This window comes from Candidatus Thiodiazotropha sp. AKAK2 (assembly GCF_058244685.1).
The window spans coordinates 171,848-229,518 of record NZ_JBSYOP010000022.1 but is presented as its reverse complement, the minus strand read 5'-3'; the positions used below and the strand labels follow the sequence as shown (position 1 = coordinate 229,518).

Below are 57,671 nucleotides of genomic sequence, written 5' to 3'. Positions count from 1 at the left end.
GCGTGGCGCCAAACAGGTCTATTTCCATGCTTTCCTGGATGGACGGGATACTCCGCCGAAAAGTGCCGAAGCATCCCTGGTCGCCCTGAATGAGGTGTTTGAGTCACAGGGTGTGGGCCGGATCGCCAGTCTGATCGGACGCTACTACGCGATGGACAGGGATAACCGCTGGGAGCGGGTGGAGCAGGCCTACAATCTGCTGGTGGATGGTAAAGCGGCTTATCAGGTGGAAGATGCGGTTTCCGGACTGCAGGACGCCTACCAGCGGGGTGAGACCGATGAGTTTGTCCTTTCAACCTCGGTAACCCCGGCCGGTGCATCCCCAGCCAGAGTGGAAGATGGGGATGTGATGCTGTTCCTCAACTACCGGGCGGACCGAGCGCGACAGCTGACCAAATCCTTCGTTGAGGCTGACTTTGAAGCGTTCAAACGAGAGCGGGTACCGGCGTTGGCGGAGTTTGTCAGCCTGACCCGTTATCATAAGCAGTTTGATATCCCGGTCGCCTTTCCTCCCGAGAAATTGCGTAATGTATTCGGTGAATACATTGCCAAACAGGGTCTGCTGCAGCTGCGTCTGGCAGAGACGGAGAAGTATGCCCATGTGACCTTCTTCTTCAATGGCGGACGTGAGAAACCATTTGAAGGTGAAGACCGGATTCTGGTGCCCTCGCCCCAGGTGGCGACCTACGACCTGAAGCCGGAGATGAGCGCGGAAGAGGTGACAGACCATCTTGTCGAGGCCATCGAGAGTGGTAAATACGACGCCATCATCTGCAACTTCGCCAACAGTGACATGGTGGGCCATACCGGCAAATTCGAAGCGGCCAAGCTGGCCATCGAAACCCTGGATCACTGCCTGGGCCGGGTGCTCAAGGCACTGCATCGGGTCGATGGCGAGATGCTGGTCACCGCCGACCACGGCAATGCGGAACAGATGGAGGATCATATCAACCATCAGCCTCATACGGCCCATACCACCAACCCGGTGCCGCTGGTCTATATCGGCCGGCACAACGCCCAGCTGCTTGAGGGCGGTGCACTCTGCGATATCTCCCCGACCCTGCTGAAGATCATGGGGTTGTCACAACCGGATGAGATGAAGGGGCGGTCTCTGATTGAGTTTGATGAGGCCTAATCTGTGTTGTGTCTGAGTCGCCTTGCGGCGCTCTGTGTTGGATGCTGTCTCGCCTTGATGGCGCTGCAGGTCGCAGCGGAGGCCTCTGAAGAGGAGGCAAAGACAAAGCTCGAACAGGTCAAGCGCAAGATTCAGACACTGCAGCAGCAGTTACGCAGCACCGAAGGCAAACGGGAAGAGCAGAGTCAGGCGCTGCAGGAGATGGAGACGCAGATCGGTACCCTTGCGCGCCGGATTCGGGTTACCAGACTGAGTTTGAAACGTCAGCAGCGTCGCCTGTCGGAGCTGGAAGGTGAGCGTGCCGATGCCCGTCTACGGCTGGACCAACATCGTTCATCGCTTGAACGACAGCTTCGCGCCGCCTACGCCATGGGGCGGCAGGAAAAAATGAAAATCCTGCTCAATCAACAAGATCCAGCAGTAGTCAGTCGGGTGATGGTGTATTACGATTACTTTAGTACGGCCCGCCTGAAACAGATGGAACAGATTCGGGTGAATCTGCAGAAATTGAATACGATTGAACAGAAAATTGCTCGGGAGGAGCAGCGCCTGCAACAGCTCCAATCGAAAAACCTGACACAGAAAAAACAGCTCGAAGCAGCCCAGTCCGGGCGTAAAAAGATCATTGCCAGCCTCAACAGCCGATTGAAGAACAAAGGTCAGGAGTTACAGAGTCTGAAAACAGACGAGAAACAACTGCAGTCTCTGCTGGAGGAGATTCAACAGGCGCTGGTGGATATTCCGATCAATCCAACCGCCCATGTCTCCTTCCAAAAGCGCAAAGGCAAGCTGCCCTGGCCATCCAGCGGTAAGCTGGCGGCCCGCTTCGGTTCCACTCGGGAGGTGGGTAAACTGAAATGGGACGGGGTGCTGATCTCCGCACCGGAAGGACAGGAGGTGCGGGCGATTCACCACGGCAGAGTGGCGTTTGCCGACTGGTTACGCGGCTTTGGTCTGTTGTTGATCATTGATCATGGTGAAGGCTTTATGAGTCTTTACGGGCATAATCAGAGCCTCTTCAAAGAGACCGGTGAGTGGGTGGAGCCAGGTGAGGTGGTTGCTCAGGTGGGTAATAGCGGGGGTCGCTCCTCATCGGGTGTCTATTTTGGTATTCGGCACAATGGTAAGCCAAAAAATCCAACCCAGTGGTGTCGTCGGATCCGGGGGCGGGTGATTGCGGGTAAGGCTGTGAAGGAACTATCTTTTTATCCAGTTACTCACAACACACAGAGCAATAGATTGGCGTTACGCTGAGGATCTCGGATGGAGATCGGTCAGCAGTGAGTTTCAAGCGGCGGGTTGCGCATAGGCTGGCCCTCTGGAGATGATCCGGCCGCATCGAATCATGAGCCTGCTACAGTGTAGCGGCACAAATGTAGGAAAAGCAGATGATGAAAGCCGTTTTGCGGAATAACCGACTGGGTTTCAGCCTGATACTGATGGCTGCCATGCTGATACCTTTGGCACTGCCTGCAGAAGAGGATGGGGAGTCGAAGAACAACCTGCCACTGCAGCAGTTGAGAACCTTTGCGGATATTTTCGGGCGTATCAAGGCAAACTATGTGGAGCCTGTGGATGACGAGGTGCTGCTGGAAAACGCTATCCGGGGTATGGTTTCCGGGTTAGATCCCCACTCCAACTATCTGGATGCGGAAGACTACAAGGATCTGCAGGTCGGCACCAAAGGGGAATTCGGTGGCCTGGGCATCGAGGTGGGCATGGAAGACGGCTTTGTCAAAGTGATCGCGCCGATCGATGACACGCCGGCGGCCAGGGCCGGTGTACGCAGTGGTGATTTGATCGTACGTCTCGATGAGACACCGGTGAAGGGCATGAGCCTGAATGAGGCGGTTGCCCTGATGCGCGGTAAGCCGGGCACCCCCCTGGAGCTGACCATCATCCGTGAAGGGGAAGAGAAGCCAATCAAAATCACCGTGGTGCGGGACGTGATCCGGGTTGCCAGTGTCAAGAGCCGGCTGTTGGATGATCGCTTTGCCTACTTACGGATCTCTCAGTTTCAAACCCATACCGCCAGAGACATGCTGAAAGTGCTGCGCAAGTTGAAAGGTGAATCCGAGGGGGATCTGCAGGGCATGGTGCTGGATCTGCGCAACAATCCGGGCGGGGTGTTGAATGCGGCCGTCTCGGTCAGTGACGCCTTTCTCGAAGATGGCCTGATTGTCTATACCAAGGGACGTGAGAGCGACTCCCAGCTGCGTTTCGAAGCGGCACCGGATGATGTGCTCGAAAGTGCGCCGATTGTGGTGCTGGTGAATGAAGGCTCTGCCTCCGCTTCGGAGATCGTGGCGGGAGCGCTGCAGGATCATGGGCGCGCCGTCATCATGGGCAGCCAGACCTTCGGCAAGGGTTCTGTCCAGACCATCATTCCGATCACCGATACCGCCGCGGTGAAGCTGACCACCGCACGCTACTTCACCCCATCCGGTCGTTCGATTCAGGCGGAAGGGATCAAACCGGATATCGAGTTGGAGGACTTTACCCTCTCCAAGGTGGAGAAAGATCAGGTTGGCCCGATCAAGGAGTCGAATCTGACCGGACACCTGGAGAACGGTAACGAGGAGAGTGAGGACAACCAGGCATCCGATTCGGATCAAGGGGTTGAGTCGGTGGCCGCTAAAGATTATCAACTGGGTGAGGCGTTGAATCTGCTGAAGGGTCTTGCCATTTTGAATGCCAGAAAAGGGGCGGGATAAAAATACCGACAACTTGTGCACTATCCCATTCGATTGCGTGACATCAGAGGCTCGCACTGCCAGCAGGGCAGTGTGTGCTGTAACAGTCGGCCTTTGCCAAACACCCGATGAACAGACTGCTTCTGATCGGGCTATGGATGGTTATCGCCTTCTCCCCTGCCCTCAAGGCTGAGGTTCAGCAGAATCCTCAATTGGAGCGCCCGGTCAGGATCGGTCTGATCATCGATGATCTGGGCAATCAGAAAGCCGCCGGTGAAAGAGCGATCAATCTGCCCGGTCCGGTGACCTACGCTTTTTTGCCGCAAACCCCCTTTACCTGGCAGTTGGCAATCCGCGCCCACGAGCTCAACAAAGAGGTGATGCTGCATCTGCCCATGGAGTCCGATCTGGGTAATCCATTGGGGAATGGGGCGCTGACCCTGGCGATGCCCAAATCCCACTTTGTCGCGACCCTGAAGCGCAATCTCGCCTCGGTGCCTTATGTTGCCGGTGTCAACAACCATATGGGAAGCCTGCTCACCCGGGATCCCACGGCGATGCGCTGGATCATGTCGGAGTTACGCCGCCAGGGGCTCTATTTTATCGACAGCCGCACTACCGAACTGACCGTGGCCGAACGGGTGGCGCAGCGCCATCTGATCAGTAATGGACGTCGGGATGTGTTTCTCGACAATGTGCCGGAAAAGTCACTCATCAGATTGCAGCTCCAGAAGTTGGTGGCGATCGCCCGGGAGCGGGGTGAAGCGATCGGCATCGGCCACCCATACGGTGCGACACTGGATGTGTTGCAGGAAGAATTGCCTAAACTTAAACAGCAGGGGATCGAACTGATCCCGGTTTCTGAAATCATCAAACACAGGAGTCTACAATGGCACGCGTCCTCGTCCCCCTAGCGCAAGGGTGTGAAGAGCTGGAAGCTGTCACCATCACCGACCTGCTGACCCGGGCCGGTGTGACGGTGGTCACCGCCGGGCTCGATGAGAATCCGGTTAAGGCGTCACGTGGTGTGACACTGCTACCCGATACCACCCTTGATGATGTCAATGCGGATGAATTCGATATGGTGGTGCTGCCTGGCGGCTTGCCTGGCGCAGACTACCTTGATGCGGATCCCAGGATTCATGCAATCCTCAAGCAGCTGCATCAGCAGGGTAAGTACACGGCTGCGATCTGTGCGGCACCGAAGGTGTTGGCTGGCGCTGGTCTGCTGGATGGGCGTCAGGCGACCAGCTATCCGGGTGTGCTCGACGGCATGAACCTGCCGCAGGTTGATGTGAAGTCCGATGCGGTGATCAGTGACGAGAAGGTGATCACCTCCCGAGGTCCGGGAACTGCCATGGATTTTGCCCTGGAATTGATTGAAAAACTGCAGGGCAGAGAGATGCGTAACGAAGTGGAACAGGGGCTTTGCCGATAAGCCAGCATCGTTTCTGTCGATGACTGTCAACAACACCAGGCGTAATAGCAGCTGGTGCAGGCCCACGCTGCGCACCAACCTCGGTTTGGGCGGAACTCTCAAGCCTGATTTTAACTCTCAAGTGACCGGCGGGCCCATTCAGGCTAAAATGCCCGATTGCCCGGTAGCTAGCCTATCCGGGCAAACTTTTTTCCAAGAGTAATCTTTTGCAGACAAACACCATCTGATGTCAATTAACACCGTCCTCCCTCTCCTCCTGCTGGTCTTCGTCACCGGTTGTGCCAACCTCAACAGTCGTTCCGACACTGAAGGCCCGAGCCATGGAAAAAGCCAAGTTCCTCCCGGCCATTTAATACCGGGCCGGCCGAAGGAGGACAAGGATGCCGGTGTTGAGACGTTTGGCCGGGAGCGGCCGTCACAGGCCAGCTCGAAAGCCGAGAAACCGGAGATCTATTACGGCACCGGCAGGTTTGTCAAACAGGGCCGGGCCAGCGACCGCAAGGGTATTGCAGAGTCAGCGGCCGGTGACATCACCCTGAATTTCGAACAGGCGGATCTGCGGGAAGTGGTGCAGACCGTACTCGGTGAGTTACTCGACGAGAGCTATATTCTCGATCCGGCAGTAAAGGGTAAGGTGACCATCCAGACCGGGAAGTCCCTGCGTCGAACGGATCTGCTGCCCACCTTGGAGACCCTGCTGCGAATGAATGGTGCAGCCATGGTGCTGGTTGACGGGATCTACCGGATTCTGCCCCTGAGCAAAGCGATCCAGGGTCAGCAGGTTCCCAGGCTGGCAGATGACAGCGCACCGATACCGGCGGGTTATGCCCTGCAGGTGGTGCCGTTGAAATACATCGGTGTACGGGAGATGGCGCAGATTCTCCAACCCCTGGCACCGGTCAACAGCGTGATCCGGGTCGATGCCACCCGCAATCTGCTGGTGTTGGGCGGCACCGGCGGTGAGCTGGCCGGACTGCTGGAGACCATTCAGCTGTTCGACGTGGATTGGATGGAAGGGTTGTCAGTCGGTTTTTTCCCCCTCAAATATGCCAAAGTCTCCAGTGTGACCAAGGAGCTGCAGGCGATTGTCGGCAGCATCGATACCAACCCCCTGGAGGGTATGTTCCGGGTGGTGCCTGTGGATGAGGCTGGCGGGATTCTGGTGGTCACTCCGCAGAAGCGCTACCTGGACAGGGTTGCTGAGTGGATACCCAGGCTCGACCGGGTCGACAGCCAGGAGTCGGGCAGTGGACAGAAGCTCTATGTCTATCGAGTACAGAATGGGGAGGCCGTGGAGCTTGCGGATATGCTGCAGCAGCTCTTCTCCGCTTCAGGGGCAACCCAGAAAAAGAGTAAATCCGCCGAGGTGGCCCCCGGCAAGACGAAAAAGACCCTCAGCAGTTCAACCGACAGTGAGTCGAAGAGCCTGTCCTCAACTTCTGTGGCTCGTATGACCTTTTTTGGTGCCGGGGGCAGTGAGGCCAAGAGCGAGATCCGGGTTGTCGCAGATGATAAGCATAACTCCCTGGTGATCACTGCAACCCCCTCCCAGTACGCCAACATGCTGGATGCTCTGGAGAAACTGGATGTGCGCCAGCTTCAGGTGATGGTGGAGGCGACCATCATCGAAGTGGCCCTGCAGGATGAGTTCAAATATGGATTACAGTGGGCTTTCAATTCGGATGTGGGTTCAAATTATCTTGGTGAAGGGGTGCTAAGCAGTGGCACATCCACTCTATTGGGCAATACATTGCCCGGCTTCAACTTTTCTGTTCTGCGTTCAGCGTCGGATGTCAGGGCGGTATTCAATGCCCTAGCCGAAGATTCTCTGATCCGGGTGCTCTCTTCGCCATCTGTGATGGTGCTGGATAATGAAACCGCCTCGATCCAGGTAGGTGATGAAGTCCCTATCATTGATCAGCAGCGTCAGTCCACCACGGATTCCGATTCACCCATTATCAACAGCATCAGCTATCGTGAAACCGGTGTCATGCTGGAAGTGACACCACGGGTCAACCCAGGTGGCCTGGTGACGCTGGATGTAACCCAGGAGGTCAGTGATGTCTCTGACGTGGAGGCCTCCAGTACTTCGGGCTCGCCGACCATCTCGACCCGAAAGATCAACAGTACCGTAGCGGTGAAAAATGGAGAAGTTCTGGTGCTCGGAGGACTGATCACCGACCGGGATAACGAAGGCACCTCTGGTCTGCCGTTTTTAAGCAAGCTGCCATTGATTGGCTGGCTGTTTGGTCAGGAGTCGAGTTTCAGTAAACGAACAGAACTGGTGGTGGTGCTTGTCCCGACCGTTGTGTTCGATTCAACTGACAACCGGCGGGTGGTTGAATCCTTCCGAGCCAAGCTACAGGGTTTGAAAGGCTCTTTCTAAGCGGCTGCTCAGTATTCCTGTCTTCGGTCCAGCCGCCGGTATCCGATCGCCTCACTCAGATGCTGGGTGAGGATCTCCGGGCTGGCTTCGATATCGGCAATGGTGCGGGCTACCTTGATAATACGGTGATAGGCTCGCATCGAGAGCCCCAGTTGATCGACCGCCTTCTGCAGCAGTTTCTGCCCTGCCCCGTCGATGCGGATATGGGTCTCGATATCACTCCCGGCAAGGGCCTGATTGGTCTTTCCCTGTCTTTCATACTGGCGTCTCCTGGCGGCCAGGATACGGGCTTGAATCTGCTCACTCCCCTCCTCCCGATGGTTGCTCTGTGTGCCACCGATCGGGATCGGTTGTCTGGGGACTTCCACATGCATATCGATGCGGTCCAGCAACGGGCCTGATATGCGGTTTCGATAGCGGCTGATCTGTTCGATGGTGCAGTGGCAACGGTTGCTGCCGTCTCCCAGATGGCCGCAGGGGCAGGGGTTCATGGCGGCGAGCAGTTGGAAGCGGGCCGGGTAGTCGGCCTGACGATTGGCCCGGGAGATGGTGATCGAGCCATTCTCCATCGGTTCACGCAGCACCTCCAGTACACGCCGGTCATACTCGGGCAGCTCATCGAGAAACAGCACCCCATGGTGGGCCAGGGAGATCTCGCCCGGTTTTGGATGGCTGCCACCACCGACCAGCGCCACCGCAGAGGCGGTGTGGTGCGGAGCCCGGAAAGGTCGCTGGCTCCAGCAGCTCGAATCAAACGGCTGTTGCTGGGCGAGTGAGCGTATCGCCGCACTCTCCAGGGCCTCCTGTTCGGTCATCGGTGGCAGGATCCCGGGCAGTCTGGCGGCCAGCATCGACTTCCCGGTTCCGGGCGGACCGATATAGAGTAGAGAGTGAGCACCGGCCGCTGAGATCTCCAGCGCTCGTTTCGCTTGCTGTTGACCGATAACGTCAGCCATATCGGGCAGCTCGGGTGTCGACTCGACGAGGGCCTTTTGCTGGGTCGGTAGAGTCTCCAGGCCTTTTAGGTGAGCGCAGACCTGTAACAGATGGTCGGCGGGCTGGCAGGTCAGACCCTCGACCAGAGCGGCTTCCTCCGCGTTATCTTCGGCCAGAATCAGTGCACGCTTCGCATCCCGGGCTGCCAGGGCAGCGGGTAGGATGCCGTGTACCCGACGCAACTGACCCGAGAGGGCCAGCTCGCCGGCAAACTCATACTGATCCAGAGCCTGTTTCGGGATCTGCCCGGAGGCGGCGAGAATGCCCAGGGCGATCGGCAGATCGAAGCGTCCCCCCTCTTTCGGCAGGTCGGCCGGAGCCAGATTGATGGTGATGCGGCGGGCGGGAAATTCGAACTGACTGTTGATCAGTGCACCCCTGACACGATCCTTGCTCTCCCGCACTGCCATCTCCGGCAGGCCGACGATGGAGAGTGCAGGCAGACCATTGGCGAGATGGACCTCAACAGTTACCAGGGGTGAGTTGATGCCCTCCTGGGCGCGGGAATAAAGTATGGCGAGTGACATGGCTTCCTTGCATGGCGTAGCAGGTCGATGGTTCCGGTATCGACGTGACAAAAATGGTGCGTAAATCTTTTCCGAGTTTTCCTGTCGGTTTGACAGGGCGACAGAATCGGGCAATTCAGCGCTGTTGTTCTTCCAACGCTTTGACCTGTTCCTCCAGCCTTTTCAGCTTCTCCCGTGTGCGGGATAAGACAGCGGCCTGCACCTCGAACTCCTCTCGGCTGACCAGGTCGAGCCTGGCCAGTCCGGACTCGAGGCCGGCACGCAGGTTTTTCATCACATCCCCCTGCATGCTTTGAATGCCTGCAGGCAGGGTGTTTGAGAGCCGTTGGGCCAGATCGTCAATCAGTTTTGAATCTATCATGCAGCAGACAATAGCCAGTGTTGGTCCGCTTGTCCAGAGGCCCTCTGAGTCGGATTTAGTGTCGCTTTATTGCAACGGTTTCGCTCTGTGTGGCTCTGACGAGACGCTGTTGTGAACCCGCTCTCAGATTGAATTCTCTGCACTGCATTGGTGCACCAGAGCAGTGCATGCCCGCTTTTTGTGAATCCAAATAAGGCACGACTTTTTTACCTGGCTGTAACAAAAAAGCGATTAATTGAAAAATACTCTTGAATAACAGTGTGTTGCAATGGTTGGCACGAAGTCTGATTGGTAAATGTCACATTCGGCTTAATACACGAGTTAGCTGAACCCAAAATTTTAACTTTGTCATGATCGTTTAGTAGAGGAATTTAGAACCATGAAAATGAACAAAATCGCTCTGGCCTGTGGTGTTGCTATGCTGGGGCTGTCATCTGTCGCTGCCGCTGAAATCAGTGCCAATATCGGTGTCACCAGTAACTATATATGGCGTGGTCTGACCCAATCTGCCAACAGTACCGCTTTCTCCGGTGGTGTTGATTATGCTCACGATAGCGGCCTCTATGCCGGTACCTGGATCTCAGAGGCTTGGGATGATTACGAGTTGGATTTCTATGGTGGTTATGGCGGTGAAATCTCTGGCGTCAGCTATGACGCTGGTCTGATTTACTACTCCTACTCAAGTGATTCAGAGTCTGATTTCGCTGAAGTCAATGCCAATGTGGGATGGAATTTCCTCTCAGCCGGTGTCGCCTATGTGATTTCTGCTGAAGATGCCGTCGAGGCCGTTGAAGAGGATCTCTATTTCTACATCGGCGGTAGCTTCGATCTTCCCGAAGACTTTTCTATTGGCCTGACCGTTGGTTTTGTCGAACCTGATGGCGACGGTGATGACGATGCCGATGACTACACCCACTATCAAATCGACGTGAGCAAGTCAGCCGGTGACTTCGGTGATGTGACCTTCAGTCTCTCTGACACCGACCTGGATGATACCGACGCCCCGGGTGAAGACTCCGATATGCGTTTCTTCGTCTCTTACTCGAAAGAGTTCTAGTGATCCTTTTTTCGTGACTAATCATATGTCCGCCTACGGGCGGACCAGATAACTGAGGAGTAACAGCATGAAAATGATTTCCGCAATCATCAAGCCATTCAAGCTTGATGATGTCAGAGAAGCACTCTCTGACGTCGGTGTAGCCGGCATAACCGTCACCGAAGTGAAAGGATTCGGACGGCAAAAGGGTCATACCGAACTCTACCGTGGCGCCGAGTACGTGGTCGATTTTCTGCCCAAGATCAAAGTTGAGATCGCGGTGGATGACAGCATTGTCGACCAGGTTGTCGAGGCCATTACCAATGCCTCCAAGACCGGCAAGATTGGTGACGGCAAGATCTTCGTCACCGCGCTGGAACAGGTGGTCCGTGTGCGTACTGGTGAAACCGGTTCTGAAGCACTGTAACCGATTTGTAACTACTTTCTGGAGAGTATCGTGGAAGCGATTACACATTTAAGCTACGCACTGGACACCTTCTATTTTCTGGTGTCAGGTGCACTCGTAATGTGGATGGCAGCAGGTTTCGCCATGCTCGAGGCCGGTCTGGTCCGAGCTAAGAACACTGCTGAAATCCTAACCAAAAACGTCGCCCTGTTTGCCATCGCCTGTATCATGTACATGCTGATGGGCTACAACATCATGTACCCGGCTGACGGCAACGGCATCATCCCTGCGCTGGATCTGAGCTTCATGTTCGGTGGCGACAACAGTGTTGAAGACGTGCTGGCCAGCAATGGCGATACCTACTATTCCGGTATGTCAGACTTCTTCTTTCAGGTGGTCTTCGTGGCTACCGCCATGTCGATCGTTTCCGGTGCCGTGGCTGAGCGTATGAAGCTGTGGGCATTCCTGGTCTTCGCTGTGGCGATGACTGGTGTGATCTATCCTCTGCAGGGCTACTGGAAGTGGGGCGGCGGTTTCCTGGATGCGGCCGGCTTCAATGACTTCGCCGGTTCCGGTGTGGTGCATCTGTGTGGTGCGGCTGCCGCTCTGGCCGGTGTCATCCTGCTCGGCGCTCGTAAGGGTAAATACTCCGCTGACGGTCGGGTTAATGCCATACCCGGCGCCAACATGCCGCTGGCGACCCTGGGTACCTTCATTCTCTGGTTGGGCTGGTTCGGCTTCAACGGCGGATCCGAACTGAAAATCTCTGACATCGGTGAGGCCAATGCGGTAGCTGCCGTATTCGTCAACACCAATGCGGCGGCGGCCGGTGGTGTGATCGCAGCCCTGTTGACTGCCCGCGCCCTGTTCGGCAAGGCTGATCTGACCATGGCATTGAATGGTGCTCTGGCCGGCCTGGTGGCGATCACGGCTGAGCCTCTTGCGCCGACCCCACTCTGGGCAACCATTGTTGGCGCCATCGGCGGTATCCTGGTTGTCTTCTCCATCATCACCATGGATAAAATCAAGATCGACGATCCTGTTGGTGCGATCTCGGTGCATGGTGTGGTTGGCATGTGGGGCCTGATCGCCGTGCCTTTCTCCAATACCGACGCCACCTTCGGTGCACAGTTCCTGGGTCTCGGCGTGATCTTCGCCTGGACTTTCATCGCCAGCTTCATCGTATGGCTGGTCCTCAAAGCGGTCATGGGTATCCGTGTCAGCGAAGAGGAGGAGTACGAAGGCGTCGACCTCGGGGAATGCGGCATGGAAGCCTATCCGGAATTCACGGGTAGTCGTGGGTCCGGACTCTAATCTCATATTGATGGGATTGACTACAAGGTAAAAAGGGCGCTTCGGCGCCCTTTTTTTGCTCCTCAAGTGCGCCAATGAAGGCCACTCATGCCGGTTAATATGTTCCCGGCGGTTTTTTTGATAGTCTATTTCAGCAACAACGGTTTAACCCATTCTTCGTCATCCCGGCTTTTAACGGACTTATGCGCAAAGCGAATAATTCAGAGGATCGGGCGGCTGGATTGCAACATCGGCCTGAAATAGAGTTCAGTCAGAGGTTTGTTGGATGGCCACCCATCAGCCGCAATAGCGAATGGATTTCTGCAAAGGTTTGGTACAGGATACTTAAGAAACTATTTCAAGGATTTGACAATGAATGTATTGCTTCGGGCCGTCGTGATCAGCGCCATTTTCTCGCACAGTCTCTATGCGGGTGTCTATAAGTGGACCGATGAACATGGACGGGTCCATTTCAGTGATCGCCCCGTTTCCGAATCTTCCACCGAGGTGAAGATTAAACAGACCCCCTCCTCCGGTTCCACTGGCGACTCCCCACAGCAACGACAGCAGAAGATGCGCAAAATGCTCGATGCGTTTGAAGAGGAGCGTAGCGAAAAGAAAGAGGCCAAGCAGAAAGCAAAACAAGAGCGGGAAAAAAGAAAGAAAAAATGTATCTATGCCAAAGACAGATATAACTCACACAACAGGGCTCGTGGAATTTACAACTATAAGAAGGATGGGGATAGGAGTTATCTCAGTGAGGCTGAACGTAAAAGTCATATGCAGCGGTTAAAGGCGGATGTTGATCGCTGGTGCAAGTAGTGGACGGCCGATAATTTTCCCGCCCCAACAGGCCTTAGAACAGAAGCAATACCCCTTTGCCTTGGATCGAACAGGTAGTCAGCCTGAAAACGATCAACCTATGATCGTCTGCACCACAAAAGGCTGAGCGTCTTGAAATTCATGGTCTGATCAGTACGCGCTTCTAGATTCCTATTCTAAAAAGTAAATATTACACATTTTCCTTGATGTCTTATTCACCTTTTTTATTGAACACTATCATATATTCTTATGATCAATAGGCTGACAAAGTGATCTGTATTGCTGAAAAGATATTCAGCTTGAATCACACAAGAAGAGAATTATTGCCGCTATAACACTTCTGCTTGTTTTGGCTCAAAGCTTTGCTGGCTGGCTAATAAAATCGATACCCGCAAGGAGAGAAACGATGGAAAAGGCAGATCTACCTGACCTGGGGAATAAAGGTAACCAGCACTACGGTAGAAAAAAATATCCGCAAAAAGGTACGTCAGGCCTGGCCGTCGCCTATGTGCAGAATCTGCTGAATGCACGAATGCCCCCTCCCCCGCTTTGGGTCGACGGTATCTTCGGGCCGAAGACGGATAGTCGGGTCAGACAATATCAGGCAAGTCGTCGATTGGCGGTCGATGGCATCGTCGGTCCGATGACACTGGCGAGTCTGGAGGCGGGGCCGCCTGCAATCCGTAAACGACCAAGTGCAGGGAGTATGGTAATCCCGGCAACCGGTGGCGTTTAAAAACACAATTGTTGAAAATTCAATCGAGGCTCAAGCCGGACTGAACTCGGCGGATCAAGCCGCCGGGCATCTGTTGTCATGAACATTTTTCTGCCATGAAATCCGATAGTCGAAATCGGCAAGCAAGCGATTCAGAAAAACGAAAAGGTACGACCCAGGTATAGGTAATTTTCAGTACGGCCATTTTCTGCAAAACCCCGTGCCAGGTATATCGGGCCAAGTGGCGAATCCATCGATAGGGTGATGCTGCCTGCCGTTCTTAATGTATCCATGGCGATATCATCCCGCTCATCCCAGACATTGCCAGCTTCTAACGAGACTCCCGCATAGACCGGTATTTTCAAAACCGATCGACTGTCGCCCAGTTCTCTTAAATAGATCAATCGTATGAGTCCGGCGTAACGCCCGGCGAGTTCTGATTCATGATAGCCGGAGAGATTGAACAGACCACCGATGGAAAATCCAGTGTTTACCGGTCCTTCTGTATTGGTCACTCCGGCAGCGCCAGCCCACAGCATAAGGGTATTCTTGTTCCAGGTATTTGCCCACAGGCCATTGATATTGAATGTGTCATACTCTTCCTCAGCCCCAAGCTCATCTCTGCTGGCCGACCAGGATAGGTTCGCCATCAGCCCGTGACGGGGAAAATTGATGCTATCCAATTGGTCGTAAGTAAAGGTTACTACCCAAGTGCCGAATTTGATGTCTTCCGAGGCAGTCGACAGGTCGCCAATGTATGGACTTACATCACCTGAGCCTGCATACGCGCCAATCTCGAGCTGGCCCCAATTGCCAAATTGACGTCCACCGGCGAGTAAAAAATTGGAGTAGTTCACATTCAGATCAGCCACCTGCTGACCGGAGTCAAATACCCCGGCATGGGTTTCGTAGTAACCAAGCAAGGATCGAAAATAGTATCTGAGGTTATTGTCGATGGGTTGATACAGCTCTGTGGTGATCCGCTGATCATGGCCGATCTGCACTTCTGTACGCCACTCGCCTCCCATAGTGTTGATGGGTGTCATCGTGTGGCTTGAGGCTAGATTGAAAATCCCGGATCCATCAAAATTGGTCTCCATGGTCAGGCCGAATCTTAAGTAGTTAGGTCCCCACTCCTTTTCTGTTGCACGAATCTTCAATTCGTTTTGTTGATCCTTCTGCAGAAGATTGTAATCGACCCGTTCAAAGATGTTCATGCCATACAGCTGATTGATCTCCTCCTCCAGTTTCGCGATATTGAGTTTTTCACCCTCGCTTGCCGAAATGTTTGCCTGCAGTACATTCGTGCTCAGCGGCGAATGGTTTTCGAAGCTGATCTGGTCGATAACCGGCGCTGCGCTCTCCCTTTGTCGGAGTGAGGCCATGTGTGCGGCATACAACTCTTCCGGTAGAGAGAGTTGTGCCAGCTGCTGCGCCATTTGGTTTGCGGCGGTAATGCCGTTGTCGATCATTTCAGCGGCACGCCAGAAGTCAGTGGACGAGTGGTTGCCTAGGTCCGGCTTTATCAAAATATCCTTGTCGGTGAGTTTATCCAGTTGCTGTTGCGTATTGCTCAGTATGGAAAAGCCCAGAATCTGGTTGAGTATGCTCAGTGGTGATGAAAGCCCTTCCCGACTTTGCGGCTTGGTACTGAGATCAACCACGATCAATCTGTCGGCGCCCAGATCAAGGGCTTGCTGAACTGGCAGGTTATTGGCGAACCCGCCGTCGACCAGTAACCGGCCGTGCCAATCGACTGGTGCAAAAACACCGGGGATTGCCATGCTCGCCAGCATCGCGGTTGAGAGAGTGCCGTTCGCCAGAGTGACCGCTTCACCGCTCTCTATATCGGCGCCGACAGCACGAAATCTGATTGGCAGCAGATCGAAATCTTCTGGCGCCAGCAGAGTCAGTGATTTAAGTCTGAGGCTAAGTTGCTGACCCTGGAGCAGTCCTTTCGGGATGACGAGGTTCCAGTCTTCAATGCCGGCTTCCTGTTTGATGAGGAAGTCGTAATCATCCTGTTTGCGGCGAAAGCTCCGGTTCTGCCTGGGGGGTTGATCCTGAAATGAGGCCTCCCAATCGGTTTCAGCCAGAAGTTGCTCAATCTCTTCCACCGTATAGCCATAGGCATACATGCCACCGACGATGGCGCCCATGCTGGTGCCGGTTATTACATCGATGGGGATGCGGAGCGCTTCGAGTACTTTCAGTACACCGATATGCGACGCCCCCCTTGCACCACCACCGCTTAGCACAAGCCCGATCAGCGGGCGGTCGAGAGGCTGGGGTGTTGGAGTTGCTGCGTTCGCCTGCAATCCGACACCAGTCAGCAAGATGAGGCAGGCAATGACTTGTGCCGCCGTAATGGATACACGGATAGTGGAGGTAATTAGGCGCACTGCATTGATATCGATCAGTGTCAGGTTTCCCTATGTGAAAGTCCACGCATCGCGAAATCAATGCGCTCCAGTGCAAAGTAACAGCATACGACCTCTGATCTCACCCGCAAACTGGTGAGTTACTTCCGTATGGTTGAATGCTTTCTGTTTTGCTGCGGAGATCAGCTCTGGTTTATTGTAGCGGCAATGTTCAGCCTGGCACCAGAACGGATGAGTTTGAGCCCAGCCATTGCTGTTGGGCCGTTGTAGGTTGGGAATTGGGAGGTGGGGAGGGGCTGTACCAGCCCCTCACGAGAGATTGGCGGATCAGTGCACGCTGCCAAATGAGAGATCGAGTGAATAGGGCGGCAGGGGAATGCCGGCAATCTTGCAGGCCTGAACAACCGGCCCTCTAGGGAAGAGGCTGTACAGATATTTCTTGCCACCCCGGTCTTTGACCTGTCCGGTCATCGCTTTGAGTACCAGTCTGGCGCTACAGGTGGCGCCATTCTGTTCGCAGTGACTGCGTAGGAAGTGGATCACTTCCCAATGGGCATCGGTCAGTTCGATATTCTCTTCGGCAGCAAGCTTAATAGCTTGTTCCTCAGTCCAATCCTCGAAGCCCTCGGGCGTATTGCTGTTCTCCACAGCCATAGGATTCATCTCAGGCATTGGTATTCTCCAGTGGTGGTGGTTGTATTTTTCGTGGTCGTTTTATTGGGTTTTTGTGCCCCACGCATTTAAAGATAGATCAGATCCGGATAAAGACCAAGAAAAATAGTAAGGATTTGTTGCCGAGGCTTGGTTAAAGCTTATGGAAAGGCGACAAAGCCGCCTGTTTTCCGCTAACATGAGCAGCCTGGATCGCCTTTCATGATAAAGTATTCATAGGATAAACAATAAGTTATGTCAGAAAAGCCGCCATTTGTTCTGGTTGATGGATCCTCCTACCTGTTTCGGGCCTACCACGCCCTACCTGACCTCAGTAACTCACAGGGGGAGCCGACAGGGGCGATCGTCGGGGTGCTCAACATGCTGCGTCGTCTGATCGGTGATTATCAGCCGCACTATATGGCGGTGGTCTTCGACGCACCGGGAGGCAGTTTCCGCAATGAGCTCTATCCCGACTACAAAGCCAACCGGCCACCGATGCCGGAAGATCTGCGTTGTCAGATCGAACCCCTACATGAAATTGTTCAGGCCATGGGGCTGCCGCTGGTGATGGTGGACGGTGTGGAGGCGGATGATGTGATCGGCACCCTGGCTGTGCAAGCGACGGAAGCCGGCTTGGAGACGGTGATCTCCACGGGAGACAAGGATATGGCTCAGTTGGTCAATCCTTCAGTAAGCCTGGTCAACACCATGTCCGAGACCACCACGGATGAGCGGGGAGTAGTGGATAAATTCGGTGTCAGGCCGGACCAGATTATCGACTATCTGGCCCTGGTAGGGGACAGTGCGGACAATATCCCGGGGGTGCCGAAATGTGGTCCGAAAACCGCAGCAAAATGGCTTAAAAGCTATGAAACCCTGGATGAGCTGATCAGGCATGCAGAGGAAATTGGCGGCAAAATCGGCGAAAATCTTCGTTCCAGTCTAGAACAGCTGCCATTATCGAGAAAGCTGGCGACAATTAAACTGGATGTGGCGCTGGATCAGGCACCCACGGATCACAGCATTGGTGAGCAGAATACAGCTCTGCTCAGAAGCCATTTTCAGCGCATGGAGTCCAGCCGGCTGCTGGCAAGCCTTGAGGGTACCGACCAGGAGGCGCCGCAAGCGGAGTCAGAGCCCGCTGTCGAGGTCGATTATCAGACCATTCTCAGCCAAGGGGAGCTGCTCAAATGGCTGAAGCGTCTCAGTTCGAGTGAACTGTTCGCCTTTGACACGGAGACCACCAGCCTCGACTACATGCAGGCCGAGCTGGTGGGTATCTCCTTTGCCATCACGCCTGGTGAGGCGGCTTATGTGCCCCTCGCCCATGACTATCCGGGTGCTCCTGAGCAGCTTCCTCTGGACTGGGTGTTGGAACAGTTCAAGCCACTGCTGGAGGACCCTGAGCAGAAAAAGGTGGGTCAGAATCTGAAATACGACATGAGCGTGCTGGCCCGCTATGGCATCCAGATGCAGGGTATCGCCTTTGACACCATGCTGGAGTCCTATGTGCTCAATTCCACGGCAACCCGCCACGATATGGATTCGTTGGCGAAAAACTACCTGAACCATGCCACGATCCACTTTGAGGATATCGCCGGGAAGGGCAAAAAACAGCTCACCTTCAATCAGATCGAGCTGGATCAGGCCTCGCCATACGCGGCCGAAGATGCGGATATAACCTTAAGGTTGCACCAGGAAATCTGGCCGAAACTCGAAAGTGAGTCTTCACTAACTAAGCTGTTCAATGAACTGGAGGTGGCTCTGGTTCCGGTGCTCTCACGCATTGAGCGTAACGGGGTCAGTGTCGATAGCACGATGCTGCGCGGGCAGAGTGACGCTTTTGCCCGGCAGCTTCATGAGCTGGAGCAGCAGGCCTACAGTCTGGCCGGGCACAACTTCAATCTGGGCTCGCCGAAACAGATCGGTGAGGTTTTTTTCAATGAACTGCAGCTGCCGGTGATCAGCAAAACCCCGAAAGGGGCCCCCTCCACCGCCGAGTCGGTGTTGGTCGAGTTGGCCCATCAGGGGCATGAACTGCCGTCGGTGATCCTGCAACACCGGGGATTGGCAAAACTGAAATCCACCTACACCGACAAGCTGCCCGAGATGGTCAATCCGACCACAGGAAGGGTGCATACCTCCTATCATCAGGCTGTCGCCGCCACCGGCAGACTCTCCTCAACCGACCCGAATCTGCAGAATATCCCGATTCGCAGCGAGGAGGGGCGTCGTATCCGACAGGCCTTTGTGCCTCAAGCCGGCTGGAAAATGGTGGCGGCCGACTATTCCCAGATTGAACTGCGCATCATGGCCCATCTGTCACAGGATCAGGGGCTGTTACAGGCCTTCTCAGAGGGTAAGGACATCCATACCGCTACCGCAGCAGAGGTATTCGGCACCGACCTGGAGCAGGTGAGTTCAGAGCAGCGCCGTTCTGCCAAAGCGATCAATTTCGGCTTGATCTACGGCATGTCGGCCTTCGGTCTGGCACGACAGCTGGGTATCGAGCGGAAGGCGGCCCAGGAGTATGTCGACCTCTATTTCGATCGCTACCCCGGCGTGGCTGAGTTTATGGATCGAATCCGTGAACAGGCTCATCAGCAGGGCTATGTGGAGACCCTGTTCGGTCGGCGCCTCTATCTGCCCGATATCAACGCCCGCAATCATCAACGCCGCACTGCCGCTGAACGCACCGCCATCAATGCGCCCATGCAGGGGACAGCGGCGGATATCATCAAACGGGCCATGCTCTCGGTCGATCAGTGGATCGAAGGGGAGAAACCGCCGCTACAGATGTTGATGCAGGTACACGATGAGTTGGTCTTCGAGGTCGATCCGGGGTATCTGGAGGAGGCTAAGGCTGTGCTGACGGAGCGTATGCAGGGGGCAGCGCTACTCGATGTGCCGCTCCTGGTGGATGTCGGTGTGGGTGACAATTGGGACGAGGCCCATTGAGGGAGATGCAAAATAGTTGAGTAGGTTGCTGAACTTTTTCCGGGCAGCCCAGTCAGAGGTTCTGTAAGTCGTACGGCACGGGTCGCTTTTCCTCCCTTTGCGACCCACCCCTTCCCGGTGACCCCATCCGGGAAGATCCGGCCCCATCAGTCTCTCCCCTTAGGCTGATGGGGCCACTTTTTTAGCAGCCTATTCCTGATCCAGCTCAAGCCAGATATCCAGCACCCGATGGCATTCGTCTATGCCCTGTTTTTTGAGTGAGGAGAAGCGCTGTACGGTTATTTCCGGATGATCGTTCAGGCTGCGTTCCACTTTCAGCTGGGTACTCTTTGCGGCACCGGTTTTCAGCTTGTCCGCCTTGGTCAGCAGGACGTGGGTAGGCAGGCCGTGATGGGTATTCCACTGCAGCATCTGCAGGTCGAAGGGTGTCAGGGGGTGACGGATATCCATCAGCAGGATCAGGCCTTTCAGGCATTGGCGGTGCTCGATGTAGTTGGCCAGATTCTGTTGCCACTGCTTTTTGATGGACTCAGCCACCTTTGCATAGCCGTAACCGGGTAGATCGACCAGACGGCGCTGCTCATCCAGCTCAAAATAATTCAACAACTGGGTCCTGCCCGGTGTTTTACTGGTACGTGCCAGGGATTTCTGGTTGCAAAGCGTGTTCAGAGCGCTGGATTTACCTGCATTGGAGCGGCCGGCAAAAGCGATTTCGTAGCCCTGGTCGATGGGGGATTGGGAGAGTTTGGCGGCACTTTTGAGAAAGTGGGCCCGGTGGTAATAAGGGTTCATGGTCTTCCTAGGCTCAATGAACCCTCAATTTTAGCCTGTATGGGTGTTAGGCAACTAGCCCCAGAGTCGTTGAATCCAGGATTTTTTACCCAGTTTCGGTTGGGCGCCTGCCTGCAGGAAGAAGCCGCTGTACTGCATATCCTCTTCCATGATGTGTTTGGTCAGCCAAGTCTTGAGGAAGTGCATCAGTTCAAAACCGATGGCGGTCTTGCCGGCAGCTACTTTATCCAGCAGATCCGCGACAGATGCTAACAACTCCTCGTGAACCTCCTTATGCTCTTCATAGCCAGGATAGTTGAGGATGCGCATCAAACTCTCTTCCACGGCAAAATGGATGCGAGTGTAATCTGCGAGATCAGTCAGGATGCTTTTCACCACATCACTGCCGTGACGTTGATGAATCGCCTCATGCATTTTGTTGACCAGATCGACCAGCATCTTATGCTGTTCATCGATCTCTTCGATACCGACGCTTAAGGTATCGGACCACTCTACGAATTTACCCATTTGTGCATCCTTACTACTCAGAAAGTTACTAATAGTCTGTCAACTCAGCAGCGTTAGATTGTGACAGGCTTCACGTAAATGCACAAACATAAACGGCAGGTAACAAATAAACTTTAATCAGTCCTTTCCCAGGTTCCTGATTTTCCGCCACTCTTCTCCATCAGCCGAACCTGGTGGATTGCCATACCACGGTCCACCGCTTTACACATGTCATAGATGGTCAACAAGGCAATCTGGGTGGCACAGAGCGCTTCAATCTCGACACCGGTCTGCCCAATGGTCTCGACATGGGTACGGCAGTGGATGGTGCTGCTCTCCCGATCGGCTTGCAGGTCGATCTCGACCTTGGTAATCGACAATGGGTGGCAGAGGGGAATCAGGTCTGGTGCCCGCTTCGCCGCCATAATACCGGCTACCCGGGCGATACCCAGGACATCCCCCTTCTTGTGACGACCTTCAACGATCATTTCGAGCGTCTCCGGCTGCATGGAGATGTGGCCCTCGGTGACCGCTTTTCTGCGGGTTGAGGCCTTGTCACCAACATCCACCATATGGGCCTCGCCAGAGGCGTTGAAATGGGTGAATTCCGCCATCAGTAACCCCCCTCCAACTCAATCTGTTTGGAAACCTCCCGGGCCTCGAAGGTCATCTCCTGCAGATTTGCCATGACAAAGGTGGCCGGTGATTTTCCCACACCGCCGATCGTTCCGGGGTTGACCAGATGCGTGATGCCGCCTGTGATATTGGTGACTGTTTCGAAACTCAGCTTATGGCTGTGTCCGCAACAGACCAGATCCCAGTCACCGGTAGCCGCCATGGCCTTTGCGTAGTGGGGATAGTGGACCAGGAAGATCTTCCTGCCGGCCAGCTCCACCCCGGCATCCATGCCGTGGTAGTGGATATGGCTGTCATCATTATTGGCCAACCGCGCCAGGGTATAGAGATCACCGCTGTTGTTGCCGTGAATCACATGCACTGGCAGGCCGTATTTCTGCAGGCAGTGGAGGGTGCTCGGGGCAACGACGTCACCACAGTGAAGTACCGCTTCAGCGCCATCGGCCTTGGCCGACTCCACTGCCGCATCCAGCAGCGGAATATGGTCATGACTGTCAGATACGATACAGACCTTCATACTTCACTCCGGGGTAGAAAGCTTGGCACCATGACCGATTTAAAAGTGTGGTTTTTCCGGTGCATCCTGGAACATCTTGACCGAGTTGCTGACCTCTTCCTTCGCCGCTTCAGCGCCTTCCCAGCCGGATACACGAACCCATTTGCCCTCATCGAGGTCCTTGTAGTGTTCAAAGAAATGGGCAATCCGCTCCATCAGCTCTTCCGGCATATCCTGGTAGGATTTTACGTGAGTCCAGCGGCTTGAGACATCGTCCACGGGTACCGCGACCACTTTGGCGTCATCCCCTGATTCGTCAGTCATTTTCAATACCGCGACAGGGCGACAGCGGATCACGGAACCGGGTATCAGTGGAAATGCCGTAGGGACCATCACATCACAGGGATCGCCGTCATCTGACAAGGTATGGGGAATGTAACCGTAGTTGGCCGGGTAGTGCATGGCGGTGCGCAGGATGCGGTCGACGAACATCGCACCGGTCTCCTTGTCCACTTCATATTTGACAGGGTCGGCGTTTGAGGGGATTTCAATAATGACGTTGATTTCGTCAGGAATACTCTTTCCTGAAGAGACACGGTCTAGGTTCATTTGTCTTACCTTGCAGTGAAATACAGCAGTGATCGAATCCAGCCAGTGGGCCGGTGGTGTGTGAGATGTGAAGGGTACGGATTACCAGAGCAGGTGTCCAGTATAAGCCTGGCAGTTGGCACGACCCGAGGGTCAGACTGCCGAATAGATTATCCTGACCAGGGTGACTGGTTGGTTGGTATGCCGTGCTTGCGATGGTTAAGCGTCTGGCAAGGGATAGTCAGAATTTCTTGACAGGCATCGGTAAGTCTTGAATTTTCAATGAGATGGCTGCGGAATGTATAAGGCAAAGCAGTCTGCTTAAAGGCTTTGAGGTATAACCATAATTACATAATGGTCTTGGGCTGTAAAAAAGGGGAGCCGAGGCTCCCCTTGAAGGTTTGTTACAGTGCTCTGCTAAAGAAGCGGCACAATCAACAGGGCGACAATGTTGATGATCTTGATCAACGGATTGATCGCAGGACCGGCGGTATCTTTGTAGGGGTCGCCGACGGTATCGCCGGTAACGGCCGCCTTATGGGCATCAGACCCTTTACCACCGAAATTACCATCTTCGATGTACTTTTTCGCATTGTCCCAGGCTCCGCCACCAGCAGTCATTGAGATGGCCACGAACAGGCCGGTGACAATGGTGCCGATCAGCAGGCCACCCAGGGCTTGCGCACCGAGGAGCAGACCAACCAGCAGTGGTACGGCAATCGGCAGCAGTGAAGGGATGATCATCTCCTTGATCGCTGCTTTGGTCAGCATGTCCACAGCATTGCCATACTCCGGTTTCTCGCTGTGGTCCATGATGCCCGGTTTCTCACGAAACTGACGACGTACCTCGTTGACGATACCACCTGCCGCACGCCCTACGGCCTCCATCGCCATGGCGCCGAACAGGAAGGGTACCAGTCCGCCAATCAACAGGCCGATCAGGACCATATGATTGGAGAGGTCGAAGCTGATCGCAGTACCGGTGTGGGTCTCCAGGCTGTGGGTGTAGTCGGCAAACAGCACCAGAGCAGCCAGACCGGCGGAGCCGATGGCATAGCCCTTGGTGACCGCTTTGGTGGTATTGCCAACCGCATCCAGCGGATCGGTGATGTTACGGATCTTCTCGTCCAGCTCGGCCATCTCAGCGATGCCACCGGCGTTGTCGGTAATCGGACCGTAGGCATCGAGGGCGACGATGATGCCGGTCATGGAGAGCATTGAGGTGGCTGCCACAGCGATACCGTAGAGGCCAGCCATATCATAGGCGCCCCAGATGGCCGCGCAGATCACCAGCACCGGGGCGGCGGTGGATTTCATCGAAATACCCAGGCCGGCGATGACATTGGTGCCGTCACCGGTGGTGGAGGCTTCCGCGATGTAGCGCACCGGAGTGTACTCCGTGGAGGTGTAGTACTCGGTGATGACTACCATGGCAGCGGTCAAAACCAGGCCGATCATGGCCGAGCCGAACAGCGCCATGACCGGATCGGATACCGTGCTATCACCGGTGGTCAGCACCACATTGCCCATCATGTAGTCTGTGACGTAGTAGAAGGCGACGGCGGCTAGTACCCCCGCGACAATCAGCCCCTTGTATAGGGCGGGCATCACGTTGGTATCGCTGTCCTTGGCTCGGACGAAGTAGGTGCCGATGACAGAGGCGATGATGGAGACACCACCCAGCACCAGCGGATAGATGACGGCCTCATTGCCGACGCCGGTGACCAGCAGACTGCCAAGCAGCATGGTGGCAACCACGGTTACCGCATAGGTCTCGAACAGATCCGCAGCCATACCGGCACAGTCACCCACGTTGTCACCCACGTTGTCGGCGATAACGGCTGGGTTGCGTGGATCATCCTCCGGGATACCGGCCTCAACCTTACCGACGATGTCGGCGCCTACATCCGCACCCTTGGTGAAGATGCCGCCACCCAATCGGGCGAAAATGGAGATCAGTGAGCCGCCGAAGGCGAGGCCGACCAGGGCATGCAGCGCCTGGCTGTCGGAGACACCCATCATGTTCAGGATATAGTAGTATCCGGCAACACCCAGCAGCGCCAGACCAACCACCAGCATACCGGTGATGGCGCCGCCACGGAAGGCGACCTGGAGTGCGGCATTGATACCGTTGTGGGCCGCTTCAGCGGTACGCAGGTTGGAGCGAACCGAGATGTTCATGCCGATATAGCCCGCCAGACCTGAGAAGATGGCGCCAATCGCAAATCCAATGGCGGTGGCACTATCGAGGCCGAAGTAGATCACCACCAAAACCACGATACCGACAAAGCCGATCGCCGTGTACTGGCGGTTCAAATAGGCTTGAGCGCCTTCCTGTACAGCGCCGGCAATCTCACGCATTCTTTCGTTGCCTTCCGGCTGCGCGAGAATCCATTTAACGGATATGAAGCCGTAAGCCAGTGCGGCTACCGCACAGGCTAGGGCAAAGATCAGTTCTGTATTCACTTTGTAGATCCTCCTGAGATATTAAAAAATAAAACTTGATGCATTTCGTTTGCCCCGCATTGACCGGCCTCCACTACGATTGAATCTCCGGGACAATCGTTTCCGGTTGCTGAGCATGAAAAAGGGGCTGAAGCAGCCCCTGTTTGTCGTTATCTATAGTTCGAAAACGTCGAGTTTTTTTGGTACGGCTACCCCTTTCATGGTGACATAATCAGGCATGCCGTTATCCAGGTATGGGGGGTAGGCCTCCCCTTTAATCAATGGGTAGAGATACTCTTTACAAGCCTCTGTGATACCGAAGCCATCCTCAGTGATGAACTCCATCGGCATCATTTTTTCCACATTGGCGACTTCACTGAGCGGTGCTTCACCGATGGACCACTTATATGGGGTGGAGGATTCTCGAACCACGGTGGGCATGATGGAGTTTTTACCCTGCAGAGCCTTCTCCACAGCCGCCTGTCCCAGGGCATAGGCCTGTTCCACGTCAGATTCGGAAGCGAGATGGCGGGCAGCCCGTTGCAGGTAGTCGGCAACCGCCCAGTGGAATTTGTGTCCCAGGGCATCTTTGATCATATTGGCGACAACGGGTGCGGCGCCGCCCAACTGGGCATGGCCGAAGGCGTCCCGGGTACCCTGTTCGGCGAGGAACTTGCCGTCGGGCCAGTGGCAGCCCTCGGATACCACGATGGTGCAGTATCCGAACTCCTTAACCTTAGCATCCACATTGGCAAGGAACTTCTCCTGATCGAATTCGATTTCAGGAAACAGTATCACAACCGGGATACCCTGGTCTTCGACCAATCCACCTGCGGCGGCAATCCAGCCCGCATGGCGACCCATCACCTCGATAACGAAGATCTTGGTGGAGGTGGCTGCCATGGAGCGAACATCGTAGGAGGCCTCCAGCGTGGAGACGGCGATGTATTTGGCTACAGATCCGAAGCCTGGGCAGTTGTCGGTGATCGGCAGATCGTTGTCGACGGTTTTCGGGACATGGATGGCCTGTACAGGAAAGCCCATTTTTTCAGAGAGTTGGGATACCTTGTAGCAGGTATCGGCAGAGTCGCCGCCGCCGTTGTAGAAGAAGTAGCCAATGTTGTGGGCTTTGAAGATTTCGATCAGACGCTCATATTCGCGCTTGTTGTCTTCCAGACTCTTTAGTTTGAAACGGCAGGAGCCGAAACCGCCGGAGGGGGTGTGCTTGAGTGCCGCGATATCTTCTGCAGACTCCTGGCTGGTATCGATCAGATCTTCGGTGAGTGCGCCGATGATGCCGTTGCGGCCGGCGTAGACATTAGCAATCTGGTCAGGATGTTTACGAGCTGTTTCTATCACACCGCTGGCGGAAGCGTTGATTACTGCGGTAACGCCTCCTGATTGAGCATAGAATGCATTTTTTGCTGTCATTGATGATCCCCTTATGTTATTGATATTGCGATATTTTTAAATTTATTCGGTCGTTTAGATATCACCTTTTTCCCGAGCCGAATGATCCGCTTGGGCCTGAAGCAGTGACACCACACATTCTGTCAGGTCGTCGTATTCGCGCACCCCGGTACCGTACTGCTGATACCCACGGTAAAAGAACTGGCAGCGGTATTTTCGGCTGCCGGTTTTGAAAATGATGAAGTTACACCCCTCCTGATTCCAATAGGTGGCCGGGCAGCTGCTCAGCTCCCGGTCTGATGGCATCAGACGGATCTCAGCGTCTGCGATCTGTGTCTCCACCTTGCAACCATATCGCTCGGTCAATGTGGTTTCGATGATCCAGAGCTCAGAATCTGTAATGTCTGGTATTTCAGACATGAGGTTACTCTGCATGCAGTCACTTCCTGAGGCAGAGAAGAATAATCTAATCGACCCTTTTAGTACATACTGACCAGACCGCGGTATCCCGATTCTGCCTTGGTTATTGGCGTGCCGCGGGCCGTCAGAATGGCTTCGTAGCAGGGCCACAGCCGGTTTGGATCACGCATTCCACGCTTCAACACGCGCCGGGGCTGTCTTTCAATCTCCAAGGATAGGGGGCTCATGAATGGCTCAGTTCGGTGGGACGGCTGCAGGCTGCCCATTGCCTGCGAGTCACGCCTCTTTTGAGTCATTCCTGTTGCTCCAGAGTGCCAGAATCCTCGTGTCTGGTTGGTAAAGTCCGTTGACTTTACGGGAAATCTTGGATTAGCTTAACCAAGCGAACCAGATTCGGCTAATCCAAAAGTTGGATGGAGCCATGGAATTTCTTAATTGTTAGTCAGTTGGTATCAGTGAACGCAGCTTGGCAATTCGACCATCTTTTTGATTTGTAGAGCCTATGTATCATGCGATAGACGTCCTTTGTGCCCAGGGCCAAGGTTTAACTAACAACCATAATTTCTATGTATAGTGCAGCTAATCAGGCATTGTCCACGTTCCCGGTTCAAATAGGATCAGGTGATGTAAGACGCTGTTTAGCAAAGGATTATACGATAATGTGATCTGGCCAAGGGGGAGTTGTAAGGAATGCGTATCGTGATACTCGGGGCGCCTGGGGCCGGTAAGAGAACCCAGTCCGCTCTGTTGGCAGAAAAACTTGGTCTCGCCATCGTAACCACGGGTGACTTACTCAAGCAGGCGATCACTGAAGAGAGCCAGCTGGGCCTGGAGGTGAAGGCGCTGCAGGATGCGGGACGGGTTGTAACGGAAGATATCATTCTTGGGCTGTTACGGGAGCAGCTGCTGCTTCCAGCCATGGCGGATGGCTTCATTCTCGACGGATTTCCCAGAAACCTGTTACAGGCACTCACCCTGGATGAGCTTTTGCAGGAGATTGGTCAGCCGCTGGATCTGGTGCTATTGATCGATATCGATAATGACCACCTGATGGAGCGCCTGGTTGGCAGGCGGACCTGCCGCAGCTGCGGTCAGCTCTATAATGTCTACCGCAATCCACCCACGGTTGATGGGGTCTGTGATATTTGCGGTGGCCGACTGCACCAGCGTTCAGATGACAATGAGGAGACCGTCAGCAACCGGATTCATGTTTTCGATCACCTGATCGCGCCACTCATCACACACTATGAAAAAAGCGACCGGTTGGTCCGGGTGGATGGCAATGGAAGCCTTCAGGCGGTTTTCGGGCACTTGATCCAGGCGATTGAAGATGCCCGTAGTGCCACCGCTGCAACTTCAGCCAGTGCGGATAGTGGGGTCGGCCAGTCTGGGCAGACGTTAGGTTCTCAGGTCGTGATGCAGGCTGAGACAGAGTCTCAGGGAGAACCCGGGGAGAAAGCCCAGGGGAGGGATGAGAAACGGGCTACCGAAGCGCTGAAATCTGATAAGCGCCCATCCAAACAGGCCTCAAAAAAGGCCGCGCAGAAAAAGCGAACCGCTAAAGCACCCAAAGCTTCGAATAAGCCCTCGCAGAAGAGCGCCAAACCGAGCGAGACAAAAAAAGCCAAAGCGAGCAAGCCGAAACGCAAATCCAAGGTAAGCGCCATGCCGGCAGTGAAGCGTGCAAAAGCCTCAGCTGAAAAGCCAGCTCAGGTTAAGAAGAAGAAAAAACTCAGCAGTAAAGCCAAAGCCACGGTAAAAGCAGCCAAGAAATCATCCCGCAAGAGAGGTAAGCCGGTAGAAAGCCGTAAAAAATCCACGCAAACAAGGAAAAAGGTCGCAACCAAGAGTCGGTCAACCACAAAGATTGTGAAAAAATCTGCTACCAAGAAGCGTAAGCCGACATCGCCGTCAAAGAAAAAGGTCAGTGTAAAAACCGGAACCGTTGCAAAGACCGTCAAGAAAAGCAATCCATCTGCAACCCGCAAAAAAGCCGCGCCATCAAAGAAGAAGGTTGTGAAAAAACCGCTTCAGGCAACGAAGAGGCGTAGTAGAAGCACGCTGGTTAAGAAAAAGTCTGCTGCAAAGAAAACAGTGAAAAAGCGGGTTGTAAAAACAGCCAGGAAGACGCCAAGTAAAAAAACAGCGGCAGCCAAGAGAAAGACCTCAACGAAAAAGACCAAGGCCACCCAGGCGAAAAAGGTAGCGGCAAAGAGAGCCAAGAAACAAACAGGGAAAAAATCGCTGGCGAAAAAGGCTGTAACCAGGAAGAAGAGAAGCGCCTCCAAAAAGGCGCTTAAGAAAAAGTTGAAAAAGTGATTAACGGATCAGGCCGCTTTTCAGACGGCCTTTAGTCCATTAGCTCTTTCGGCGTTGCCTCTGGAATCCGATCAGGCCGATCAGTCCCGAGCCGAACATCCAGAAGGCGGCTGGCAGAGGAACGGCGGAGGGGGCGGCTAAACCATCGAGTTCGATTTCCAGCTCTTCACCGCTAATGAGATTCTCAAGCGACAGAAAGGCTGTGCCGGTTAGATCAAATAGCGTGGCATCCGTGGCTATGGAAGAGGGTAGACTCGTCTCAGGTGGTTCCAACTCTATGAAGAAATCGAAAATCACGTTGTCGCCATCACTTGATCTGAGTGCTGTTTCAGGGCCTATATCACCTAACAAGTCATCCGTGCGGTATTCAACATCGGTCTGATAACCACCGAAACCGGATACGGACCAGTCAAGTACTCCCATACTGCTACTGCCTACGTTGGCCAGGTCCTGAATACGCCCAGAAAAAATAAGCTGATCGGTATTGTTAGATCTGATGACTCTGTCCAGATAGTTGCCGGTCAGAAGTGTGGCGCCACTGGGGTCGGTTAAGGTGAATCCGATCAGATTTTCATGCACAACGGTGCCGGCGAGATTCGGATCAGTGGCAAGTGTAGTGCCGTTGAGCGTGATGTTGCTGCCGGGCGAGAGAATGGCTGCGGATGCGGTGGTGAACCAGAGGCCAAGTCCGATAATGCTGGCCAGTGTCAAAAAATGGATGGAGAGCCTTTTCAGCATGACAATACTCCTTTATCGACATGAGACAATTAAACGATTGTGATTATATTTTCTTGAATAATGTGTCTCGGAGTATATAGGAGCGTTTTAAAATTCACCACCATTTACGAGAATAATAACCAGGGTAACTAGCCGGTCTCAATTGCTGGTCATTGTTTTATTTTTTTGCTCTTAAGAGGCTTACCTGGAGGGATTGTTTTTAAGCGATGCTCATTAAGTTTTCTTTAAAGAAACTAGACGAAGCATTGTTATTTGTAGAAAACCACTTTAACCTGGCTAGATCACTTTGGAATAGCACCTTTATAGGCGTTACTCGGTTTACTGATGGATTGGATTTTAGGTGAACAGGCTTTTGTATACCGCTTGTACCCTGAATGAGAATTAACGTTCTGCAATGAACTCATCCATTGTTAAAAGCCGCAACAGTCTGGACTTTAAATATGAGACACATCAAGTCTTCTCTGATTGTCGCCACCCTGATCCCATTGCTGATTTTTTTCGTTGCGGAGATAGACGCGGCACAACCGCAGGGGAGAGACAAGCAGAGATCGGCGTTCGATCTCGAGCAATACCGGGGTAGGGTGGTACTGCTCGATTTCTGGGCTTCCTGGTGTGGTCCTTGTCGTGAAGCTTTTCCCTGGTTGAATGAGATGCATCGAAAGTATCACGGCGTCGGTCTGGAGATTATTGGAATCAATCTCGATGAGGCACGCAGAGAAGCGGAGCAGTTTTTAACCAACACACCAGCCGAGTTTACCATTTACTTTGACCCGAAAGGGGTATTGGCCAAACGCTACGACCTTCAGGGCATGCCGGCCTCCTATCTGATCGGTATGGATGGCAGGCTTCTTGTCGAACATACCGGTTTCTTTAGATCCCAAGCCGCCGAACGTGAGGCGGAGATCAGGCAGGCATTGAATCTTGTGCCTTAAGATTTGTTAAATATAACTTTGTCATAATGTCCGGGTCCCGTTTTGCTACGGTGTTATAAGGATGATGAGAGTATGTCGGTAAAGTTGTTCCTGGTGACATTTGCTGTAGTGCTGCCACTGACAGGTTGTGCGAATCTGGGGGTGGAACCCTGGCAGCGTAATGTTCTTGCAAAACCCGAGATGCAGTTGATTTCGGATCCGATCAGTGCCGGTCTTGATGACCATATCTACTTCAGTAAAGAGGCGTCGAGCGGCGGCCGGGGTTTTGCCGGAGGGGGTTGTGGGTGCAATTGAAGAAGCCGAAAAAAATACGCCATGCTTTGACGGCGGCAACCTGCGGCCTGCTTGGGGTGAATTGTAGCGACAGTCTGGGCGAGGAGGGGGATTGGAGTTTCGACAGTGCGGTACTCTACTACTCCGAAGTGGACAGGGTAACTGCAGTGGAGCCGGTGATCAGTGCCACACGGGATTTTGGTGAAGAGAAGGCGCTGAATCTGAAATTTGTTTTCGACACCTTGAGCGGGGCCTCGGCCAATGGTGCAACGCCCAGCGATCAGCCACAGACCTTTACCCGACCCTCAGGCAAAGGCGTCTATACCGCTTCGGCGGAAGAGACGCCGCTGGATGATACCTTTCGGGATAACCGGTTCGCTCTCAGTTCCCGTTGGGAACAGCCAATCAACCGGGATTACAAAACCGCTTTCGGTGTCAATTTCTCAACCGAGTATGACTACAGTTCATTGAGTGCCAACGCCAACCTCTCCAGGGACTTCATCAAGCGCAACACCACACTGAATGCCGGGCTCTCTCTGGCCTACGATACGGTAAGCCCGGAGGGCGATATCCCCATCGGCCTGTCGAGCATGGTCATCGATAACGGGCAGGCGGATTATCGAAGCGAGTTCAACGCCAGCCGGGGTGACAGCGAGGACAACAAGGATACCCTGGATCTGATATTCGGCCTTACTCAGGTGATCGATCGCAAGACCATCATGCAGGTAAGTTACTCATTCAGTGATGTTTCCGGCTATCTTACTGATCCCTTCAAGATCGTCAGTGTGGTGGGCGAAGATGGGCGCCCGTTGGAGTACCGCTACGAGCAGCGTCCGGATGCACGCCAGAAGCAAAGTCTTTACTGGCAGGTAAAGCACCAATTTGAAACGGATATCCTCGATCTCTCCTATCGCTACTTCTGGGATGACTGGGGTATCACCTCCCATACCATCGACCTGCGCTTCCGCTGGATGCTGGATGGCCGACAATATCTGGAGCCGCATATCCGATACTATGATCAAAGTGAAGCGGATTTCTATCGGCGTTTTTTCATACAGGACGAAAGCCTGCCCGATCATGTCTCAGCCGATTACCGGTTGGGGAATATGCAGGCGCTGACCATCGGTATGCGATATGGGGTGGCCCTGAGGAATGAGCAGGAGCTGAGTCTGCGACTGGAATACTATCTGCAAAGCAACGACAACACCGAGTCGGTGATTCCGGGAATACTCAATGATATGGAGCTCTATCCCGATGTTGAAGCACTGATTGTCCAGTTAAGTTATAAGTTTTAAGCTGTTTGGCGGCCCGTTATTAATACGACATACTTTGTTGCCGGGTTTATCTAATCGATATCCAGTCAGGCCCCAGGCGGAGGGACAGTGAACGATCGTCCAGTCAGACTGATTGCAGCAGACAGCTACTGGATCGGTTCGTTTGAAGCCATGGCAAGTCCCTGTGAGCTGTTCATGGAGGTCGATGATGAAGCACAGGCAAAGCGGCTGCTCAACATCGCTGCCCATGAAGCCTGGCGCATCGAGTCCAAGTTCAGTCGCTATCTCAATGACAATCCGGTCCATCTCATCAACAACAGTGGCGGGAAACCTGTTGAGGTCGATGAGGAGGTGGCTCAGCTGCTCGACTTTGCCCGGTTTTGTTGGCAGTTGAGTGACGGTTTGTTCGATATCACATCCGGCGTGTTGAGGCGTATCTGGTGTTTTGATGGCGGCAATCAACTGCCCAGTCCACAACAGGTTGAACAGATCCTGCCCTTAGTGGGTTGGCACAAGCTGACTTGGGCCAGGCCCTGTCTGACACTTCCCAAGGGTATGGAGATAGACTTTGGCGGTATCGGCAAAGAGTATGCGGTGGATCGCACGTTGCAGCTGCTGCAGCAGCAGACCGACAGGGCGCTGCTGATTAACTACGGTGGCGATATCTGCACAGGCGGGATTAGGCTTACCAATCAGCCCTGGTCGGTTGGTATTGAGAACCCGAGCCACCCTGACACACCAAAGGGTGTGCTGAAGATCAGCCGGGGCGCCCTGGCAACCAGTGGCGATACCCGGCGCTATTTGCTGCACAATGGAAAGCGTTATGGCCATCTGCTGAATCCCAAAACTGGCTGGCCCATCGATGCATCACTACGCTCGGCAACTGTCGCCGCCGCAACCTGTACCGAGGCCGGCTTGTTGGCCACCTTGGCCCTGCTACAGGGCCCCGAGGCGGAAGCTTTTCTGCAGATTCAGTCTGTGCAGTATTGGCTGACACCTTGATCTGATCCTTGTCAAAGTTGATAAATTCTATAAACAACATGTGGTTATAAGTTCAGAACTATTTCCAAGTATTTTAGTCAGAAATTTAGAATATAGTAATTTTCTTGGAGGTAGCCATGAGCGGATTGATTGCTGATTTTCCCTATGATGGTGCGGTGACAGTAAATCGTGTGATCCTCAAGCCGGGTTATACTGTGGATGATCTGCAGGAGCGGGTTGCCGAACTGTGTGAAAACGTCAAAACCTATCACTCCGAGACCGGCTTCATCGGCGGTTTCGTCGCCCTCAACAGCGGCCAGATTTCCAATGAAGGATCGACCATCGGCCAGGCGGTGGAGAGTGAAATGAAATCCCGTGAGGCATTGATCGTCACCTTCTGGCGAAGCTTCGAGGAGCATGAGCAGTCTCACCGCAGTGAGACTTTTCAACCACTTTTCAAACGGGTCGTGGAGATCTGTGAAAACGGTAATGAGGAGATCGCCTACCAGATGCTGTGGTCCGGTAAGGCCTACAGTGTGCAAGAGGCGAAAGCGGCCCGGGAGGCTAAGGAGCGCTATGCCGCATAACCGGATGAGGCCCTGGAATCGTTCAGTTTCCAGGGCCGGTTATCACGACATGGTTTTTAATCCCGGCGACGAAACAGTTGCCGGGTTGACCGTATCAGCTGCCGGAACGCTGAAAATCGGTTCCCTTGCAACCTGAGCAAGGTGGAATGTGGCCGGTTTTTTTGAAGTGCATTTCTTTACCGCACCCGGTACAGATCAGAGTACCCGGTCCTGTAACCTCGCCGGTATGGTAGAGGGATGCGGTATTGGCACGCTGGGCCAATTTGGCCAACTCAAGTTTGGTTTGATCGGCGACGCTGGTGAACATCTCCAGCATCCGCTCTTCCACCTGTTGTACATCGAAACGCCACCAGGCAGATAGCTGCTCACCGGTCTCCAGCAGGTAGCTGGCCGCATCTTTCATATCCCGTTCCACATAAGTGGAGACCTTTTCAGCCTCTTCCCGGCTCAGTTCGCCCAGTTCGATCATCTTTTCACGTGCCTCTTCAAGATAATCCTTGAGGCCGGGCAGGGTGTTCTCCCGGGCCGATTCGACGGCTTCGTGTACTTCATGCAACATCTTGTCATAGGCTTTCGCCAGGCGTTCCATCGGATCTTGGGGGGTCTCTGTCATGCTTCTCTCCCTACGCTGAACCATACTTTAATCATGGATCAATTTTTCGGTTGCGCCAAGCGGAGCTGCAGGATAATTAGGCTTCAACCGCGAATGGGCCCTAATCACTGCGAACACTCCCAATTGGTGATAAGCATTCAGTCCGCAAATAGACGCAAATGAAATAAGAATATTGTATGACAAGTGGAAGCGCTTCATATTGCAACAAAGCAAACCATGGCCTGATATGGATGGTACTTAGCTAAAGCAGTATTTGGTGGGGCAGGGCCCCACCCTACACACTGAATTTACAGTAGGGTGGGGCCCTGCCCCACCAAGAGCCTTTGCTTATACTGAGCGCAATGAGTGTCTTGGTACTTCAGTAAGTACCATTCAGACCTGATACGATTCGCTTTAATTTGCGGACTGTTTATTCGTTTTAACCGGAGGCTTTGATCCAGCTCCTCAGCAGCAGGATGCCGCCACCACTGCCCAGGCCGAAGCCGAGTGCGGTGGCCAGGGTGGCCGGAATCAATCCGCCGCTGCCGAATACCAGCAGCAATGAACCGCTGAGCAACAGCGCGCTGCCGGAGATGGTGGTCAGGGTGTTGAGGTGGTTGTGCTGCATCTGTTGGCGCAGTTTCTGCAGCTCTTGCGACTCCCAATTGAGGGTCAGCTTGCCGGCTGCAGCATCATCGATGATCTTGTTCAGTTTGTTGGGCAGATCCGGCAGATTTTCCGCGATCTGGGGAAGGTTCTTTTTCAGTTTTCCGACGAACGCCCGGCGTCCGATCTGTTCACTCATCCAACGTTCTAGGAAGGGTTTCGCGGTGGTCCAGAGGTCGAGCTGTGGATAGAGCTGACGACCCAGACCCTCGATATTCAGCAGGGTCTTCTGCAGCAGCACCAGCTGCGGCTGGACCTCCATATCGAAGCGTCGCGCGGTCTGGAACAGGCGCAACAGAAAGTGGCCGAAGGAGATCTCGCTGAGAGGTTTTTCGAAAATCGGCTCGCTGACGGTGCGAATCGCCGATTCGAACTCTTCCACCCGGGTCTCCTTGGGTACCCAGCCGGAGGCCACATGGAGCTGGGCGACCCGTTTGTAGTCCCGGTTGAAGAAGGCGAGCAGGTTCTCAGCCAGGTAGCGCTTATCCTCTTCGGTGAGCGTCCCCATGATGCCGAAATCCACCGCGATATAACGTCCATTGGGTTCGACGAAAATATTGCCCGGATGCATATCGGCATGAAAAAAGTTGTACTTGAAGACCTGGGTGAAAAAGATCTCGACGCCCCGTTCACCAAGCAGTTTCATACTGATACCCTGATTGCGCAGCGTGTCGATATCGCCGACGGGTGTGCCGCTGATGCGCTCCATGACGAACACATTCTGCCGGGTCAGATCCCAATAGACCTCTGGTACATAAAGGGTTTCGCTGTCGAGGAAGTTACGTCGCAACTGGGAGGCGTTGGCCGCTTCCCGCATCAGATCCAGTTCATCGAAAATGGTCTTCTCATACTCCTCTACAACCTCCACCGGCCTGAGTCTGCGCCCCTCCTTCCAGTACTTTTCCGCCAAATGGGCGATGGTGAAGAGCAGGTCCACATCCCGTCGGATGGTCTTTTCGATGTTCGGTCGCAAAACCTTCACCACCACCTTGCGCCCATCTTTCAGTTGAGCGGTGTGCACCTGGGCGATGGAGGCCGAGGCAAGCGGCTTCTCATCGAATGCTTCAAGCATCTCATCGATCGGTTTTCCGAACGCCTTTTCGATGATTTTTCTCGCCTGGCTACCAGGGAAGGGGGGGACTCGATCCTGAAGTTTCGCCAGTTCATTGGCCATGTCGTCAGGTAGCAGGTCGCGGCGGGTTGAGAGGATCTGGCCGAATTTGACAAAGATCGGCCCCAGATCTTCCAGTGCCCGGCGTATCCGCACCGGGTAGCTTCCCCGGTCCTTGCGAAACCAATACCAGGGAGAGAGATAGCTCAGAAATCGGATCGGCCGGAACAGATGTGTGGCGAGGATCACCTCATCCAGGCCGTGGCGCAGCAGCACCAGATTAATGTGGATCAGACGGAGTGCTTGAGAGGGACGAATCACGAGGTTTTGTCCTCTTGGTCGTCACCCGGGGATAGCCGCTGAACGCGGGCCTCAAGACGTTCCACATCGTCACGCAGGCGATCCACGTCCTGCAGAAAGGGTTGCATCTCGTAGCGTCCGGGAATCAGCCGTAATTCCTCCTCAAGATACTCTTTCAGATTGAGGCTGGCGGTCTGATTGAGCTGTTTACCCCACCCCAGGAAGCCCCGTGCCAAGCTGCCGACCTGATGGGCGGCGATATCACCGGTGAGTCGGGAGAGCTGCTCTTCCCAGTCGATATCAAGGCGGCTGAAGAACTCACCGAAACGTTGTGCCAGGGCGGTATCCCCCTCGATGGTGACCGAACCGTTGAACAGCTGATCGGCACTGTTGTTGGGGTTGCGCATGCTTGCCAGGTCGAGCAGGGTGCCGCGCAGCAGGCAGTCCGCTTCGCCCTCGAAATGGCTGAGGACCTGGAATCCCTGGGGTTCGGGGATCATATAGAGGCTCAGCCCGCTGCCGAGCAGATCCAGCTGAATGACCCGGCCCTGCATCGGGGCCAGTCGGTTGGCGGCCTCAGAGTCCAGGTTGATGGCTTGGTTGAGCAGGTGCTCCAGGCTGGCGAATAGGGCGGCTGAGATAGTCATGGTGCTAGACTTTGTAGCCCCGGTGTATGGCGACTACGCCACCGGTCAGGTTGAAGTAGTCGCAGCGCTCGAATCCGGCATGTTCCAGCATGCCCTTCAAGGTTTCCTGATCCGGGTGCATGCGTATCGATTCCGCCAGGTAGCGGTAGCTCTCCTCATCCTGAGTGACCAATTTGCCGATCTTCGGCAGCAGTGTGAAGGAGTAGAGGTCATAGACTTTCTGCAGCGGCTGTAGGACCGGTTTGGAAAACTCCAGTACCAGCAGACGTCCGCCGGGCTTTACCACCCGGAATATGGCATTCAACGCCAGCTGCTTGTCGGTGACGTTACGCAGACCGAAGCCGATGGTGACACAATCGAAATGATCGTCTGGAAACGGCAGGTATTGGGCATCGGCCTGAACATATCGGACATTGGCAACCCGCCCCTCGTCAATCATCCGGTCCCGCCCCTGGGAGAGCATAGCGGCGTTGATGTCGGAGAAGACCACTTCCCCCTGATTGCCGACCAGGCCACTGAAGCGGGCAGAAAGATCGCCGGTGCCGGCGGCCAGGTCGAGAACCCGCTGTCCCTGACGGACACCGGACATTTCGATGGTATGGCGCTTCCACAGCCGGTGAACGCCGAATGACATCAGGTCGTTCATCAGGTCATATTTGTTGGCGACGGAATCGAATACCTGCCGAACCCGTCCCGCTTTTTCGCTGACCGGCACATCCTGATAGCCGAAATGTGTCGTCTTCTCATCCTTCATGGCTTCACCAATTGTTTCAATCAAAGAGCGCCTTAAGCCGATGGCTCCTTGCGCTGGTAACCTGCTGCCTGCAATCGTTGCAGGTAGTCCTGCCAGTTACGCTCGTAGTTGACGCCCAACTGATACAAGGTATCCCAGGAGTAGATCCCGGTATTGTGTTCGTCGTCGAAGTGCAGGCAGATGGCATAATTTCCCACAGGATCAATATGGGCAATATTCACCTCTTCCTTGCCAACCTGCAACACTTCTTGTCCCGGGCCATGGCCCTGAACCTCCGCTGAGGGGGAGAAGACCCGCAGATACTCGGCGGGATAGCTGTATTTGTTACCGTCATCGAAACTGATTTCCAGGACACGGGACTGCTTATGCAGGTGGATCTCTGTCGGATTGGGGTGTGACATGGTTTTCTCTCAATTCATCTGTTATTCAATTGTTGGGCGCGGTCACTGTATATCGGATCCGCTAACCCATAAGCAGGCTTTGAACAGGGTTTGTCCCAGTCAACCGACTGCTGATCGCCTGCTGCTGATCGCTAAAGGATATATTGGCTCAGGTCCTCATCTGCCACCAGTTGGGAGAGCTGGCTGTCCACATAGGCCTCATCGATGACGATGGTTTCGCCGCTCTGCTCCGAGGCCTCGAAGGAGACACTCTCCAGCAGTCGTTCCATCACCGTGTGCAGGCGTCGTGCGCCGATGTTCTCGGTTCGCTCGTTGACTTGCCAGGCGGTCTCCGCGATCCGCTTGATGCCCCCATCGGTGAACTCCAGGCGTACCTGTTCCGTATTCAGCAGGGCTTGATACTGCTCGGTGAGCGAGGCATCGGGTTCGGTCAGTATGCGGGTGAAGTCATCGGTGTTGAGGGCGGACAGCTCCACCCGGATCGGCAGTCGTCCCTGCAGCTCCGGAATCAGGTCCGAGGGCTTGCTGAGGTGGAAGGCGCCGGAGGCGATGAACAGAATATGATCGGTCTTCACCATGCCGTGCTTGGTTGAAATGGTGCAGCCTTCCACCAGTGGCAGCAGATCCCGTTGGACACCCTCACGGGAGACATCGGCGCCACTGGTCTCTGCCCGGCTGGTGACCTTGTCCAGCTCGTCGATGAACACGATGCCGTGTTGCTCCACGGTCTCCAGAGCGCGTAGCTTGAGATCTTCCTCATTGATCTGCTTCGCCGCCTCTTCGTCGCTGAGCACCTTGAAGGCGTCTTTGATGCGTAACTTGCGCCGACGGGTTCTGCCGCTGCCCAGATTCTGGAACATCCCCTGCAGCTGGTTGGTCATCTCTTCCATGCCGGGGGGCGCCATGATTTCAACGCCAACCGGCGTGCTATTGACCTCGATTTCGATCTCTTTGTCGTCCATCGAGCCACTGCGCAGCTTTTCGCGGAACTTCTCCCGGGTTGAGCTGGAGACGCTGCTGCCGCTCTCGGTCTCGTCCCATCCAGTGGGTTTGGGGGCCGGTAACAGCACATCGAGAATACGCTCTTCCGCGGCATGGCTGGCCTCTTCGGAGACCTTTTCCATCTCCCCTTCGCGGACCATTTTCACGGCGGAATCGGCCAGTTCGCGAATGATCGAATCCACTTCACGACCCACATAGCCCACTTCAGTGAATTTGGTCGCCTCCACCTTAATGAAGGGGGCATTGGCCAGTTTCGCCAGGCGGCGGGCAATCTCGGTTTTTCCTACCCCGGTAGGGCCGATCATGAGGATGTTCTTGGGTGTGATTTCATTCCGCAGGGCCTCATCCACCTGAGCCCTGCGCCAGCGATTGCGCAGCGCAATGGCTACCGCTCGCTTGGCATCGTTCTGGCCGATGATATGTTTATCCAGTTCGGCAACAATCTGTTGGGGTGTGATTTGCGACATGAAATAAAGCCTGTTTTTACGACGCCTTGGCTTGTCTACAGTTTCCTCAAGGCGACTTATCGAATATGGTTTTTATGCGCTGTTGCGGCAGATCAGTACAATTTCCACCCCGCTGCCTGTCAACAGGGGTGTGCTTGATTCTGCCGACCACGCAGCTCGGTTCGGGTTCATCTGGATTAAGTTTCGCTATCCAGCTCTTCGAGCACCCGGTTGTGGTTGGTATAGATGCAGATGTCAGCGGCTATACCAAGCCCTTTTTCGACGATCTCACGGGCACTGAGTTCCGTATTTTCCAACAAGGCGCGGGCGGCTGCCTGGGCAAAGCTGCCACCGGAGCCGATCGCCATCAGACTCTGTTCGGGTTCAATCACATCGCCGGTGCCCGAGATGATCAGTGAGGCCTTGGTGTCCGCCACACAGAGCAGTGCCTCCAATCGACGCAGTGCCCGGTCGGTTCGCCAGTCCTTGGCCATTTCTACCGCGGCACGGGTCAGATGGCCCTGGTGTTTTTCCAGTTTACCCTCAAACCGCTCGAATAGGGTGAAGGCATCAGCTGTGGCGCCGGCGAAGCCGGCAATCACCTGGCCTTTGTGCAGCTGACGGACTTTACGGGCATTGCCCTTCATGACCGTATTGCCCAGGGAGACCTGGCCGTCACCGCCGATCACGACTTTACCGCCGCGTCTGACGGAGAGAATTGTGGTGCCTCTGAAATTTTCCACTTCAATCCTGAATGCTTGACTAGAGAGCCGGCAATTGTACCTGAGGGGCGGGCCGGTGAAAAATCGGTTTCAATTGTGATTACGCATTGCGTGATCGCTGTTTGGTTTGTTTCCATCCACCCCCTACCTTTCGGCTGTTGAATGGATTGTTACAGGGAAGCAACATGATTAGGGATTTCACTCGCTTGTCTGCTGTGGTCATCCATGGCAGAGTCAGGACCATGTATCGAAAATGCCCACATTGTCTCCTGGCAGGTCTGATCTGGCTGTTTGGTGATGGACTCTTGGCCGCTGATTTCGCGCTTCAATCGGAGCCTCTGAATGATGCGGATGAGATTGCACAACAGGCTTATACCGCCGCCCATGGCGGCTTGCTGGACAATGCCCTCAGTCGGCGTCAGGGCCGGGATGTTTCCGTGGTGGTCAACCGGGCGCCGCTGGCGATGCGTACCCAGGGACGCAAGCCAGGCGTTCAGACCTTCGATACCTACGTCAACAATTCGCCTTCCGATCCGGCGATCGAATCCCTGCAGATGGCGATATTGACCTCTGGCAAGACCAAGGGGACCGGCGTGCTGCTGACCCGCTATTCAGACCCGCAGAAGAGCGCTACCCTGTCGATGTGGCTGCCCGCATTGCGCAAGATCCGGCGTATCAATGAGCCCTCCTATGAAGATGTCTGGTTCGGCACCAACCTGACCTATGGAGAGCTGGTATTGCGCACTCCAGAGGATGAGGTTCATGAACTGCTCGGACTGGGCAAGATTGAGAACTGCCTGGAGGTGATGCAGCTGGAGCCCTGGGAGAGGAGCCGCTATACCCTGAGACTGCCCGGGCCCCAGTGTGCCCACATCGGCAAACCGGTCTATCGATTGAAAAGCACAACCCGCTTCAAGAACTGGTGGTACGACTACCACATCAGCGATATCGATCAGCGAACCTTTGCGGTCTATCGCACGGTCTACTACAAAAAAGGTGAAAAAATAAAGACCGTCTCGGTGGATTGGCAATCGCTTGATCAGCCGGATCCGCGCATCAGCTATCCCCGCTACATCTATGCCATCAGCCATCAGGATGGCAAAGACAGTATGGTATTCGTTCCGCGCAACACCATCTCCCTGAATGTGGAGCTTGATGACAGCTACTGGTCTGAAGAGACCCTGCAGGGTTATGCAAAATAGTCTTCGATCGGGCGACTGTCTGGATGCTGCAAAGCGGGGGGCTGTCCTCCGATGAGTGCCGGGCAGCGGGACTATGCTGCAGACTACGCCAGGTTTGTCCTTAGACATCGTCGTTTGACCATTCTGCTGCTGTTTGCGGCAACCCTGGCAGCCCTGTTTTATGTCAATCAGGTCAATCTGCGTAACGACCCGGATTCACTGCTGCCCCTCTCCAATCCCTACATCGCGACAAATCTCTACAGCGACCAGACCTATGGCATGGGCAATCTGATGGTCTGGGGTATGAAGCTGAAACAGGGGGATATCTACCAGCCTTGGTTCATCAGGATGGTTGAGGCCTTCTATCGGGATGTCAGCGAACTGCCGTTTGCCAATGTGGCCAACTTTGTCGGCCTGCCCTCATCCAAATTGCGTAATCTGGGTATTACCCCCAATGGCAGCCTCGATTTCAGTCGACTGCTGCCGGCGTCTGGGTTGTCGGACGATCCGCGACTTCAGCAGCACCAGATCAACTATCTGCGTGCGGGTCTGGAGAAGCATATTGTGCTCGAGCCTCTGCTGGTCTACTACCAGGATGGCCAGGGCCACAAGTGTGACATCCTCGGGGATGATGGCTTGATCTCCAATGCTTCGATCGGCCGCGTACATGAGCGCTGCCGGGCAACGGGCACCTTCATCATCGGTGATTTCAGCAATCAGTTGAAACAGCACCATCTCGATTGGATCGCCGAGGTTCGTCGGCTGATGGAGGATTATGAGGCCCGTTATGGGGAGCGGGTGGAGTTCTACATCTCGGGAGAGCCCTACTTTCTGGCCTCGATGGTCGAGGAGCTGTGGGATAAGGCCTGGTTGTTCGGTATCTCGCTACTGATCATTCTGCTGGTGCTCTGGTATGAGTTCCGTCATTGGAGTTGTGCCGTGCTGCCACTGGTGGGGGTGGGGATGACCATCATCCTGACCCTCGGTCTGATGGGCTATACCCAGTTCAAGCTCACCACCATGATGGCTCTGACGCCGATGCTGTTGCTGGCGATCGGCATCGGCCACTCGATGCAGATCACCCGACGCTTCATGCAGGAGCTGGATGCCACCCAGGATCCGGAGCAGGCGGCCTTCACCTCGATCCGCCATACTGTGGTGCCGGCGGCGCTCTCCATCGGTACCGATCTGCACGGTTTCTTCGCCATCTCATTCATCGATATCTCGTTCTACAAGGCCTATGCCTACTTCGGCATCTTCGGCATGTCGACCCTGATTCTTACTACCACCACCCTGATTCCCCTGATGATGGTGAGTTTCCCGCCCAAGCTGCGTGACAAAAAACATGAGCGGGGTTGGGAGCTGCGGCTGGCCAAAGGGGTGACCGGCCTACTCACCGGCCCACTGAAATGGCTGCCGATGGTGGGGGTGATCGGGCTCTGGCTGGCATCCGCATCGATGGCTGAGCTCGACAAAGGCTTCTCAGCACTGCTGTCCGGTGAGGCGGGCCGGAGCGATCCGGAAGTGGCCCGCATTCAGGATGAGTTCGATATCATGCCGGGGGTTGAGAAGGGCATTCACTACCCCAGGGCGGCCTATAAGGATTACTACCTGCTTGGTGAGCTGACGGACGCGGGGGGTGAGGTTGAAGCGATCTCCCATCTGCAGACCCTGTCGCAGATGATGCCCGGGGTGATTACCGCCAATATCGTGATCCGCTCGAAGGCAGGGACACTGCCCCAGTGTGGCCTGGATGCCTGGAATCCACAGGGTGAACGAGTGATCGGGCCTGACCGTTGCTACGATGAAATGATCGATCCGCCCCAGGGTATTTTCAATAATGCAGAAGTGGTGCAGGCCCTGTCGGACTTCGAGGATTGGCTGCGTTCCCATCCCCATATCGGCTATACCACCTCCTATGTGCAGTTTGTGAAAACCCTGAACATGATGCTGAACGCCCCGTTCGGTGCCTTGCCGATGGCGCATATGAATCTGTATGCGATCCCCGATCTGCAGCATATGCAGCAGAACCGCTATGCCTACCGGGTCGGGCCGGATGGGCGTCTGCCGGATCCACAGGAGATCATCCCGTTGTATAACGGCATGCTGCAGGTGAGTGCAGCGACCGGTGAGCTGGACGCCTTCGTCAACACCCGAACCTGGGATGAGGGGATCATCGTCGGATTTGTAAAAACCATGGATCCGAAACTGACCCATCAGACCATCCTCGATATTCAGGATTATCTGAAGAGGCACCGGGATGATCCGGGAATGGCGCTGATCAGCGTCGGTGTGAAGCCCGGGGAAGAGGTGGTCCTGCGGGGTGATGGAGGTCAACCGGAGCAGCGGGTTGTCACCGATCGTTCCTTGTCGGACAAAGCGCCCATCGGCGGTTTTCTGGGGGTTACTGAAGCGACCCGGGACGTGGCGTTTAAGGAGTGGTTGAACGCTCCGGTCGCCACCTCGCTGACCGTGTTTCTGATGACCCTGATCATGTTTCGCTCCTGGACCATCGCCCTGATACTGATCAGTCTCTGCTTTATCACCCTGATGACCCAGTATGGCCTGGGAGCCTATATGACCTCGATCAAAGAGTGGTCGGCCAATCTGGCCTTCCATGTCCAGGTGGCATTGAGTATCGCCATGGGGCTCGGGGTGGATTACGGGGTCTACATGGTCTCCCGTCTGCGGGAGGAGATTCAGGTATCGGCCAGGGATTGGCAACAGGCTTTACAGAAAACCCTGGAGACCACAGGCTCTGCGATCGTGATCTCCATGGTGGTGCTGCTGGGCAGTTTCATCCCGCTGATGAACACCGAGCTGGCCAATCTCTGGTCGGTCAGTCTCTATATCTCAGAGGCGTTGATTATGGATGTGTTGATCGCCTTGATGGTGTTGCCTCTGGTGGTCTACTGGTTGAGGCCCGGATTTGTCTTCAAGCCCAATCCGCAATCACAGACAGAGGTGCGTAAATGATTCAGTCTGAGCGCTTTTTTGCCCTGGGGTGGGCCTTGTCATAGACCTCACTCAGATGTTGGAAATCCAGGTGTGTGTAGATCTGGGTGGTGCTGATGTTGGCATGGCCCAGCAGCTCCTGTACGGCGCGCAGATCACCGGAGGATTCCAGCAGATGGCTGGCGAAAGAGTGTCGCAGTAAGTGGGGATGGACGTTTCTCGGCGCCCCCTGGCGAACCGACCACTCATGCAACTGTTTCTGGATGGTGCTGCGGCTGATGCGTCTGCCCCGTACACCGACGAACAGGGCGGTCTCCTCATCCCTGGCCAGCTCTGCACGCACTTTCAGCCAAGCGCGAATCGCCTCGACAGCCTTTCGACCCACTGGCAGCAGACGTGTTTTCGCCCCCTTGCCGGTAACCTCAACGATCTGTTCGCTCAGGTCGAGATGGCTGATATCCAGTGCAATCAGTTCGGCAAGCCTGATCCCGGAAGAGTAGAACAGCTCCATGATCGCCCGATCCCTGAGGCCGATGGTCGAGTTGTCATCAATGGAGAGCAGCTGGTTGAGCTGGTCCACATCCAGGGTGGTGGGCAGCTTGCGGCGTACCTTGGGGGCCCTGACACCGAGTGCGGGATTGGCCTGTACCCGATTCTCCCTGAGCAGGTAGTTGTACAAGGATCGCAGGCTGGAGAGTTCCCGGTGCAGGCTCTTGGGGGCGTATCCTTGGCGATGCCGGTTGGCGATATAGTGGCGTACCTGCTGCTGGTTGAAGTGACCCCAGCTGACGATCTGTTGCTGTTCCAGCCAGGCGGCAGCGGCCTGCAGATCCCGGGCATAGCTTTCACGGGTTCGGGGAGAGAGGCGCCGCTCATGAGTCAGGTGGTCGAGAAACGACTCGACCCATTCGCTTATCTGTTGGCTATTCGGCACAGCCATGCCGGCTCAGATTCCGGGTAGGGAGACAGCCTGAAGGGTCCTGCTGATGATCTCACCCAGGCGTGTTAGGAACTCTGTACCATGGTCCGGAGCAAACCGCTCAGGATCACAACTGCCGATGGCCAGCAGTCCGAGTACCCCTTCGCTCTTCAACGGTATCAACGCAGTCGATGTGATGCGATCACCTTCGGTGCCGAAGATGTAGTCAAGCTGCTGCTGATCCATCCTGCCGCAGATCGGCTGATTGTGGTTGAAAAACTGCTCAAATGTGGCGATCTGACCATTCAGGGAGTCCTGCAGGTGGTCATCGAGCTGGCTTGAGGAGAAGAGCCTCAACTCCACGGCATCAGCCTTGAAGTCATCATGCAGCTCGTCCTCCAGCGCATTCAGCACCTCTTCAAAGGTGGCGGCATCGATCAGTTCCAGGGTCAGTCGATGCATACGGGCCTGCAGTTGATCATTGGTTCTGGCGACCTCCACCAGATCGGCCAGTTGTTGCTGGGTATCTTTCAGCTGCTTGCGTAGCGCGTCCACCTGACGCTCGATCAGTGAAACGGCATCGCCGCTTGCATGAGGGATCTCCATTTCAGCCAGTAGCTCGGGGTGGCGCAGCAGAAAACCTGGATTTTCACGTAGATAGTCAGCAATCTGCTGATCGGTGCCATCAACCTTGATGGGGTCGTTAGGGGCTTTATGGCTCATATTTCGATGGCTCCTTCATACACAGTTTCCGCTGGGCCTCTCATGAGTACGGTACTGCCTTGTTCGCTCCACTTTATCACAAGATCGCCTCCGCGTAGGTGCACAACCACCTCCTCCTCCAGCAGCCCAAGCAGACGACCTGCGGCAACAGCCGCGCAGGCGCCACTGCCGCAGGCCAGGGTTTCACCGCTGCCCCGTTCGAAAACCCGCAGTTTGGTTTCGCAGGGACTGAGTACCTGAAGAAAACCCACATTGGTGCGTTGGGGAAATCGTTCGTGTCTTTCGATCAACGGACCGAGCCGCTCCACAGGAGCGAGATCGGTATCACCGACCATCAACACGGCATGGGGATTACCCATCGACAGGGCGCAGATGGTGTATTGTTCACCATTGATCTGTAGTGGATATTGATCAGCCTGCTGTTCTGCGACAAACGGGATAGTCGCCGGATCGAATGAGGGTACGCCCATGTCGACTTCGATCTGGTTGTCATCCAGATAACGCAGAATGATGACGGCCGTGCTGGTGCCGACGCGGACAGATTGTAACTCGCTGAGCCCTTTGCGCCTGATGAACTGGGCAAAGCATCGGGCGCCATTGCCACAGGCACCGGCCTCGCTGCCGTCAGCATTGAAGATGCGAAAATGAAAATCGGTCTCGGGCAGTTTTGCCGGTTCCACCAACAGAATCTGATCGCAACCTATGCCAAAGCGTCTGTCGGCAAAATGGCGGCAGATATCCTCGGTTAATGTGAACGGCTGGTTTACCGCATCGATGACCACAAAATCGTTTCCGAGGCCATGCATTTTGGTGAAGTTGAGGATCATGATTCCGCGTTCTCAGCAGAAGGTTGAGAGGATTGACCGGCCGGGTGATGCAACGGGCCTTTCTGACCGCATCCGGAGAGGCTCAGGATGATTAGCAGTGCCATCAGGATTGGTTGGGTTAGTCCTAATTTCATATGTTGATGAGTTGAATCGTCATTCAATTACAATCGCACACCACGGCTGACCCGAAGATTCCAGGCAAATTGCACTATATCAAACAACAGCCCAAAGGTGAGCTGTTATTTGTGTTTGCCGGAATAGAGGCTGTCGATCGACCAGGTCTCACTGTTTTCTGTAACGGTAGGTGAGAAACAGAACCAGACCCAGGGATGCCAGGCTTAAAAGTGACAATAAATAGAACGGTCGTGGTTCATATCGATAGCTGACCTTTGCCCCAGGGGTGACCTTTATCGCAGGGAGCATATCCATGAAAGTTTCAACCTCAACGGGTTGATTGTCGATGGTTGCCTGCCAATAAGGGTAGTAGCGGATCGGTAACACCATCCAGGCCGGTTCACGGCCGGTATATTCAAGCTCGTAGGACGTGGCACTGCCAGCCAGCAGATTCACTTGACTGAAATCCGGTTGCAGATCTTCATCCAGGCTGGGAAGAGTGTAGCCGCTGCCAATGACATTGTTGTTTTCAAGCAGGACCAGATTGGCTTCGATTCGATGAGAAACAATCGAATCCGGCAGTTGTATTATTCTAAAAAACTTTGCCGCCATCATGGCAGACTGATGGTTGCCGTTATGCTCTATGAACACGTCATCAGCCTGTATCGGGTAGAGCCAGGCGCTTAGTTTGCCTTTTTGCTCAGTTGCTTCGGCATGCAGCTCAAGGCGATTGTTTTGTGTCTCCAGTTCAATCATTCGGGGAAAGAAGAACTCCACCCAACTGTTGTCGGTAATGGTTGTAGATTCAACCAGTGATTCTGCCAGCAGTTGATTGTCATGAAAGAGACGCAACTTCAAATCTGCGTGGCCTTTCGCACGACCATGTGTGGCCAGTTTGAGTGAAATCACATCGAACTGCAGAACCTTGGGTAGTGCGAAATGTTGTATCAGAGGTTTTTCGGGTGTGATTAAGCCGGAAGCTTTGGCTTTTGGTCCTGAGGTGGCCAGCACGGTCCGTTGCATACCGCCTGTGGAGATGGGTTTATGACAGGCAATGTATTTGATAGCAAGCAGGTTGAGTATATTGGAGTCAAGAAAGATGTCTTCGCAATAGACGGCAGCTGCAGTTCTGCTGCGGTGCGCATTGGGAGCCAGCTTGCTTTCCATCAGCGCGCGTTCGGATTGTGTCTTGAAGCCATGAGCTAACCACTCCGGAATTCCATAGTTATTGAAAATTCCGGAAACCATGTAGGAGCGATCGGCAATAGTACTTTGCATAGGCCGCAGATTTTCCTGAAGATATTCAATGGTGGGTGTGGAGGCAAAAAATGACTCTGCCGGTACCGGTCCGTTGAATTCACGGAAGAACCATCTCATGTCGAATAGCTGAATCACAATTAACAGCACTACCAGGCTGCCAATCAGTTTCGATTTTTGCTTGCCAATCTCGGAACGCAAAAGCAGGCAGATCAATTCGGCTGAAATCACGGCAAATGCCAGTGCGGACAAGACTGTCATTCTTCCCCAGTTGTTGCTGCTGAATGTCGGTATGATGGTGATCAGGCCCTTGGGGAGTATGGCAAAAGCTATCAAGGTTGAGAGAGCCAGCAGGACGATGGCATAGATCAGGTTTGTGGAGGATTTACGCCAGATAAGAAGCAATATGGAGAGGGTTAAAAACAATAATGGAAGAACGCCGATATAGGTTGACCTTTCCACATCCGCATAGTCTCTGAATATTGGTTTTATATAGTTGAGAATGTGGTGGGATCTAAGCGGTGTACCGCCATGGCGGGTCTCCATGCTCTGAGTGAACTGCAGCATTTCATAGAGTGAATGGGTGGCAAATGAGCTGATCAGAAAAGCCATCACTATTGCCAGTCCCAGGTGTACTGCCTGGCGGGTAACCGTGGCGATGCTCTGCTGCCAAGGGGTATGGACGGCAAACAGAATTGCCATTGCCATAAAGCCATACACGGCAATACTTGGAAATCCACCAAATATCATCAGTGCGGCAACAATCGAGAGCCAGGGCAGATAGACGAGTTTGTGGTTCGTCAGATAGTTGTAACTTAACCAAAGAAGCCATGGTATCCATATACTTGTCGTTACATGAGCCCAGAAGAACCAGGCGGCATGAAAGCCGGAGTAGGCAAAAACCATGGCGCCAAAGATTGCGGCCAATCGATGCTTTGTCATCGACAGCAGTAGCAGGTACATGCCGATTGCCGCAATCACCAGATTGGTGAGCATGGCGAAATAGTAGCCTGTTGCGTTGTCTTCGATTGAGGCAAACACGGCGAACGCCGGGGTGATGATCGCAGCAGGAAGCCATTGCATGCCGGGAATACCATTGATCGGACTCGGGTTCCAGATTGGCAGATTGCCGTTCCGTAGCTCCTGCTTGGCATGTAGCCATCTGGGCATTCTGGCGTCGAGAATGTCGGTTCGTGCCGGGTGTCTTGTTGGCACCCGGATATCGAGATTCTGCCAGCCCGGTTGATTGGTCAATATATCCGTCGGAGCGACAGTTTCACCGGCAAATGGATTGGCGCCCAGAATCACCACCGAACTGATGATCAGGAAAAGATAGGGTGCCAGCTTTTGGGAGATACTGCTCATGAAGTCAAACCTTCCTTAGTTTTACGGACTGTCAGGTGATTGGATACCAACACCAGCAGGATTTCCGAAATGATATAGAAGAGGCGGTTGATCGTTGCCAGCACAATCGCCGTATTGGCATCGAGATAGGGTAGAAGTCCCATCACCAAAACGGCTTCTCTGACACCGATGCCAGCCGGGGCAAAGGGTACAGCGAATCCGAGTGCGTAACTCAAGGCATAGAGGCCGACAATATAGATGAAAGAGATTTCCTGCGAGGCATAGGGTGACAGGGTAATCCAGAAGGAGAAGCCGAGACATAACCAGAGAGTGCTGACCACCAGACCGGCGATGGGGCTGAACATGAACTGTTTTGCATAGTGCTGCACGGTTTTACGAAATAACACAGCCAGCAGGACAATCAGTGCGGCAAACAATCCGAGGCTGAGCGGATGGATCAGATATCCCGGTAGTTGTTTGAGCAATTCAATGATCAGAGTGTGCTGGGTAAGCAGGATCAGACAAATGCCGATCAATAATGCACTGAAAACAACCCAGAAAGTCTCGAGCAGCAAGGTGTCTCTGATATTGGCGTTATTAATCTCCGCCTCTTTGTAGAGTGTGATTCTGCCAACATACTGCCAAATGGAACCGGGTATGTATTTTCCAAGCTGGGTGATGTTGTAGATGGTAAAGCAGCGTCGATAGCCAAGGTCGATCTGATATCTATTGAGTGCCAGGTGCATGACCTGGACGAGTAAAAGTTTTGCGACGAGTATGGCGAGGAATGCAACCGAGACAACCACCAGTGGCAGTTTGCTGATTATCTCCAGTGTGGCATTCAGATTCTTATAAAGGAACAGGCTCACAAAGGTGAGTACCAAAAGCCACCAGATTAGCTTCAATAGGGATTTGAGTCTCTGTTGCACAGCGCTATTAGTCCAGATGAGTGAACAGATACTCGAACTGTTGTGCTGAAGATGCAATCACACCTGGCAGTTGCTGCTCAAGCTTGTTTTTGACTTCCCTGTCATCATCGATGATCGTTACGATCGATTGCAGAATCGGAGCCATTTGTGTCTGCTTGAAGTCGTATACCAGTTCGCCCAAATCGAAAGCGTCCATCACTTCTTTGTATTTGTGGCTCCAACCGATGACGATAACCGGCTGCTTTGCAGAGAGTGCGGCAATCATGGCATGAAACCTTGAGACCAGCACGATCCTACAGACAGACATCAGGCTTTTGATGCCATTGGTATTGATGTCGAAATCCACAGCGTAGAGATTGTTTGCCCAACCGTTGTTGCCGGCCAACTGTTGCGAGATGCGCTGAATCACCGGCAGATCATTGTTTCTCAGCTTTTCACCCTGCTGCTTGCGGGTGGCATTGGGAAACAGCAGCAGAGCGTATCCTCTGTCCAGAAGCTGTCGGCAAAGCTGAGTCAGACTCTCTGTGTAATCGGCCTCTTCGGAATTGTGTTTTGCCGCAAGGACGCTACTGGGACAGATGCCGATGATCGGGCGCTGTTCCGCTTTCAGTTTTGTGGAAAGTTCAGCCACTTGTCTGTCACTCTCCTCGGAGAGGTTGTAGTCGGGCTGATGGCGGAAGGCCACATCGGCAACCGGCGAGGCAAAAAGATTGTTCAACTTCAGGCTCTGCAGGTGCTGGTGCGTTCCCTCTCCTCTGGCGAAGATCTGCTTGCACTGCTTTAAAGTGGCCAGTGCCAGAATCCGGTTGAGTGGGTTTTTGAATGGGCCGAGTGCCTGGGAAAATTTTACAACCGGTGTGTTCAACAGGAATGCGGGCACCAGGGTCAATACATTGTAGGGAAGAAACTTCTCCCTCCCGTCTATGAAAGCGACCCCGGCCAGATCGATTAATACATCGGACTGATTTAGGGCCTGCAGGGGTGCTGGAAAAAAACCTAATAGCCTGTTGAGCAAAGGTAGTTTGAACAGGGCAAACAGAATCGAAAACGGAAACAGCAGGGTAACGATGACAAGAGGCGTTGCGCTGTAGACCGCCACCTTATCATCTCTGTTGAGGGCTCTGTCCTGCTGCGGATAGTAGGAGAAGACATTGAAACGACAATCGGGATAACGCTGGCGTATCTCCCCGATGGTGGTGGTCAGCATGGCCTCGGCGCCGCGGTTACCACTGATTGTGGCGGCGATGATTGAAACAGACTTCATGGCAGGGATTCGAGTCCTTTGCGAAAGTAGAGCAGGAGTTTGAGAATCGGCCTGGGCAGTTTGAAAATCAGACCTTGCCAGCGCTTGTTCTCACTCCAGCGCATGTTGAACAGTGCCATGAAGGCGCTGATCCACTGATGCCAGGAGACGCGGCTGTTGGTCTTGTCCGGCACCTTATAACCGAGCAGGTGAGCCACCCGGCTGCGCGCGCTGACGTTGTGGTGGTAAGGGGCCGCCCTGGCCTGACCGTCGAGGATGTCGGTGATGTCGAGATCGGTAGAGACAATCCGTTTGCTCTGGAGTGCAGCCGACCAGGCCTGTTGTCCGGTTGCTGTGCGAACGATCACACCGGTCTTTTTGATCGGGTCGTCTTTGAAGCGGTAGGCCCAGACATCACCCAGAGAGATATCGGCCTGGTAGCCGAAATGGTCGTGACAGACCAGGCACTTCTTTTCCGAATAGAAGAACAGATTCTGGTAGAGACTGAAATAGGAGAAGGGTTTCTCGACGCGAGTGCCGTTATCGAAGCTGGCCTCCAACTGACCGCGCCAGTGGCCGCGCCGGAAGCGATAGCTTTGCAGTTTGCCACCGGCCAGATTCTCCAGTTTTACGGTGATGCCGTCGACCAGTTCGGTTCTCGAATTGTGGCCACAGACCAATGCGATGGTAAGCCTGACCTTGGCGGCCAATACACTGTCCTTGGCGAGCCAGCGGCGCAGGTTTGTGATGTCGCAGGGTAGCCCGACCACGGCGACGCTTCCATCGAACTCGCGGATCAGGGGCAGCGCCTCTTTCATGAAGGCGGTTTCCACATACTTGCTGCCCTGTGCCTCGAGAATCTCCTGTTCGGTGGTGGCGATACTGAAATGCGCCCTCACCTTGCCGGCCTCTATTTGGGTATTGCAGACCACGGCGCCGCCGATCTCACCAGCCTTGATCAGTTCGATCAGCAGGGCGGATCCGACCCCACCGGATGCCGCGTTGAGCCGCACCTGTGGATCTTCGGCGTAGGCATGATAGAGGTTTTCATAATCGCCGACGAGCTGCTCGATCGTCTCTTCAGACCATTCCTTTTTCAGCAATCTGTCGGTCAGTTGATTGAGCATGTCGGTTGATTTAAGGGGCGGTTGTGCCTGTTTGGATCGAAGCGCGCGATCATAACATAGAATTCGATTTAGACTCCCTGATTGATTCGAAACTCCAACAAAATCAGTTGGCTATGTCGGGTGTGCTGTGTACTTTTCTTGTTTTATCTAGCATTTTACAGGCCAGCTGTCGATGTGAATAATTCTCTGGTAGGAACTAAAAAACTATTCTAATTCTATAGTCAGGAGGACGGTAAAAGTCGATGGTTGCCCTTATCAGGCAACCTGGGCTGAAAACAAAAAGTGTTGAAGCAGTAGAACCCTAAATGGATTTTTACACCGGTTTACCTCTGTCTATCTGCTACGGAGAACTGCAATGACTCGGGAACAAAAAATTGGCTGCACCATTGGCGCACTCGCAGGAATCACACCGTTGCTGGTCAGCTTGGTCAGTGTGGATGCCTCACTGATCGTTAAGGTGCTTGTTCCGGCGATCATCATTGGTTATGTGATCAAGGCGGCCGGACTGATGGCGTTGGGGGCGTTCGTGGTGTTTGTCAATTCAGAGAGTGATTACAAGAAGGCCTTCCAGCTCGGCCTGATGGCGCCGGCACTGGTGGTTGGTGCACTGAATGCGAACAACTTCAATGAGGCGAACCTGGAGATCAAAGAACTGCAGACTGAGCTGGGTGAGCGGGAGTCGGTGAGTATCGTTCCACCGCAAAGCACCTCTTCTGTGGTCGAGGATGTTTTGTCTTTCTTCATCGGTAGCGCTCACGCGGATGAAGCGATGCTGATCGGCAAACACGACAGCCCATCCACTGGCAACCTGATCTGGTACGGCATCTCAGGAAAGATCTCAAACAGCTGGTTTGTGATTGTCGGTTCCCACGATGAGCAGCGGGATGCGGTACGACAGGCAGAAGGTCTGAAGAAGCGGGGCTATCACGCACGTGTGGTACCGGACGTGAAAAACAAGGACAACTATGTTGTCTCAATAGGCTCCTACCTGAATATCAAGGAGGCTAAGGCGCTGCATAAAACCGCCATCCGTGAGAACCTGGCGCGACATCCCTATCTGTGGAAGTGGAAGTAAGTCAGTCCGGGCTGGGGGTTGGGATTTACCCCTATTACACGCCGATCACCGCGAATCAACGCAACACAAGCTTTAAAGCCATTTGCGTCATTTTACGGTGATTGGCATGCACTTACGCTTGCATTCACTTAGGCCGGTTAACAGCAAGCCTCGACGCTGCAATCATCCCCAATAGTGCCGCCATCAACAGCAGGCCCCAGTTGGGGCATCACCGGAATACTGACCGGTTCATAGCTGACATTCAGATCCGCCGTGCCGGGTGTTGGATTGCTGCCGAGATCGGTGTTCAGTCCACCAGCCGGGATGGTGTTGGTATAGAAGTTGACCACACTCGAGGTGACATCCACAGAGATGGTGCAGCCGCCGGGTTGGATACTCGCTCCGTTCTGATAGACCAAGCTGTTGCCACCGGCAACCGCTACCACATTACCCAGGGTACAGCCCGCACTGACCTGTATGTTGGGTATCGGCGCGACCAGCAGGTCCGCCGGAAAGCTATCGGTCAGGTCGCCGGTCAATACCGCCGCTACCGCATTGCTGTTCGTCAGCGTGATGGACAGGGTGGCGATATCGTCAGGCCTGATGCTGATCGGTGAGATGGTCTTGCTCAGCCCCGGCAATATCGGAGTCACCGTCAGATTGCTGGAGGTGGCAACGATGTTATTACCGATATCGGTCTGCAGGCCGTTGATCGGAATGGTGTTGGTGTGGGTGGCCAGCGCCACGGAGGTGACCTCTACACTGATCGAACAGCCGCCGTTGGCGGGAATGGTTGCGCCACTGAGATAGGTCAGGGTATTGCCGCCCGGTGCGGCCACCACACTGCCCAGGTCACAGCCGGTGGATGCCTGGATATTGGGGGTGGCGGCGATCTCCACTCCGGCTGGCAGGGTGTCCACCAGGTCAGCGGTGAGGGTGGCCGCTGTTGCATTGCCATTGCCGAAGGCGATCGACAGGGTCGACAGGCCGCCGGAAGAGATGGTGGCTGGTGAGAACTGCTTGCTGACACTCGGCGGCTGGGGTGGATTGACGAACAGATCGGCGCTGCTGGGGGCCCCGTTGTTACCCAGATCGGTCTGCAGGTCACCTGCGGCGAAGGTATTGGTCCAGGGGCCGCCGGAGGCGCTCGAGGAAATATCCAAAGCAATCGAACAACCACCGGAAGGTATTGTCGAGCCACTGGTGTAGGTAACGCTGTTGGCCGTGGTCTGAACCGTTCCCGGACAGTCGGTGACCAGATTGACCGGGGTGGCAAGCTCGGTGTTTGCCGGCAGATTGTCGACCAGGTCAGCTCCCAGGGTTGCCACCATGGTGTTGTCGTTCCCAAGGGTGATGGTCAGTCTGGAGGCCTCACCTGGATTGATGGTGATCGGAGTGATCGATTTACTCAGGGTGGGTGGGGTCGGCGCGGTGACGATCAGACTGGCGGTGGCCGGTTGGGGATTGCTGCCGCCGGTGGTGGTGGAGAGATCGCCCGCTGCGATGGTGTTGTTATAGCTGCCTGCGCTGGCTGAAGTGACATCCACAACGATGGTACAGCTGACCGGTGGGATGAGGGCTCCATTGGCGTAGATGATCTGACTGCTACCAGGTGTGGCGGTGACACTGCCCAGCACGCAACTACCGGCCAGGTTGTTGGGGTTGGCGATCACAACGCCGGCCGGCAGATTGTCGGTGAAATCCGAATTCAGCGTCAGATCGGTCGCGTTCGGGTTCTCCAGAGTCAGGGTCAGGGTGGAGATGCCGTTGACGTCGATGGTGGTCGGTGCAAAGGCTTTACTGATTCCCGGTGCGGCGTCGAACAGCGCGCCGACCCCGAGGGTGGCGACCGCAGGCTGAGGGTTGTTGCCGGCGGAGGTTGTCATTTGCCCGGCAGCGATGGTGTTGACGTAGCTGCCATCCAGCGCCGAGGTGACGTCCACCGAAATGGTACAGCCCCCGGCCGGAATCGTGGCGCCATTGGCATAACTGATCTGGATATCTCCCGGGGTGGCAGTCACCACACCGGGACAGGTGGTGGCCAGACCGTTCGGATTCTCCACCAACACATCCCCTGGCAGCGCATCCACCAACTCGCTGGTGAGAGTGATCGGATCGGTGTTGGCGTTACCCAGAGAGATGGTCAGGGTCGATGTGCCGTTGGTGTTGATCGACGCAGGTACGAAAGCCTTGCTGACGGTCGGTGCCGAGAGTACTTCCAGGTCCGCATTGGCCGGTGCCGGATTGCTCACTCCCTGATTGGTGGTGATGGCATTGGCGCCGACGGTATTGGTCAGTGTGCCGGTGGTGTTCGCAACCACATCGGCACTGAAGGTACAGCTGCCACTGGCGGGTATGGTAGCGCCGGTGATGGTGATTTCGTTGTCGCCGGCGGTGGCCTGTACGCTGGCATTGGCGCAGGTGGTTGCTGTACTTGGGGCTGAATAGACGGTAACCCCGGTGGGCAGTGTATCGGTGAGTGATGTACCGGTGAGATCGATAGCCGAGTTGTTGGTAATCGTTACCGTCAGGGTAGAGCGTTCACCGATTGTCACTGTACCCGGGGCAAAGGCTTTTGCCACCGTCGGCTCAAGAATCACATTCAGCTCCGCAGAGACATCCTCGCCATTGGTCACGCCCTGATCGGTGGTGATCGCATTCTGCAGAATCAGATTGTCGTAAACACCCACCAGAGGTGCGGTGACATCCACTTCGATCAGGCAGGCGGTGCCTGGTAGCAGGGTGCCACCGGAGATGGTCAACGCCTGGGTGGTGGTGTTGACCGTCAGTGTGGCATCGGCGCAGGTGGTGGCGGCATTGGGTACGGCCGCGAACTCCAGGCCCGCAGGCAATGGGTCGGTGAAGCTGACACTGGTCAGGGTGACCGGCGATACCGCGTTCGGATCGAAGGTACTGATCAGTTCCAGGATCAAGCGCGCCGTGCCGCCCGGTGGGATATAGGCAGGCGCAAAGCCTTTGGTCAGTCCCAGACCCTGCAGGGTGGAGAGAGAGGCCTGGGTTCCCAGGGCGTTGGTGTAGCCCTCTTCACTGGAGATCACCCCGGCGGGAATGAAGTTGGTCAGATTGAGAAAGCGCAGCGAGGTGGTGGTGACGAACACCTGGCAGATGTCATTGGGAAGCAGGGTTGCTCCCACCAGGCCGACACTGCCCCCACCGGG

Annotated in this window: 51 protein-coding genes (2 of these 51 running past the window's edge); 21 read left to right on the top strand and 30 right to left on the bottom strand. The window is 54.6% G+C overall.

All coding sequences use genetic code 11. The annotated features are described in order from the left end of the window. The 6 genes from gpmI to gspD all read left to right on the top strand — a co-directional run. Window positions 1-1,135, top strand: partial view of a 2,3-bisphosphoglycerate-independent phosphoglycerate mutase gene (gene gpmI / locus AC4IE8_RS09845; protein ID WP_068994698.1) — the 3' portion only. Its footprint begins 419 nt before the window's first position; the window shows 1,135 of its 1,554 coding nt (coding positions 420-1,554); its start codon lies off the left edge, out of view; it ends in the stop codon at window positions 1,133-1,135. A 3-nt stretch (window positions 1,136-1,138) separates the two neighbouring features. Continuing rightward, entirely contained in the window at window positions 1,139-2,389 is a 1,251-nt protein-coding gene (locus tag AC4IE8_RS09840; protein WP_490790911.1) for a murein hydrolase activator EnvC family protein, read from the top strand. Between the two features lie 134 nt (window positions 2,390-2,523). Continuing rightward, window positions 2,524-3,849, top strand: a complete 1,326-nt coding sequence (locus tag AC4IE8_RS09835; protein WP_490790910.1) for a S41 family peptidase — start codon at window positions 2,524-2,526, stop codon at window positions 3,847-3,849. Window positions 3,850-3,956: 107 nt separating this feature from the next. After that, window positions 3,957-4,742, top strand: coding sequence for a divergent polysaccharide deacetylase family protein (locus AC4IE8_RS09830; protein ID WP_068994695.1), 786 nt, complete (start codon window positions 3,957-3,959; stop codon window positions 4,740-4,742). Further along, window positions 4,718-5,266, top strand: a complete 549-nt coding sequence (locus AC4IE8_RS09825) for a DJ-1 family glyoxalase III (protein ID WP_068994694.1) — start codon at window positions 4,718-4,720, stop codon at window positions 5,264-5,266. Before AC4IE8_RS09830 ends, AC4IE8_RS09825 begins: the two co-directional genes overlap by 25 nt. Window positions 5,267-5,492: 226 nt before the next feature. Next, entirely contained in the window at window positions 5,493-7,652 is a 2,160-nt protein-coding gene (gene gspD, locus AC4IE8_RS09820) for a type II secretion system secretin GspD (protein WP_490790909.1), read from the top strand. A gap of 8 nt (window positions 7,653-7,660) precedes the next feature. On the opposite strand, the gene AC4IE8_RS09815 is transcribed toward gspD, so the two are convergent. Further along, the gene (locus AC4IE8_RS09815; RefSeq protein WP_490790908.1) at window positions 7,661-9,175 is read right to left on the bottom strand and encodes a YifB family Mg chelatase-like AAA ATPase; all 1,515 of its coding nucleotides are present in this window, start codon (window positions 9,173-9,175) and stop codon (window positions 7,661-7,663) included. 115 nt (window positions 9,176-9,290) lie between these two features. Further along, entirely contained in the window at window positions 9,291-9,536 is a 246-nt protein-coding gene (ubiK, locus tag AC4IE8_RS09810) for a ubiquinone biosynthesis accessory factor UbiK (RefSeq protein ID WP_068994689.1), read from the bottom strand. A gap of 379 nt (window positions 9,537-9,915) precedes the next feature. Here ubiK and AC4IE8_RS09805 point away from each other — a divergent pair, with 379 nt between their 5' ends. From AC4IE8_RS09805 to AC4IE8_RS09785, 5 genes are all read left to right on the top strand, one after another. Then, complete coding sequence (locus AC4IE8_RS09805; RefSeq protein ID WP_068994688.1) at window positions 9,916-10,593, top strand: TorF family putative porin; 678 nt, start codon at window positions 9,916-9,918, stop codon at window positions 10,591-10,593. A 67-nt stretch (window positions 10,594-10,660) separates the two neighbouring features. Next, window positions 10,661-10,999 (top strand): P-II family nitrogen regulator, encoded by a 339-nt coding sequence (locus tag AC4IE8_RS09800; protein ID WP_068994687.1) that lies wholly within the window; start codon window positions 10,661-10,663, stop codon window positions 10,997-10,999. 30 nt (window positions 11,000-11,029) lie between these two features. Further along, on the top strand, window positions 11,030-12,292 hold the full coding sequence (locus AC4IE8_RS09795; protein WP_068994686.1) for an ammonium transporter: 1,263 nt from the start codon (window positions 11,030-11,032) through the stop codon (window positions 12,290-12,292). Between the two features lie 351 nt (window positions 12,293-12,643). After that, window positions 12,644-13,093, top strand: coding sequence for a DUF4124 domain-containing protein (locus tag AC4IE8_RS09790; RefSeq protein WP_068994685.1), 450 nt, complete (start codon window positions 12,644-12,646; stop codon window positions 13,091-13,093). Between the two features lie 406 nt (window positions 13,094-13,499). Further along, the gene (locus AC4IE8_RS09785; protein WP_068994684.1) at window positions 13,500-13,829 is read left to right on the top strand and encodes a peptidoglycan-binding domain-containing protein; all 330 of its coding nucleotides are present in this window, start codon (window positions 13,500-13,502) and stop codon (window positions 13,827-13,829) included. Between the two features lie 131 nt (window positions 13,830-13,960). On the opposite strand, the gene AC4IE8_RS09780 is transcribed toward AC4IE8_RS09785, so the two are convergent. Then, window positions 13,961-16,210, bottom strand: a complete 2,250-nt coding sequence (locus AC4IE8_RS09780) for a patatin-like phospholipase family protein (protein ID WP_490790907.1) — start codon at window positions 16,208-16,210, stop codon at window positions 13,961-13,963. 306 nt (window positions 16,211-16,516) lie between these two features. After that, entirely contained in the window at window positions 16,517-16,861 is a 345-nt protein-coding gene (locus AC4IE8_RS09775) for a TusE/DsrC/DsvC family sulfur relay protein (protein WP_068994683.1), read from the bottom strand. A gap of 234 nt (window positions 16,862-17,095) precedes the next feature. Here AC4IE8_RS09775 and polA point away from each other — a divergent pair, with 234 nt between their 5' ends. Then, window positions 17,096-19,801 (top strand): DNA polymerase I, encoded by a 2,706-nt coding sequence (gene polA, locus AC4IE8_RS09770; RefSeq protein WP_490790906.1) that lies wholly within the window; start codon window positions 17,096-17,098, stop codon window positions 19,799-19,801. 189 nt (window positions 19,802-19,990) lie between these two features. Here the strand turns inward: polA and yihA are convergent, their stop codons facing one another. The 9 genes from yihA to AC4IE8_RS09725 form a co-directional block, all read right to left on the bottom strand. Beyond that, a complete protein-coding gene (gene yihA / locus AC4IE8_RS09765; RefSeq protein ID WP_068994681.1) occupies window positions 19,991-20,593 on the bottom strand; it encodes a ribosome biogenesis GTP-binding protein YihA/YsxC in 603 nt (200 codons plus the stop codon). A 54-nt stretch (window positions 20,594-20,647) separates the two neighbouring features. Then, window positions 20,648-21,100 carry a bacteriohemerythrin gene (locus AC4IE8_RS09760; RefSeq protein WP_068994680.1) on the bottom strand — a complete coding sequence of 151 codons (453 nt, stop codon included), beginning with the start codon at window positions 21,098-21,100 and terminating at the stop codon, window positions 20,648-20,650. 113 nt (window positions 21,101-21,213) lie between these two features. Further along, on the bottom strand, window positions 21,214-21,693 hold the full coding sequence (gene moaC / locus AC4IE8_RS09755; RefSeq protein ID WP_068994679.1) for a cyclic pyranopterin monophosphate synthase MoaC: 480 nt from the start codon (window positions 21,691-21,693) through the stop codon (window positions 21,214-21,216). Next, window positions 21,693-22,232, bottom strand: a complete 540-nt coding sequence (locus AC4IE8_RS09750; RefSeq protein WP_068994678.1) for a YfcE family phosphodiesterase — start codon at window positions 22,230-22,232, stop codon at window positions 21,693-21,695. Before AC4IE8_RS09750 ends, moaC begins: the two co-directional genes overlap by 1 nt. A gap of 39 nt (window positions 22,233-22,271) precedes the next feature. Further along, window positions 22,272-22,820, bottom strand: coding sequence for an inorganic diphosphatase (gene ppa / locus AC4IE8_RS09745; RefSeq protein ID WP_068994677.1), 549 nt, complete (start codon window positions 22,818-22,820; stop codon window positions 22,272-22,274). Between the two features lie 396 nt (window positions 22,821-23,216). Further along, a complete protein-coding gene (locus AC4IE8_RS09740) occupies window positions 23,217-25,265 on the bottom strand; it encodes a sodium-translocating pyrophosphatase (RefSeq protein WP_068994676.1) in 2,049 nt (682 codons plus the stop codon). 153 nt (window positions 25,266-25,418) lie between these two features. Next, complete coding sequence (locus AC4IE8_RS09735; protein ID WP_490790905.1) at window positions 25,419-26,675, bottom strand: 6-phosphofructokinase; 1,257 nt, start codon at window positions 26,673-26,675, stop codon at window positions 25,419-25,421. A gap of 54 nt (window positions 26,676-26,729) precedes the next feature. After that, window positions 26,730-27,074, bottom strand: coding sequence for a hypothetical protein (locus AC4IE8_RS09730; RefSeq protein ID WP_068994674.1), 345 nt, complete (start codon window positions 27,072-27,074; stop codon window positions 26,730-26,732). Between the two features lie 59 nt (window positions 27,075-27,133). Continuing rightward, window positions 27,134-27,301 carry a hypothetical protein gene (locus tag AC4IE8_RS09725; protein ID WP_490790904.1) on the bottom strand — a complete coding sequence of 56 codons (168 nt, stop codon included), beginning with the start codon at window positions 27,299-27,301 and terminating at the stop codon, window positions 27,134-27,136. A 463-nt stretch (window positions 27,302-27,764) separates the two neighbouring features. Here AC4IE8_RS09725 and AC4IE8_RS09720 point away from each other — a divergent pair, with 463 nt between their 5' ends. Then, on the top strand, window positions 27,765-29,393 hold the full coding sequence (locus AC4IE8_RS09720; RefSeq protein ID WP_068994672.1) for an adenylate kinase family protein: 1,629 nt from the start codon (window positions 27,765-27,767) through the stop codon (window positions 29,391-29,393). Window positions 29,394-29,432: 39 nt separating this feature from the next. Here the strand turns inward: AC4IE8_RS09720 and AC4IE8_RS09715 are convergent, their stop codons facing one another. Next, a complete protein-coding gene (locus tag AC4IE8_RS09715; protein ID WP_490790903.1) occupies window positions 29,433-30,131 on the bottom strand; it encodes a VPLPA-CTERM sorting domain-containing protein in 699 nt (232 codons plus the stop codon). Window positions 30,132-30,571: 440 nt separating this feature from the next. On the opposite strand from AC4IE8_RS09715, the gene AC4IE8_RS09710 reads away from it, so the two are divergent. The 5 genes from AC4IE8_RS09710 (at window position 30,572) to AC4IE8_RS09690 (ending at window position 34,178) form a co-directional block, all read left to right on the top strand. Then, the gene (locus AC4IE8_RS09710) at window positions 30,572-31,063 is read left to right on the top strand and encodes a redoxin domain-containing protein (protein WP_071892811.1); all 492 of its coding nucleotides are present in this window, start codon (window positions 30,572-30,574) and stop codon (window positions 31,061-31,063) included. Window positions 31,064-31,135: 72 nt separating this feature from the next. After that, complete coding sequence (locus AC4IE8_RS09705) at window positions 31,136-31,357, top strand: DUF4266 domain-containing protein (protein ID WP_068994670.1); 222 nt, start codon at window positions 31,136-31,138, stop codon at window positions 31,355-31,357. Beyond that, window positions 31,348-32,631, top strand: a complete 1,284-nt coding sequence (locus AC4IE8_RS09700) for a DUF3570 domain-containing protein (protein WP_490790902.1) — start codon at window positions 31,348-31,350, stop codon at window positions 32,629-32,631. The genes AC4IE8_RS09705 and AC4IE8_RS09700 overlap by 10 nt, the downstream gene beginning before the upstream one ends. Before the next feature lie 87 nt (window positions 32,632-32,718). After that, the gene (locus tag AC4IE8_RS09695; protein ID WP_068994669.1) at window positions 32,719-33,612 is read left to right on the top strand and encodes an FAD:protein FMN transferase; all 894 of its coding nucleotides are present in this window, start codon (window positions 32,719-32,721) and stop codon (window positions 33,610-33,612) included. A gap of 116 nt (window positions 33,613-33,728) precedes the next feature. Continuing rightward, complete coding sequence (locus AC4IE8_RS09690; RefSeq protein ID WP_068994668.1) at window positions 33,729-34,178, top strand: ligand-binding protein SH3; 450 nt, start codon at window positions 33,729-33,731, stop codon at window positions 34,176-34,178. A 94-nt stretch (window positions 34,179-34,272) separates the two neighbouring features. Here the strand turns inward: AC4IE8_RS09690 and AC4IE8_RS09685 are convergent, their stop codons facing one another. The 7 genes from AC4IE8_RS09685 to hslV all read right to left on the bottom strand — a co-directional run bounded on the left by AC4IE8_RS09685 (window position 34,273) and on the right by hslV (window position 40,840). After that, window positions 34,273-34,791, bottom strand: a complete 519-nt coding sequence (locus AC4IE8_RS09685) for a zinc ribbon-containing protein (protein WP_068994667.1) — start codon at window positions 34,789-34,791, stop codon at window positions 34,273-34,275. A 418-nt stretch (window positions 34,792-35,209) separates the two neighbouring features. After that, entirely contained in the window at window positions 35,210-36,868 is a 1,659-nt protein-coding gene (gene ubiB / locus AC4IE8_RS09680; protein ID WP_068994666.1) for a ubiquinone biosynthesis regulatory protein kinase UbiB, read from the bottom strand. Beyond that, complete coding sequence (locus AC4IE8_RS09675) at window positions 36,865-37,494, bottom strand: ubiquinone biosynthesis accessory factor UbiJ (RefSeq protein WP_490790901.1); 630 nt, start codon at window positions 37,492-37,494, stop codon at window positions 36,865-36,867. The genes ubiB and AC4IE8_RS09675 overlap by 4 nt, the downstream gene beginning before the upstream one ends. Window positions 37,495-37,498: 4 nt before the next feature. Then, window positions 37,499-38,248 carry a bifunctional demethylmenaquinone methyltransferase/2-methoxy-6-polyprenyl-1,4-benzoquinol methylase UbiE gene (ubiE, locus tag AC4IE8_RS09670; RefSeq protein ID WP_068994828.1) on the bottom strand — a complete coding sequence of 250 codons (750 nt, stop codon included), beginning with the start codon at window positions 38,246-38,248 and terminating at the stop codon, window positions 37,499-37,501. A gap of 32 nt (window positions 38,249-38,280) precedes the next feature. Beyond that, complete coding sequence (locus AC4IE8_RS09665) at window positions 38,281-38,649, bottom strand: gamma-butyrobetaine hydroxylase family protein (protein ID WP_068994664.1); 369 nt, start codon at window positions 38,647-38,649, stop codon at window positions 38,281-38,283. A gap of 131 nt (window positions 38,650-38,780) precedes the next feature. Then, window positions 38,781-40,118 carry an ATP-dependent protease ATPase subunit HslU gene (gene hslU, locus AC4IE8_RS09660; RefSeq protein WP_490790900.1) on the bottom strand — a complete coding sequence of 446 codons (1,338 nt, stop codon included), beginning with the start codon at window positions 40,116-40,118 and terminating at the stop codon, window positions 38,781-38,783. Between the two features lie 176 nt (window positions 40,119-40,294). Then, window positions 40,295-40,840, bottom strand: coding sequence for an ATP-dependent protease subunit HslV (gene hslV, locus AC4IE8_RS09655; RefSeq protein ID WP_068994662.1), 546 nt, complete (start codon window positions 40,838-40,840; stop codon window positions 40,295-40,297). Window positions 40,841-41,004: 164 nt separating this feature from the next. Between hslV and AC4IE8_RS09650 the strand changes: the two genes are divergently transcribed. Both AC4IE8_RS09650 and AC4IE8_RS09645 read left to right on the top strand, forming a co-directional pair. Then, complete coding sequence (locus tag AC4IE8_RS09650; protein WP_083226201.1) at window positions 41,005-42,021, top strand: outer membrane lipoprotein-sorting protein; 1,017 nt, start codon at window positions 41,005-41,007, stop codon at window positions 42,019-42,021. Window positions 42,022-42,072: 51 nt separating this feature from the next. Beyond that, entirely contained in the window at window positions 42,073-44,976 is a 2,904-nt protein-coding gene (locus AC4IE8_RS09645; protein WP_068994660.1) for an efflux RND transporter permease subunit, read from the top strand. 1 nt (window position 44,977) lies between these two features. On the opposite strand, the gene xerC is transcribed toward AC4IE8_RS09645, so the two are convergent. The 8 genes from xerC to AC4IE8_RS09605 form a co-directional block, all read right to left on the bottom strand. Continuing rightward, window positions 44,978-45,895, bottom strand: a complete 918-nt coding sequence (gene xerC, locus AC4IE8_RS09640) for a tyrosine recombinase XerC (RefSeq protein WP_490790899.1) — start codon at window positions 45,893-45,895, stop codon at window positions 44,978-44,980. 6 nt (window positions 45,896-45,901) lie between these two features. Then, window positions 45,902-46,597, bottom strand: coding sequence for a DUF484 family protein (locus AC4IE8_RS09635; protein ID WP_068994658.1), 696 nt, complete (start codon window positions 46,595-46,597; stop codon window positions 45,902-45,904). Beyond that, window positions 46,594-47,424: a diaminopimelate epimerase gene (gene dapF / locus AC4IE8_RS09630; protein WP_068994657.1), complete on the bottom strand. Its 831-nt coding sequence runs from the start codon at window positions 47,422-47,424 to the stop codon at window positions 46,594-46,596. The genes AC4IE8_RS09635 and dapF overlap by 4 nt, the downstream gene beginning before the upstream one ends. Next, window positions 47,421-47,558, bottom strand: coding sequence for an LPS translocon maturation chaperone LptM (gene lptM / locus AC4IE8_RS09625; protein ID WP_083226200.1), 138 nt, complete (start codon window positions 47,556-47,558; stop codon window positions 47,421-47,423). The genes dapF and lptM overlap by 4 nt, the downstream gene beginning before the upstream one ends. A 148-nt stretch (window positions 47,559-47,706) precedes the next feature. Next, entirely contained in the window at window positions 47,707-50,160 is a 2,454-nt protein-coding gene (locus AC4IE8_RS09620; RefSeq protein ID WP_490790898.1) for a hypothetical protein, read from the bottom strand. Further along, complete coding sequence (locus AC4IE8_RS09615; protein WP_490790897.1) at window positions 50,157-51,068, bottom strand: lysylphosphatidylglycerol synthase domain-containing protein; 912 nt, start codon at window positions 51,066-51,068, stop codon at window positions 50,157-50,159. Before AC4IE8_RS09615 ends, AC4IE8_RS09620 begins: the two co-directional genes overlap by 4 nt. A gap of 7 nt (window positions 51,069-51,075) precedes the next feature. Next, a complete protein-coding gene (locus AC4IE8_RS09610; protein WP_490790896.1) occupies window positions 51,076-52,332 on the bottom strand; it encodes a polysaccharide pyruvyl transferase family protein in 1,257 nt (418 codons plus the stop codon). Beyond that, the gene (locus AC4IE8_RS09605; RefSeq protein WP_068994653.1) at window positions 52,329-53,438 is read right to left on the bottom strand and encodes a Coenzyme F420 hydrogenase/dehydrogenase, beta subunit C-terminal domain; all 1,110 of its coding nucleotides are present in this window, start codon (window positions 53,436-53,438) and stop codon (window positions 52,329-52,331) included. Before AC4IE8_RS09605 ends, AC4IE8_RS09610 begins: the two co-directional genes overlap by 4 nt. A gap of 355 nt (window positions 53,439-53,793) precedes the next feature. On the opposite strand from AC4IE8_RS09605, the gene AC4IE8_RS09600 reads away from it, so the two are divergent. Next, window positions 53,794-54,513: an SPOR domain-containing protein gene (locus AC4IE8_RS09600; protein ID WP_068994652.1), complete on the top strand. Its 720-nt coding sequence runs from the start codon at window positions 53,794-53,796 to the stop codon at window positions 54,511-54,513. A 137-nt stretch (window positions 54,514-54,650) separates the two neighbouring features. Here the strand turns inward: AC4IE8_RS09600 and AC4IE8_RS09595 are convergent, their stop codons facing one another. Next, a protein-coding gene (locus AC4IE8_RS09595; RefSeq protein WP_490790895.1) for a beta strand repeat-containing protein crosses the window boundary here: on the bottom strand, window positions 54,651-57,671 show its 3' portion. 2,886 nt of this gene lie beyond the right edge of the window; 3,021 of the gene's 5,907 nt are visible here — the last part of the coding sequence; the start codon falls outside the window, past its right edge — the gene reads right to left on this strand; it ends in the stop codon at window positions 54,651-54,653.

Coding starts and splice junctions, on each gene's coding strand:
- AC4IE8_RS09650 (WP_083226201.1), top strand. CDS start 41,005: ATGATTAGGGATTTCACTCGCTTGTCTGCTGTGGTCATCCATGGCAGA.
- AC4IE8_RS09800 (WP_068994687.1), top strand. CDS start 10,661: ATGAAAATGATTTCCGCAATCATCAAGCCATTCAAGCTTGATGATGTC.
- AC4IE8_RS09620 (WP_490790898.1), bottom strand. CDS start 50,160: ATGAGCAGTATCTCCCAAAAGCTGGCACCCTATCTTTTCCTGATCATC.
- AC4IE8_RS09775 (WP_068994683.1), bottom strand. CDS start 16,861: ATGCCTGAGATGAATCCTATGGCTGTGGAGAACAGCAATACGCCCGAG.
- AC4IE8_RS09730 (WP_068994674.1), bottom strand. CDS start 27,074: ATGTCTGAAATACCAGACATTACAGATTCTGAGCTCTGGATCATCGAA.
- AC4IE8_RS09705 (WP_068994670.1), top strand. CDS start 31,136: ATGTCGGTAAAGTTGTTCCTGGTGACATTTGCTGTAGTGCTGCCACTG.
- AC4IE8_RS09720 (WP_068994672.1), top strand. CDS start 27,765: ATGCGTATCGTGATACTCGGGGCGCCTGGGGCCGGTAAGAGAACCCAG.
- AC4IE8_RS09635 (WP_068994658.1), bottom strand. CDS start 46,597: ATGAGCCATAAAGCCCCTAACGACCCCATCAAGGTTGATGGCACCGAT.
- lptM (WP_083226200.1), bottom strand. CDS start 47,558: ATGAAATTAGGACTAACCCAACCAATCCTGATGGCACTGCTAATCATC.
- AC4IE8_RS09690 (WP_068994668.1), top strand. CDS start 33,729: ATGAGCGGATTGATTGCTGATTTTCCCTATGATGGTGCGGTGACAGTA.
- dapF (WP_068994657.1), bottom strand. CDS start 47,424: ATGATCCTCAACTTCACCAAAATGCATGGCCTCGGAAACGATTTTGTG.
- AC4IE8_RS09665 (WP_068994664.1), bottom strand. CDS start 38,649: ATGTCACACCCCAATCCGACAGAGATCCACCTGCATAAGCAGTCCCGT.
- ubiK (WP_068994689.1), bottom strand. CDS start 9,536: ATGATAGATTCAAAACTGATTGACGATCTGGCCCAACGGCTCTCAAAC.
- AC4IE8_RS09605 (WP_068994653.1), bottom strand. CDS start 53,438: ATGCTCAATCAACTGACCGACAGATTGCTGAAAAAGGAATGGTCTGAA.
- AC4IE8_RS09715 (WP_490790903.1), bottom strand. CDS start 30,131: ATGCTGAAAAGGCTCTCCATCCATTTTTTGACACTGGCCAGCATTATC.
- AC4IE8_RS09825 (WP_068994694.1), top strand. CDS start 4,718: ATGGCACGCGTCCTCGTCCCCCTAGCGCAAGGGTGTGAAGAGCTGGAA.
- yihA (WP_068994681.1), bottom strand. CDS start 20,593: ATGAACCCTTATTACCACCGGGCCCACTTTCTCAAAAGTGCCGCCAAA.
- AC4IE8_RS09790 (WP_068994685.1), top strand. CDS start 12,644: ATGAATGTATTGCTTCGGGCCGTCGTGATCAGCGCCATTTTCTCGCAC.
- AC4IE8_RS09805 (WP_068994688.1), top strand. CDS start 9,916: ATGAAAATGAACAAAATCGCTCTGGCCTGTGGTGTTGCTATGCTGGGG.
- AC4IE8_RS09735 (WP_490790905.1), bottom strand. CDS start 26,675: ATGACAGCAAAAAATGCATTCTATGCTCAATCAGGAGGCGTTACCGCA.
- polA (WP_490790906.1), top strand. CDS start 17,096: ATGTCAGAAAAGCCGCCATTTGTTCTGGTTGATGGATCCTCCTACCTG.
- AC4IE8_RS09835 (WP_490790910.1), top strand. CDS start 2,524: ATGATGAAAGCCGTTTTGCGGAATAACCGACTGGGTTTCAGCCTGATA.
- AC4IE8_RS09750 (WP_068994678.1), bottom strand. CDS start 22,232: ATGAAGGTCTGTATCGTATCTGACAGTCATGACCATATTCCGCTGCTG.
- AC4IE8_RS09675 (WP_490790901.1), bottom strand. CDS start 37,494: ATGACTATCTCAGCCGCCCTATTCGCCAGCCTGGAGCACCTGCTCAAC.
- AC4IE8_RS09600 (WP_068994652.1), top strand. CDS start 53,794: ATGACTCGGGAACAAAAAATTGGCTGCACCATTGGCGCACTCGCAGGA.
- AC4IE8_RS09610 (WP_490790896.1), bottom strand. CDS start 52,332: ATGAAGTCTGTTTCAATCATCGCCGCCACAATCAGTGGTAACCGCGGC.
- AC4IE8_RS09725 (WP_490790904.1), bottom strand. CDS start 27,301: ATGAGCCCCCTATCCTTGGAGATTGAAAGACAGCCCCGGCGCGTGTTG.
- AC4IE8_RS09645 (WP_068994660.1), top strand. CDS start 42,073: ATGAGTGCCGGGCAGCGGGACTATGCTGCAGACTACGCCAGGTTTGTC.
- ubiE (WP_068994828.1), bottom strand. CDS start 38,248: ATGAAGGATGAGAAGACGACACATTTCGGCTATCAGGATGTGCCGGTC.
- ppa (WP_068994677.1), bottom strand. CDS start 22,820: ATGAACCTAGACCGTGTCTCTTCAGGAAAGAGTATTCCTGACGAAATC.
- hslU (WP_490790900.1), bottom strand. CDS start 40,118: ATGTCGCAAATCACACCCCAACAGATTGTTGCCGAACTGGATAAACAT.
- AC4IE8_RS09710 (WP_071892811.1), top strand. CDS start 30,572: ATGAGACACATCAAGTCTTCTCTGATTGTCGCCACCCTGATCCCATTG.
- AC4IE8_RS09760 (WP_068994680.1), bottom strand. CDS start 21,100: ATGGGTAAATTCGTAGAGTGGTCCGATACCTTAAGCGTCGGTATCGAA.
- xerC (WP_490790899.1), bottom strand. CDS start 45,895: ATGGCTGTGCCGAATAGCCAACAGATAAGCGAATGGGTCGAGTCGTTT.
- AC4IE8_RS09830 (WP_068994695.1), top strand. CDS start 3,957: ATGAACAGACTGCTTCTGATCGGGCTATGGATGGTTATCGCCTTCTCC.
- gspD (WP_490790909.1), top strand. CDS start 5,493: ATGTCAATTAACACCGTCCTCCCTCTCCTCCTGCTGGTCTTCGTCACC.
- AC4IE8_RS09815 (WP_490790908.1), bottom strand. CDS start 9,175: ATGTCACTCGCCATACTTTATTCCCGCGCCCAGGAGGGCATCAACTCA.
- moaC (WP_068994679.1), bottom strand. CDS start 21,693: ATGGCGGAATTCACCCATTTCAACGCCTCTGGCGAGGCCCATATGGTG.
- AC4IE8_RS09685 (WP_068994667.1), bottom strand. CDS start 34,791: ATGACAGAGACCCCCCAAGATCCGATGGAACGCCTGGCGAAAGCCTAT.
- AC4IE8_RS09785 (WP_068994684.1), top strand. CDS start 13,500: ATGGAAAAGGCAGATCTACCTGACCTGGGGAATAAAGGTAACCAGCAC.